This window comes from Falsiroseomonas algicola, from assembly GCF_011040385.1.
In the GTDB taxonomy this organism is placed as follows: domain Bacteria; phylum Pseudomonadota; class Alphaproteobacteria; order Acetobacterales; family Acetobacteraceae; genus Falsiroseomonas; species Falsiroseomonas algicola.
The window spans coordinates 1-55,888 of sequence record NZ_JAAIKB010000006.1 but is presented as its reverse complement, the minus strand read 5'-3'; the positions used below and the strand labels follow the sequence as shown (position 1 = coordinate 55,888).

Below are 55,888 nucleotides of genomic sequence, written 5' to 3'. Positions count from 1 at the left end.
GCATCACCCGCGGCGGCGGCGTGGAGCCGGTGCGCCGCTCCGGCTTCTGAGCCGCCGGGATGTCGCAGGCCGCCTCCCCGCCCGCGCCGCCCCGGGGCCTGGCCGGCTTCCTCGATGCGCTGCGCGATGGCCAGGTCGTCGTCGGCTGGGCCGCCGATCCGCAGGACGCCGCGGCGCGCCCGACCATCCGCCTGATGCGCGGGGTGGAGGTGCTGGCGGAGGCAGCCACGGATGTCGCGCGCGATGACGGCAAGCCCGGCTTCCGCCTTCGATCCCCGGTGCCCCTGACCGCGCGTGACTTCCTGGAAGGCCGCGTCCGGGTCCGGGCCATGCTGCCGGGCCGCCCGGTGGCGACGACGCTGGCCATGACCCGGCTGATGCGCGAGGTGCTGGAGGCCGAGGCGGAAGGCGCCCCGCTGCCGGAGCCCCCGCCGATCGCCGCGCCGCCGCAGCCCGTGCTGCCCCCGGTCGCCGCGCCACCGCAGCCCCTGCCGCCCCCGGTCGCCGCGCCGCCGCAGCCCGTGCCGCCGCCGGTCGTGCCGCCGCCACAGCCTGTGCCGCCCCCGGTCGCCACGCCACCGCAGCCCGTGCCGCCCCCGGTCACCGCGCTGCCACAGCCCGTGCCGCCCCCCGCCTCGCCGCCGCCGCAGCCCGTGCCGCCGCCGGTCGCGCCGCCGCCGCAGCCCGTGCCGCCGCCGGTAGCGCCGCCGCCGCAGCCCGTGCCACCCCCGGTCGCGCCGCCGCCACAACCCGTGCCGCCCCCCGCCGCGCCGCCGCCGCAGCCTGTGGCGCCGCCGGTCGCGCCGCCGCCACAGCCCGTGCCACCCCCGGTCGCCGCGCCGCCACAGACCGAGCCGCCCCCCGCCGCACCGCCGCCAAAGCCCGTGCCGCCGCCGGTCGCCGCGCCGCCGCCAAAGCCCGTGCCGCCCGCCGTCACAGCGCCGCCGCCGCCCTCCCACCCCGTCCTGCCGGCGCCGCTCTCCTCCATGCTACGGATCGCCCGCGGCCTGGCGGCCGGGCCGGCCGCGACCCTGCACCTGCTGCAGCCGCGCCGGGCCAGCGTCCTCGCCGCTCTCTCGGATCCTGCGCCGACCCCGCTCGAACAGGCGGCCGCGGCGGAGCCCGCCCTCGCCCAGGGCTGGGTGCCGCTCCGCCAGGCCTTCGCGCGACTGCCGCAGCCGGCCTCGCTCTGGCGACGGGATGGGGAACGGCTTTCGATCGAGGGCGGCCTTGCGCTGGTGGAGACGCTGCTGGCCATCCTCCGCGCGCTGCGGCCGGAGGCGCAGGACCAGCTGGCGCGCGCCGCTGCCATCCTGGCGCGTGCCGACCTCGCCGCCCTGCCGCGCCGGGACGTGCCCGACGAAGCCGGCGCGGCGGAGGGCATCGCCTTCCTCGGCGTCGCGGTGCGGGAGACGGAGCCGGCGCTGCCCGCCGACCTCTTCGCCAGCCAGCCGCCCCGGCTGATGGCGCAGCCCCTGCCGGGGCTGGAAGCCTGGTGCTGCGCCGCCGCGCCCATTCCCTGGCGCCTGGTGGTGATGACGGAACCGGGCCTCGGCGGCAGCGCCGCGCCGACCCTGGCGGGCTGGTGGCTGCGCCACCTCTTCGCGGAATGCGTGGTCAGCGAGGCGCTGCCGGGCGTGGACCCGGCCGCCATCCTCGCCACCAGCCCCGACCTTGTCCTGACCCTGGCGCGAGAGCCGGCCCCCCTCCCGGCGGAGCCGGGCTGAGCAAATCGGGCGGAGCCGGGCTGATAAACCCGGCGTCAGTTCCCGTCGCGCTGCGCCAGCCGGTAGGGATGCGCGCGATAGGTGCCGAGCACCCGGAGATCGGCGGAGAAGAAGGCCAGCTCCTCCAGCGCCCGCGCCAGCGCGGGATCATCCGGCCGGCCATCGACATCGGCCAGGAACTGCGTCGCGGTGAAGGCGCCGCCGACCATGTAGCTCTCGAGCTTGGTCATGTTCACCCCATTGGTCGCGAAGCCGCCCAGCGCCTTGTAGAGCGCGGCCGGGATGTTGCGGACGCGGAAGACGAAGGTCGTGACCCAGTCGCCGGCCTCGAAGGGCCCCTCCAGCGGCGTGGTGCGGCAGACATAGAAGCGCGTGGTGTTATGCGCCGCATCCTCCACGTTCCGCCGCAGGATCTCGAGCCCGTAGATCTCGGCCGCCAGTTCGCTGGCGATGGCCGCGTCCTCGATGCCGCCGCGCTCCGCGATCAGGTGGGCGGCGCCGGCGGTATCGGCCTCGATCACCGGCTGCAGGGACAGTTCCTTGATCAGCTTCAGCACCTGGCCGAGGGCGACCGGGTGGCTGTGGGCGCGCTTGAGCGTGGCGATCGAGGCGCCCTTCGGGGCCAGGAGGCAATGCTCCACCCGCTCGAAATGCTCCCCCACCACATGCAGGCCGCTATCGGGCAGCAGGCGATGGATGTCGGGGACGCGACCGGCCAGCGAATTCTCGCAGGGCAGCATGGCCAACCCCGCCCGGCCATCCCGCACCGCATCCATCGCGGCTTCGAAGGACGGGCAGGGCAGGGTGGTCCAGCCCGGATAGGCCTTGCGGCAGGACAGGTCCGAATAGGCGCCGGGCAGGCCCTGGAAGGCAATGATGCCGCTGGGCAGACCGGTGGAATTGTTGGGCATCTGAGGGCGTTGTCCTGCTGTCGCGCGCCTGCCGGGTTGTCGTTGCCGGCGGCGGCCTATATGGTCCGGCGGGTTTTACGGCAGGCGGGGCGGGGTGCAAGCCCGGTGCTGCCGCGCGCCTTGAACGTCACTTGGCATCGCATCGTCCTGGCTGGGTTGCAGCGCCGCATGGCCGCCGCCCCCGGTTCGAGGCGGGGCGCTTCGGAAGGGTCCATTCCAGGATGAGTCTGGAAGTCAACAAGGTCGCCGCCGCGGTCCTCACGGCTGGCATCGCCTTCATGGTCACCGGCCTGGTCGGCGACCTGATCGTGCACCCGCGCAAGCTGGAAACCAGCGCGCTGGCCACGCCGGAAGCCGCCGCGCCGGCGGCCGCGGCTGCCCCCGCCGCGCCGACGCTGGAGCCGATCAGCCCGCTGCTGGCCGCGGCCAATGCCGATAATGGCCGGGCGCTCGCCGGCCGCCTCTGCGCCTCCTGCCACAATTTCGCGCAGGGCGGGCCGAACGGCGTCGGACCGAACCTCTACGGCATCGTCGGCAAGGGCCACGCCCAGGTCGCCGGCTTCAACTACTCCGCCGCCAACCGCGCCCTGGCCGACAAGCCCTGGGACTACGAGGCGCTGAACGCCTTCCTCGCCCGCCCCGCCACCGCCATGCCGGGCACCCGCATGGCCTTCGCCGGCATCAGCAACACGGGCCAGCGCGCGGACGTCATCGCCTTCCTCCGCACCCTGTCGCCCAACCCGGTCCCGCTGCCCTGATCCCGGCAGCCTTTCGGGACACTGCCGAAGCGGCGGCGGATGCGGCAGGCGCCGTCATCCGCCCGCTCTTCCGGTCCCAGCTCCTGGTCGAGGCCAAGGGCGATGCCAGCCCGGTGACGGAAGCCGACAAGGCCGCCGAACGCACCATCCGCGCCCTGATCGCCGACCGCCATCCCGACCACGGCGTGATCGGCGAGGAATACGGGGAGACGAACCCGGGCGCCGACTGGGTCTGGGTGCTGGACCCCATCGATGGCACCCGCGCCTTCGTCACGGGCCGGCCCCTTTTCGGCACGCTGATCGGCCTGCTCCACAAGGGCGTCCCCGTGCTGGGCGTGATCGACCAGCCCGCCACGCGCGAACGCTGGATCGGCCTCAGCGGCCAGCCCGCCGAGTTCCGCTCCGAGTTCGGCGGCACGCCGCGCTGCCGGCCCTGCGCGACGCTGGCCGAGGCCGAGCTCTCCTGCACCTCGCCCGACATGTTCGACGCCGAGACCGCGCCCCGCTTCGCCGCCGCCAAGGACGCCGCGCGCCGCACCACCTGGGGCGGGGACTGCTACGCCTATGGCCTGCTGGCGCTCGGCCTGGTGGATGCGGTGGTGGACGCCACCATGAAGCCCTGGGACTGGGCCGCGCTGGTGCCCGTCATTGAGGGTGCCGGCGGCCGCTGCACGGACTGGGCCGGCCGGCCGCTGCGGCTCGACAGCGATGGCACGGTGCTCGCCGTCGGCGATCGCGCCCTGCTGCCGGAGATCTCCCGCCTCCTCGCGGGCTAGGCAGGCGTTGCGGCGGGCAAGGTGAACCCCCAAACTGTGGGCATGCGCCGCCGCGACCTTCTCTCCCTCTCCGCCGCCCTGGGGCTCGCCCCCACGGCCTCCCGCGCCGTCACCCCCGCCGGCGGCAGCGCCGCCCCGGGCCAGGCGGTGCGCACCCATGCGCTGTCCCTGCTGGGGGAGCCCGCGCTGCCGGCCGATTTCACCCACTTTCCCTGGGTGAACCCCAACGCCCCCAAGGGCGGCGAGGTCGCACTGACCGCACTCGGCAGCTTCGACAGCTTCAACGGCTTCGTCATCCGCGGCACCGCGGCGGTCGGCACCAACCTGCTCTACGACACGCTGCTGAAGGAAAGCGCGGACGAGGCCAGCACCGAATACCCCTACCTCGCGCAATGGGTCGAACTGCCCGCCGACCGGAAGGGCGTGACCTTCGAGCTGAACCCCGCCGCCCGCTGGCATGATGGCCGCCCCGTCACCGCGGCCGACGTGGTCTGGACCTTCAACACGCTCCGCCAGCACGGCCGTCCGGGCTTCCGCGGCTACTACGCCGATGTGACGGAGGTGGTGGCCGAATCCGAGCGCCGGGTCACCTTCCGCTTCAAGGACGACCAGAACCGCGAATTGGCGCTGATCCTGGGCCAGATGGTGGTCCTGCCGCGCCATTGGTGGGAGGGCCGCGACTTCGCCCGGCCGACCCTCGACCCGCCGCTGGGCTCCGGCCCCTACCGGATCGAGCGCTTCGAGGCCGGGCGCAGCATCGTCTATCGCCGCGTCGCCGATTGGTGGGCGAAGGACATCCCCTCGCTCCGCGGCCAGCACAATGTCGATGTCCGCCGCTTCGAATACTTCCGCGACAACACGGTCGCGCTGGAAGCCTTCAAGGCCGGGCAGATCGACTTCCGCACGGAGAACGTGGCCCGCGACTGGGCGACCGCCTATGACTTCCCGGCCCGTCGCCGCGGCCTGGTGAAACTCGAGGAAATCCGCCACGAGCTGCCGACGGGCATGCAGGCCTTCGCCATGAACCTGCGCCGCCCCATCTTCCAGGATGCCCGCGTCCGGCGCGCATTGGTGGAAGTCTTCGACTTCGAATGGCTCAACGCCAACGTCTTCTTCGGCGCCTATGCGCGGACGAACTCCTACTTCTCCAACTCCGAACTCGCCTCCTCCGGCCTGCCGCAGGGGCGGGAGCTGGAGATCCTGGAACGCTTCCGCGGCCGCGTGCCGGCGGAGGTCTTCACCACCGAATACCGCCTGCCCGTCACCGACGGTTCCGGCAACAACCGCGACGGCCTCCGCCGCGCCCTCACGCTGCTGCAATCCGCCGGCTGGCAGGTGCGCGACCGCCGCCTGGTGAATGCGCAGGGACAGCGCTTCGAGTTCGAGATCCTGCTCCAGGGCGCCACCTTCGAACGCGTGGCGCTGCCCTATGTCCAGTGGCTGGAACGGCTCGGCATGGCGGTGCGCGTCCGCACGGTCGATCCCGCGCAATACCAGAAGCGGATGGACGAGTTCGACTACGACATGACGATCGACGTCATCGGCCAGTCGCTCTCCCCCGGCAACGAACAGCGGGACTTCTTCACCTGCGAGAAGGCGCGGGAGCCCGGCAGCCAGAACGTGGCCGGCATCTGCGACCCCGCGATCGACGAGCTCGTCGAACTCGTGGTCACGGCGCCGGACCGGCAGGAACTGGTGGCGCGGACCCGGGCGCTGGACCGCGTGCTGCTGTCCTACAACTACCTGATCCCCAACTGGCACAGCCGGACCTTCCGCATCGCCTACTGGGACAAGCTGGTGCGGCCCGAACGCAACCCCCGCTACAACCTCTCCCTCGACTGGTGGTGGGTGGATGCGGAGCGGGAGCGCGCCCTGCCCGACGCGCGCCGCAGCCTGTAGCGCCCAGCCCGCCGCATGGCCGCCTATATCGTCCGCCGGCTGCTGCTGGTGATCCCGACGCTGTTCGGGATCATCCTCATCAACTTCGCCGTGGTGCAGTTCGCCCCCGGCGGCCCGGTGGAGCAGATGCTCGCCGAACTCCGCGGCGAGGGCCAGGTGCTCGGCCGCCTCACCGGTGAAGGGGGCGGGGAGACACGGCAGCCCGGCAGCGCCGGCCCCGGCATGGGCTCCGGCGATTCATCCAGCGGCGGCCCGGTCGGCAACTATCGCGGCGCGCGGGGGCTCGATCCCGCCATCGTCCGCGACATCGAGCGCATGTTCGGCTTCGACAAGCCCGCCCATGTCCGCTTCCAGGAGATGATGACGGGCTACCTGACCTTCGACTTCGGCCGCAGCCTGTTCCGGGACCGCCCGGTGGTGGACCTCATCATCGAGAAGATGCCCGTCTCCATCAGCCTGGGCCTCTGGTCCACGCTGATCATCTACCTCGTCTCCATCCCGCTCGGCATCCGCAAGGCCGTCCGGGACGGATCGCGCTTCGACCTCTGGACCTCCGGCGTCGTCCTCGTGGGCTACGCGATCCCGGGCTTCCTCTTCGCCATCATGCTCGTCGTCTTCTTCGCCGGCGGTTCCTTCCTGCAGTGGTTCCCGCTGCGCGGCCTCGCCACCTCCGGCTCCGAAACCTGGCCCTTCTGGCAGCGGGCGGCGGACTACGCCTGGCACATGGCGCTGCCGACCCTGGCGCTGGTCATCGGCGGTTTCGCGGGCCTCGTGATGCTGACGAAAAACAGCTTCCTCGATGAGATCGGCAAGCAATACGTCGTCACGGCGCGGGCCAAGGGCAACACCGAGAACCGCGTCCTCTACGGCCACGTCTTCCGCAACGCGATGCTGCTGATCATCGCGGGCTTCCCCGCGGCCTTCATCGGGATCCTCTTCACCGGCGCCCTGCTGGTAGAAATCGTCTTCTCGCTGGACGGGCTCGGCCTGCTGGGCTTCGAAGCCGCAATCCGCCGCGACTACCCCATCATGTTCGCCACCCTCTACATCTTCACCCTGCTCGGCCTGATCATGCAGATCGTCGGCGACGTCATGTACACCATCATCGACCCCCGCATCGACTTCGAGGCGCGGCGGTAATGGCGGCCATGCGCGGTCCCGCGGGGGCGCTGCCCCCGCACCCCCGCCGGGGGGCGTGGCCCCCCCCGGACCCCGCCGGAACTTTCAACGCCGAAGGTGAGGGGGGCCGAAGTGCCCCCCTCACCTTCGGCGTTCAAGGCCTGAGGTCCAGGAGGCCGCTGCCTCCTGGTGGGGGGTGCAGGGGGGCAACGCCCCCCTGCGGGACCGTGCCATGACCCCCATCACACGCAGGCGCCTCGCCAACTTTCGCGCCAATCGGCGGGGGTTCTGGTCGCTCTGGATTTTCCTGTTGTTGTTCGTGGTGACCTTGTTTGCCGAGGGTATTGCGAATGACCGGCCCTTGGTCGCGCGGGTCGATGGGAAGTGGTTGTTCCCGGTCGTGGTGGGTTATGCGGAGGAGGAGGTCCTGCCGGATGGCTTGCCGGTGACGATGGACTGGCATGATCCGGAGTTGCGGAAGGAATTCGCGGATCGCGGGGGCTGGGCGGTCTGGCCGATCATTCCCTACCGCCATGACACGGTGGTGCGTGATCTCGGCCGGCCGTCGCCGGCGCCGCCCTCGGCAAGGAATTGGCTGGGCACGGACGACCAGGGGCGGGACGTGCTGGCGCGGGTGATCTACGGGTTCCGGATATCCGTGCTGTTCGGCTTCTCGCTGACCCTGGTGAGTTCGGTGATCGGCATCGCGGCGGGGGCGGTGCAGGGGTATTACGGGGGCTGGGTCGATCTCGGCTTCCAGCGCTTCATCGAGGTCTGGTCGGGGATGCCGCAGCTTTATCTGCTGATCATCCTGGCCAGCGTGATCGAGCCCAGCTTCTGGACCCTGCTGGTCTTCCTGCTGCTGTTCAGCTGGATGGGGCTGACGGGGGTGGTGCGGGCGGAGTTCCTGCGGGGCCGGAACCTCGACTATGTGCGGGCGGCGCGGGCGATGGGGGTGTCGGACACGGCGCTGATGGTCCGCCACATCCTGCCGAATGCGATGGTGGCCACGCTGACGTTTCTTCCGTTCATCCTGTCGGGCTCGGTAACGGTGCTGGCGAGCCTCGATTTCCTTGGCTTCGGCCTGCCGCCGGGCAGTGCCTCGCTGGGGGAACTGGTGTCGCAGGGCAAGAACAACCTCCAGGCCCCCTGGCTCGGCATCACCGCCTTCTGCGTGCTGGGCGGCGTGCTGACGCTGCTGATCTTCGTGGGCGAGGCGGTGCGGGATGCCTTCGATCCGCGGAAACTTCCGGGAGGAGGACGGTGACCGACGCCATCCTGAAGGTCGAGGATCTCTCCGTCGCTTTCCGCGGCAAGACCGTCGTGGAGGGCGTGTCCTTCCAGGTCCATCGCGGCCGGACGCTGGCGCTGGTCGGCGAATCCGGCAGCGGCAAGTCGGTGACGGCGCTGTCCTGCCTGCGGCTGCTCGGCCCCGGCGGCAGCAATCCCGCGGGGCGCATCACGCTGGACGGCACTGATGTGCTGACGGCGGAGGGTGAGGCGCTGCGGCGGCTGCGCGGCGGCGTGGCGGGCATGGTGTTCCAGGAGCCCATGACGTCGCTGAACCCGCTGCACACGGTCGGCCGCCAGGTGGGGGAGGCGGTGACGCTGCACCGGCCACTATCCGGCGCGGCGCTGGACCAGCGGGTGATCGAGCTGCTGACTCGCGCCGGCTTCCCCAAGGCGGCGGACCGGCTCGGCGCCTATCCGCACCAGCTCTCGGGCGGGCAGCGCCAGCGCGTGATGATCGCGGCGGCCCTGGCCAACGACCCGGCGCTGCTCATTGCTGACGAGCCGACCACGGCGCTGGATGTGACGATCCAGGCGCAGATCCTGGAGCTGCTGCGGGACCTCAAGCAGCGGCTCTCCATGGCGCTGCTGCTGATCACGCATGATCTGCAGATCGTCCGCCGGCATGCTGACGATGTGGTGGTGATGCGCCACGGCAAGGCGGTGGAAGCCGGGCCGGTGGCCGAGGTCTTCGACAACCCGCAGCACGACTATACGAGGATGCTGCTGGCGACGGAGCCCCGCGGCCGCCCCGCACCGGTGCAGCCGACTGCACCCGAAATCCTCCGCGGCGAGGACATCAGGGTCCATTTCCCGATCAAGCGCGGCGTGCTGCGCCGGACCGTCGCGACGGTGAAGGCCGTGGATGGCGTCTCCGTCTCGATCCGGGAGGGTGAGACGCTTGGGCTGGTGGGGGAGAGCGGCAGCGGCAAGACGACGCTCGGCCTGGCCATGCTGCGGCTCGAATCCTCGGAAGGCCCGATCCGCTTCGAGGGCCGCGACATCCAGGGCCTCGACCGTGGCGCGCTGCGGCCGCTGCGCCGGCGCATGCAGATCGTCTTCCAGGACCCCTATGGCAGCCTCTCGCCCCGCATGACGGTGGGGGAGATCGTGGGGGAGGGGCTTCGCGTCCACGAAACACTTTCCGCGGCCGAGCAGGAGGCGCGGGTGGCGGAAGCGCTCAGGGAGGTCAACCTCGACCCCTCCATGATCGAGCGCTACCCGCATGAATTCAGCGGCGGCCAGCGCCAGCGCATCGCCATCGCCCGCGCCCTGGTGCTGAAGCCGCGGCTCGTGGTGCTGGATGAGCCGACGAGTGCGCTCGACGTCTCGGTCCAGGCGCAGGTGGTGGAGCTGCTGCGGGACCTGCAGGCGCGGCACCGCCTCGCCTATCTCTTCATCTCCCACGACCTCCGCGTGGTGCGGGCGCTGGCGCACCGCATCGTCGTGCTGAAGGATGGCCGGGTGGTGGAGGAAGGGGAGGCGGAGGCGGTTGTCGCCGCGCCGCGGGAAGCCTACACGCGCGCCCTGATGGCGGCGGCCTTCGACCTTTCCGCCGCCGGGGGAGAGGGCCACGTCCGGACATGAGTGATGCGCCATTGCCGGAGCAGGAGCCGGATCCCCGGCCGCCGCTCGATCTGCTGCGCGCGCTACTGGACAGCCAGGTGCTGAAGCTCGGCGTCCATATCCGCAAGATGAATTCGCCGGGCAGCCCCGTGTACCAATACGCCGAGAACATCTGGCCGGCGGCCGGCATCCTCACCGCCTCCTTCGCGGGTACCGCGCTGGTGCATTGGTATGTCGGTGCCGCGATCCTGGCCGTGGGCTGCTGGTGGTGGATCGCCAAGGTGCAGCCGCGCATCCGCGATGGCGTCTTCGAACGCACCAGCGCCTTCGCCCTGCAGTCGGAAGAGTATTTCGACGCGCTCTGGGCCAAGGGTGTCCTCAGCCTCTATGCCGAGCTGCCGGACGGCCGGAAATTCGCCGCCACGCGGCGTGACGATTGGCGCGGCTTCGTGCGCCTGCTGACCAGGGAAACTGCCTGATGGCCGTTCTGCTCTCCACCAAGGCCGCGACGATGGATTGGTGGCGCCGCGCGCTGCTGGCCGTCGATCCGACGCTGGATATCCGGATGTTCCCCGATGCCGGCGACCCCGCGGCGATCGAGGCCGCGGTGGTCTGGACGGCGCATGACATGGCGGAGCTGCGCCGCTACCCCAACCTGAAGCTCATCGTCTCCATGGGTGCGGGCGTGGACCACCTGCTGCGTCCGCCCGGACCGCCGCCGGGCATCCCCGTGGCGCGGCTCGTGGACCGGATGCTGACCACGCAGATGGGCGAATGGGTGCTGCTCAACGTGCTGCGCTTCCATCGCCAGGACCTGGAGTATCGCGCGCTGCAGGCGGCGAAGCGGTGGGAGGAGCTGCCGGCCCCCGTCACGGCGGAGACCCGCATCGGCATCCTCGGCCTGGGCGAACTCGGCACCCATGCGGCCGGGCTGCTGACGCGGCTCGGCTTCCCCGTCATGGGCTGGACGCGACGGCCCAAGACGGTGGAGGGGGTGCAGAACTTCCATGGCGCCGAGGGCCTGGCCGCGATGGCGGCCCGGTCCAACATCCTGGTCTGCCTGCTGCCGCTGACGCCGGAGACGCGGGGCATCGTCGATGCGTCCCTGCTGTCCCGCCTGCCGAAGGGCGCCTTCCTGATCAACGGAGCGCGGGGCGGCCACGTCGTGGACGCCGACCTGCTGGCGGCACTGGAGAGCGGGCAGGTGGCAGCCGCGGCGCTGGACGTGTTCCAGCCGGAACCGCTCCCGGCCGAGCACCCCTATTGGTCGCACCCGAAGGTGGTGATGACGCCGCATGCCGCGAGCATCACGATTCCCGAAAGCGCTGCGCCGCAGGTGGTCGAGAATCTCCGCCGTGCCCGGGCGGGCGAGCCGCTCATGAACCTGGTGGATTTCAACGCGGGCTACTGACGCCGAAGTAACGATTCTGGTTGCGGCCCCGAACCGGTCGCCGACCTCGCCCTGTCGGGCGAGGTCGATGCGCGGTATCAGCCCGCGCGGCGAGCCTCGGCGGCCGGCGCCTCGGCAGCCGGGGCGCTCTCGCGCGCCGTCTGCTCGGCCTGCGCCATGATGCTGCGCATGTCCCGAAGGAAGGACGCGCCCTTCAGGGTGCGCTGCACCAGCACGCTGCGGCGGTCCATCGGGTCCACCTTGCGGCGGGCCAGATCGAGTTCGCCGAGTCGGTCCAGCGCCCGCGTGATGGCGGGTTTGGAGACGTTCAGCTCCGCCGCCAGGCCGCGCACGGTGTGCGGGCCGTCGGTCAGGTAGACCGTCAGGAACACGCCGAGCTGCCGGGCGGAAAGGTCGGGCCCATCCCGGCGGACAAGGGCGACGACGGTGTCGCGTAGGATGCCGACAAGCTGGTCGGCCGAAGTTTGCGTTGCCATGGTCTCAAATCCTTCCTCGGCGCGCTTCCGGCTACCGGGTGCCGCCTTCGATGGCGCGCCCTGGCGGCCCTTGGCGCGCCCTTCCGATGAATCGCTCTGTGAAAGGTGCTGCCGCTGTATGCTCTTCTGAGAGCGTTTTGAGGCAGAAAGTTCCCGTTTCATCTCGATTTCGTTACCGTCAAGGGTTGTCACGGTGAAGGAGCAGGGCGGTCACGGCGCGTGCGAGGGCGCGCGCAGCCTGGATTTCCCCCCCCTCCGGGCGTCCGGGTCGGGTCTGGTCGTTGTAGGCGTACAAATCGACATGCGCCCATGGCAGATCGTCCGGCACGAAGCGGCGCAGGAACAGTGCGGCGATCACGGCACCTGCCATGGGCTTCGTTGCGACGTTGTTGAGATCGGCGATGTTGCTGTCCAGCCAAGAAACGTAACTTCTATGTAATGGCAGCTGCCACACGGGATCCTGCACGTCCAGGCCGTAACGGAGAATGGTCTTCGCCACTTCCGCGTCGTCGGAGAACAAGGCCGGCAGATCAGGCCCGAGCGCGACACGCGCTGCTCCCGTCAGGGTTGCCGCATCGATCACCAATGCAGGTGACTGTTCCGCCGCGAAGGCCAGCAGGTCGCACAGCACCAGCCGGCCTTCCGCATCGGTATTGCCGATCTCGACCGTCAGCCCCTTGCGGGTCGCGATGACGTCCATCGGCCGGAAGGCGGTGCCGGACACCGAATTCTCCACCGCCCCCACCAGCAGCAGCAGCCGGATCGGCGTGGCGGCGGCCATCAGCATCTCCGCCACCGCGATCATGGTGGCGGCGCCGCCCATGTCCTTCTTCATCCGCAGCATGGCGGCCGCGGGCTTCAGGTCCAGCCCGCCGGTGTCGAAGCACACACCCTTGCCGCAGAGCGCGAGCAGCGGCGCATCGGCGCCCGCCCCCGGCCCCTGCCAGCGCAGCACGGCGACGCGGGGTGCGCGCGGGCTGCCCTGGCCCACCACGGCGACGGCGGGGAACCCCTCCGCCAGCGCCTGCCCCTCGATCACCTCGCAACTCGCGCCGTAGTCGGCGGCCAGGGCGCGGACCGCCTCCGCCAGCTCCTCCGGCCCCAGATGCCCGGCGGGCGTGTTGATCAGGTCCCGCCCGCGGCAGATCGCGCGGGCCTCGGCCAGGGCGGTGTCCGTTCCGGGCGGCTGCATCAGCCGCGCGGGCTGCCGGGGCGGCGTCTTGAAGCGGGAATAGCGGTAGGCGCCCAGGCACCAGCCCAGCAGCGCGGCGGGGGCGTCGGCCTCCCCCTCCAGCCGCCAATCCGTGCCTTCCGGCAGCGCCATCGGCAGCCCGCCATAGCTCCAGGGGGAGGATGGCTCCTCGCCCAGTCCGGCCACGGCGCCCTCGATCCCCGTGCCGCCGGGCAGCAGCCGCACCTCATTCGCCTTGGCGGCGAAGCCGCTGGCGCGCAGGAAGGCCGCCTGGCCGGGCGCCAGGCGGTCCAGAAGCGCCGGCAACCCGGCCTTGGTCACGAGGTGCAGCGGCAAGGCCGCCGCATCGGTCCCGGCCAGGGAAGCCGGGATCAGGCAATCAAGCATCGCGTCTCCGGTGGCGGTCGCTCCGCCAGGATTGTCCAGATTCCCCGATGGATTCTGAACGATGTCTTAACATCCCCGCATGATGCAACCCATGATGGCGTGATCACGGTTGCGATACACCCGCTGGTGGGGGCTGTTCCGCGGCCCCGCGGCATGCCCTTCCTGGCCGTCCGGCCCGGTGGTAGGGCAGCGCATGCGGATCCTGCTGTGGTACTGGGGCCGGCGCGGCGGCGGCGCCCAATTCTCGCTCGGCCTCGCGCGCGAGCTGGCGGGCCGGCCCGATATCGGGCTCAGCCTGTCCGTCTCCGCACAGGGCGAGTTGCTGGATGGATTCCGGGCCATCGGCGCGCCGATCGACATGGTTGACACCTATCGCGGCCTTGCCGGATTCGCCACCGGGCTGCTCCGCGTTCCTGGCCTGGCGCACCGACTGGTGGATCAGGCGCGGGGCGCCGACCTCGTGCTCTCCGGCATGACCCATACCTGGACCCCGCTGGTGGCGCCCGCCCTGGCAAGGGCGGGCATTCCCTTCGTGCCTGTGGTGCACGACGCGGCGCCGCATCCCGGCGATCCGGCCTTCGCCTGGGGCTGGAGGCTGCGGCGCGAATTGGGGGCGGCCCGCGCCGCCGTGGCGCTGTCCGACGCCGTCGCCGCGACCCTGGGGCGGGAGGCTCCAGGCCTGCCCCTGATCCGCATGGCGCTGCCGGCCCTGATCGAGGCGCCCACGCCGGCGCCGCGTGGCCCAGGCCAGGGGATCCGCCTGCTCTTCTTCGGCCGGTTGCGGGCCTATAAGGGCCTCGACCTGCTGCGCGACGCCTTCCGGCAGTTCCACGCCGGCCATCCCGGGGCGACGCTGCGCGTGGTGGGGGAAGGGGATGCGGAGGCCTGCGCGCCGGGGCTTTCCGCCCTGCCCGGCGTCACGGTGGAGGCGCGCTGGGTGGCGGAGGATGGCATCGGCGCGCTGCTGGCCGAGGCCGATGCGGTGGTGCTGCCCTACCGGGAGGCGAGCCAGTCCGGCGTCGCGCCCCAGGCCCTGGCGCTCGGCATCCCCGTGGTGGCGACGCCTGTCGGCGGCCTGACCGAACAGGTGCGGGAGGGCGAGGGCGGCGTGCTGGCCGGCGCGGTGACGGCGGCAGCCTTCGCCGCGGCTCTCGACCGCCTGGCGGAACCTGGTGCCCTGGCGAGGCTCGGCCAGGAAGCACGCGCGGCCGGCGGGCCGGACTGGGGGGCGGAGGTGGGCCGGCTGGTCGAAGGCCTCGACGCGGTGGTGCGTCAAGGAAGCCTCAGCGCGGGATGACGACCCCGGTGCTCCATTGCAGGATGCCGAGCCCGAACACGACGGCACCGATGCCATAGACGACATTGGCCGGGGTGGGCGTGAAGCGCAGCGCCGCCAGTGCCAGGGTGCCAAACAGCGCCCGCCAGAAGGACGCGCCGAGCATCAGCAACCCGATGAAGGTGAAGCCGATGAAGCACACCACACGCAGCGCCCGGATCATGCCCCGCCTTTCCCGATGAGGCGCCCTTCTGGCCCATGCGCGGCGGCCGGGCAAGCGCCGCCGGGCGAGGGGTGAACCGCCTCTATCCCAGGACTTCCGGCGCGGAGGCGCGTTCCACATCCGCCTGGTGCAGCCCGGCCGCGCCGAAATCGTCCCATTCATCGCCATCCCAGGCATAGTCGTATTCGCTGCCGAGCCCGCTGCGGCCGCTCGGCTGGCCATTGAGGTGGCCGTAGTAGTAGGTGGTGAGCCAGGTGGCGGAGCCTGCATCGTAATAGGCCGCGGTCCACACCGTGCCGATGCCGACATCGGTGCGCGTCGTCGCCGTCTCGGACTGGATCGTGTAGGTGCCGTTGGGCCGCGCGATCGTGTCGCCCGGGGCGTAGGTATCGGCATCGGCCAGCACGATGCCGGTATAGGCATCGCCGCTGGTGGCGCGGAAGATCCAGTTCACCATCATGGGCCGCTCGACATTGGCCAGCAGCGCGCCCCCGAGCCCGAAGCTGTCCCATTCGTCGCCGTCCCAGGCCTGGTCGCGTTCGCTGCCCAGGCCATTCGTGCCGCTGGCGGTCCCGGCGACGTTGAGGTTGTAGGTGTTCAGCGTCATGCCGGCGGAGGCGTCGTAGTAGTTGAAGATCCAGACCGTGCCGAGCGCGCCGGATGGCCCCTCATAGGCCGCCTCCCGCAGGATGCTGTACTGCCCGTTCGCCGTCGTGATGGTGTTGCCGACCGCCATGGTGAGGCTGTCGGCGATGGTGGAGCCGTTCCACTGGTCGCCATTGCTGGCCGTGAAGCGCCAGGCGAAGACCTTGGGCCGCTCGATGTTCGCCAGCATCGTGCCGCCCAGGCCGATCGGGTCCCATTCATCGCCATCCCAGGCCTGGTCGCGTTCGCTGCCAAGCCCCGCCGTCCCGCTGACCGTGCCGAGGACGTTGAGGTTGTAGGTGGCAAGCCAGGTATCGACGGAACTGTCGTAGTAGCCATAGATCCAGGTCAGGCCGCGATTGCTGCCCGGCGCCTCGAAGACGGCTTCCCTCAGGATGGTGTAGTGGCCCTGGGCGGCGGGGATCGTGTCGCCGATCGCATAGGCGTCGTGGTCGGCGATGGTGGTGCCGACATACTGGTCCCCGTTGCTGGCCGTCAGGCGCCAGGCGAAAGCCCTCAGCCGGTCCACATTCGCGAATTGGCCGCCGCCGCCGAAGCTGTCCCATTCATAGCCGTCCCAGGCCTGGTCGCGTTCGCTGCCCAGGCCCTGCCGGCCGCTGACCGTGCCGAGGACATTGAGGTTGTAGGTGGCGAGCCAGGTATCGGACGAGCTGTCGTAGTAGCCATAGACCCAGGTCAGCCCCTGGTGGGTCGCCGGCCCGTCATAGGCCCCCCTGGCGCATGATGAGGTAGGTGCCGCCGGCGCCGGCGAGGGTGTCGCCGATGCCGTATTCCGATTCATCGGCAATGGTGGTGCCGACCCACTGGTCGCCGTTGGTCGCCGTGAACCGCCAGGCATAGGCGAGCGATCGTTCGACACTCGCCAGCAGGGCACCCCCCAGGCCGAAATCGTCCCATTCGTCGCCGTCCCAGGCGGTATCGACCTCGCTCCCCAGGCCGCGGGTCCCGCTGGCCTGGCCGGTCACGTTGAACTTGTAGGTGCCGAGCCAGGTGTCGGCGGAGGCATCGTAGTAGCCGAAGACCCAGACCGCGCCCTGCGCCTGCACCGGCCCGGCATAGTCCACCTCCCGCATGATCAGGTACTGGCCGTGATCGGTATCGATGGTGTCGCCGACGCTGTAGGCCGTGCTGTGGCCCACGGTGGTGCCGACCCATTGGTCGCCATTGTCGGCGGTGAAGCGCCAGGCGAAGACCCGGTCGGGCTGCCGGTCCGCCTGCAGCGCGCCCCCCTGGCCCACCGGCACCCAGGCGGTGCCGTTCCAGGCCCGGTCCCATTCGGTGCCGAAGCCGCCATAGCCTGCGGGGCCTGTCGATCCCGTCTCCAGCGTGAACTGGATGTCGGCGTGGAAATCCGTGTAGCTGACGATGGTGATCGTGCCCTCGACCCCGGCGCTGCCCAGGTCCCGGCCATAGGGGCTTTCGGTGTCGATGCGGTAGGTGCCATGCGCCGTGCGGAAGGTGTCGCCGACATTCCAGTCGCGCGTATCGGCCAGCAGGGTGCCCTGCATGATGTCGCCGCTGTCGGCGGTGAAGGTCCAGGTGAAGAGGCTGTCCGCCACCTCACCGGGGTCCGCCTGGTCCGCCCCGCCACTGCCGAAGCTGTCCCAGGCGCTGCCGTTCCAGGCGGCGTCGGTCTCCGACCCCAGGCCGGCGATGCCGGCGGCCGCACCCTGCCCGTTGCGGGTCACCAGGAAGACGCCGGAGGAGTCCCGGTACCAGGCGACGGCGATCCAGCCCTCGTCCTGGCCGAAGGGGGACATGTCGGTCGCCTGGACCACCTCCGCCACGATGGTGTAGCGCCCGAAGGCAGTGTTCAGGACGGAGCCGACATCGTAGCGGGTGCTGTCATCGACCAGCGTGCCCCCCCAGCTGTCGCCGGAGTTGGCCGTGAAGGTCCAGGTGAAGATGCTGTCGGTCGCCGTATCCGCCGAGAGCGTCGCAGACATGCAGGAAGGTCCCCATGACCCCTGTTGGGCCATGGCTCCTGCCTATCAGCCCGCGGTGAAACCGCGGTTAAGTCGCCGCCGCGCGATCCGTGGCGCTTCCCCGCGGCGCGGTCAGGCGCGCTTCTCGAACCACATGGACCCGCCCCCGCGCCAGCCATCGTTCTGCGGGCCGAGATCGACCGGCGGTGTCGCGAACCAGGACTCGAAGGCGGCGTCCCGGCACACCCAGGCGGTGGGGAGCACGGGGCGCAGCTTGTCCGCCGCCCCGATGATGTAGGCCGCCAGGATGTAGGCCTCGCTCCAGTACCAGTTGGTGAACATGTCCGGGTAGTCCCAGGGCAGCTGGATGTCATGGACATGGATCAGCACGCCCGGCTTCACCCGCGGCAGCACGTCCAGCATGAAGACCGTCACGTCGCTGTTCATGAAGACGCGGTGCGAGCCATCCAGGAACAGGATGTCGCCGGCCTCCAGCTGGTCGAAGACCGAGAGGTCGCAGGTCTCGAGGCCCGCGCGAACGACCTCGTCGCAGATGCCGTCGATGGCGGCGCGCGGTTCTGGGTCGATGGAGACGATGCGCGTGGACAGGCCATGGTCCTGGACCGACCGCCAGGCGAAGGCGGTGGTGACGCCGGAGCCGATCTCCAGGTAGAGCTTCGGCTTGCGCTCCCCCACCAGGGTGTAGAGTGCGGCGCTGTCGAAGGGCGCGATGGGCACCCCGCGCCAGGCGGGTTCCGGCAGCCGGGCCGGGTCGAAGTCGAGCGCGATGCGGGACAGCTGCGGTGCCCGCGCCCGGATGGCGGCCAGCACCGCGCGGTAGTCGGCCTCATGCGGCCGGATCCAGTCCACGATCGGCTGCAGCAAGGGCTTCGTCTCCCCCCAGCGCGGCCGCATGTCACGGGATGGCGGGTATTCCATCGGGACGGCGACGGTGGCGTAGGGCGTGCCGGGCAACTGCGGCAGCGGCGGCTTGATGGCCGCCAGTGTCGCCTCCGCCGTCGCATTGGCACGGGCGATCGCGGCCCGCAGCTCGGACACCTCCGCCCGCAGGCTGTCCACTTCCCGGATCAAATGCCCGGTGCCGGCCATCCGCCGCAGCGGGTCGAGGATCATGCGGCGCATGCGTGTTCCACCTGTCGGTTCAAAGCTGGCTGAGTTGGCTGGTCAGAAGACCAATGGCCCGGCCACGCCGTCGAAGCCCGGCAGGCGGATGATCTCGACGCCCCGCCAGTCGAGCGTCGGGTCGGACCCGTTCAGGAAGCGCAGGAAGGGCGCGACCTTCGCCGGCTGGTCCAGCTGCACCACCCATTCGCGATAGCATTCCGCGAGGAAGGCGGTGTGGGTGTGGTAGCGAAACACGACCTCGCCATCCGCCTCCAGCCCGGCGAAGACCTCATTGTCCTTGCCGGCGGCGGCGAAATCGGCGCGCACCACGTAGCGGCCTGCCGGCAGGACCGGCGGATCGGCCAGCGTCGCGCCGCCCGCGGCATCGCGCGTGAAGCGGCTGCCCGGGATCGTCATCACCACCTCCTGCCGCTCGTCGCAATAGGGGTTGGTGGCCGCCTTCTCCTTCGGCACGAAGAGGACGTTGACGACGCCGGTGGGGGAGGAGAAGTCGCTGGCCTGGCGGATGCGCCTGCCCGTGGAGAGGTCCACGGCCACGTAGCCCGCCGCCACCAGCAGGGCGTGGCAGCGCATGTCGTCCGGCGCCTGTTCCAGCGCCATCACCGGCCGGCCTTCCGCCAGCAGCTTCGGGCAGCCGCGCAGCGCATCCAGCTCCGCGCCCTCGATGTCCATCTTCACGAAGCTGGGGGAGAGCCCGGTGGCCGCGATGAAGTCGTCGAGCGCCAGCGTCGGCACCGGCATGCCGCCCGCGCCTTCCGCCACGCGGTCGTTCAGGTGCGACCCGGCCTCGATATGCACGAAGTCGCCGCTGCGGTGCCAGATGGCGCGGTGGTAGAGCGTGACGTTGCTGCAGCCGGCCTGCACCAGGTTGTGCTGCGTGCGCCCGATGATGCGGGGGCTGGCCTCGAAGGCGCAGACGATGCCGCGCGGGCCGGCCTGGCGGGACATCTGCATGGCGAAGGCGCCGGCATTGGATCCCACGTCGAAGGCGATGTCGCCGGGCCGCACATGGTCCCGCACCGCCATCTGCACGACCGGTTCCCAGTAGGAGCGTTCCCACCAGGCCTGCAGCGGGAAGTCGCCCACGCGGACAAGCCGCTCCATCACCTCCCGCCGCTTCGTCACCTCGCTCCCCGGCCCCTGGGTTCCGAGCAGGGTCGAGACCTCCGTGGCCAGCGCCTCCACGGTGCCGCGAAGCTGCTTGGTGCCGGCGGCGCGACGGAAGGTGTCGAGGATGAGTTGGCGCATCAGGTCATGCATCCGTTCTGGCGACGAAAGGGCCCGCCGGAGGGCGGCCCCCGCCGCTTGTGGCGGAGTGTTGCGGGGCTGTCCAGCAAACAGCCCGGCCGCTCAGCCCGGCGCGAAGACGCCCACCAGCTTGTAGCCCAGCTTCAGCGCATGCAGCCGCGCCGCATCCGGCACGCCCGCCTCCCCCGGCCGGAGCTGGTTCAGCGCCGCCGCCACCGCCTCCGGCGCGAAGGCCGCCTGGCGGTCGATCTCGCTCTGCACCGTGCCGACCTCCAGCGCCCGGAAGCCGGCGCGGGCCAGCAGGCCGGTGAGCGTCGCGGGGGTGAAATAGGACCAGTGGCCAGGGCAGACCACGCTGCTCGCCGCCCCTTCCAGCCGCACCAGCAGGCTGTCCCAGTTCGGCACCTGGATGAACAGAAGCCCGCCCGGGGCCAGCCTCTGCCGGATATCCGCCAGGAAGGGCAGGGGGCTCGCCATGTGCTCCAGCACGTCGAGCGCCGCGATCGCCTCGAACCGCGCCGCGGGGTCGGGCAGATCCTGCGGGAAGTAGCCCTCCACCACCGTGGCACCCCGCCGCCGCGTGGCGGTGGCGCCGAGCCTGCCCGGTTCCAGCCCCAGCGCCTGCCAGCCGCGCTGGCCTGCCTCCACCAGCAGCGTGCCGAAGCCGCTGCCGATCTCCAGCAGCCGCCCGCCCGCCGCGCCCTGCGCCGCCAGGCGGTCCAGGTAGTAGCGCGCCCGCGCCGTCTCCAGCTCCAGATAGGGCTCGGAGAGCCGCAGCGCGATCAGCGCCTCGTCCAGCGCGGAGGCGCGGTAGCGCCCGGCATCGGCGGCTTCCTCCATCACCTGCCGCGTGTAGGTCAGGCCGCAGCCCGGGCAGTCCAGCAGCGTCAGGCCATGCGCCTGCAGCACGGGTCGCGCGGCGCCGGCGGGGGTGCCGCAGATCGGGCAGTCCCGGTCCCGGTAGGCCCCGATGGAGCCGCCGGAAGCGGGGGGCGCCAGGGTCGCGATCGCCTCCGCCTCCCGCGCCCGGAACTCCCGGTAGGCATCGGCCAGGCGGTCCCGCATGCCGGGGATCAGGGCCGCGTCGAAGGCCGCGCGCGGATCGTCGTTCATCGCCATTCCCTGGATCGGCCGCGCCACGGGGCGCGCCTCGCGGCCTTCCCTGCCATCGCGCGGCGGCGCTGGCCAGCCCGGCGGCTCAGGACCGCCCGCCGAACAGCCGCGCCATCAGCCCGGGGGCGCGGTGGCGCGCATCGCCCAGCACGGCCGTCACCGCCGCGGCGACATCGGCCGCGAAGGGCGCCGGATCCGCCATGCGGCGCGCGAAGGCGGCGGCATCGGCGCCGGCCTGGCGGCGCGCTGCCTCGTCCCGCAGCAGCCGGATCGCCAGGTCGCAGAACCCGTCCCAATCCGTCGCCAGCAGCGCCGGGTCGCGTTGCAGGTCCATGGCCGGCATCTCCCGGGAGCGGAGCGCCACCACGGGGCAGCCCTTGGCCATGGTCTCCCGCACGCTCTCGCCGCCCGTCAGCGGCCAGGTGTCCAGGAAAAGGTCGAGGATGCGCCCCCAGGCATGGCCCGGCACGAAGCGGGCATGGACCTGCATGCGGTCGCCAACCGGGCTCGCCCTGGCGAAGGCCTCGACCGGCGCGGGATCGCCGCTGCCGCCGGTGACGAAGCGCGCCCCCGGCACGGCCTGCAGGATGCGCTCCACCGCGCGGAGGTAGTCGGGCGTGAGCTTCACCAGGCGGCCATAGACGCCGAAGACCGGACCCTCCCCGGCCAGCGCCGCCCGCTCCGCCGCCAGCTGCGCGGCATCGGGCGGCGGGGCGAGCATCGCCAGATCCCACGGGCTTCGCCAGGGCAGCAGCCGCGCCTCGCCCCAGCCCGTGCCGGCGGCGCCGATTCCGAAGCTGTCGAAGACCGCATCCAGCCCCGGCTGCGGGAAGGCCGGCAGCCCCCCCTGCAGGAAGATCTGCGCCGGCGCCGCCCGTCGGGCGAAGACCGCCACGGGCACTGCGTTGTTCATCTCCGTCACCAGGATGTCGGGCTGGATCGCGGCCAGCGCGGCTTCCGCCTGCGCCAGCCGATCGGCCGGCGTCTCCCCGCCCGTCGCGGTCACGGCGATGCCCTGGGACCGCAGGTCGAGGAAATGCTCCTCATCGTGGAAGCGCCAGGCGACGACATGCAGCTCCGCGCCGCCGGGCAGGCGCCGCAAGGCGTCCATCAGCAGCCGCGGGCCGAGGGCCATCACGTCCCGCAGGCCGGTGAACATCAGCAGGAAGGCGATGCGCGGCCGGCCGCGCCGCGGCGCGCGGAGGGGCTTGGCCTGCCGTGCGAGGCCCCGCGCCGCCGCCTGCATGCCCGGCAGCACCAGGTCGCATTGCGCGCGGTTGGAGGCCTCGAAGCACCAGCCGATGAAGAAGAGCAGGTCCGCCAGTTCCAGCAGGGCAGGCACATCCGGCGCTGGCTCCGCGCCCCAGGCCTCCAGCGCCGCGGTGATGGCCGGCACCAGCGCCTTGGCGCGCGCATCCCAGGACCAGGCGTAATAGGCATGGGCGTGGCGGATCGCCGCGACCCAGGCCGCGCGGTCCGGCACCGCGGCAGGCGGCAGGGCCAGCAGCGCCCGGAGGTCGGCCGCGAAGGCGTCATGCGCCGCCCGGGCCGCATCGCCGCCCAGCGCGGTGAAGCGGCGGATCAGCGTGCCGGCATCCTCGGCGGGCAGGGACAGGTCAGGCATGGCGAACCTAGCTGTAGAGGAGGCCCCGGTCAGGGTCTACCGTGGCGACAATCGGGCGGGGCAAGAACCACTGCGGGTTGACGCTGCGCCCCCGCTGCCCGACACGGCTGGCATGACCGATGCTGCCGTGCCGTCCGGCCCCGCGCCGGAGAAGATCCCCTTCGGCCGCCCGACCATGGTGGGACGGGAACTCGCCTATATCGAGGAGGCGATCCGCAACGGCACCATCGCCGGCGGCGGCCCCTTCATGAAGCGCTGCGAGGCCTGGCTGGAGCGCGAACTGCCGGCCCGCCGCGCGCTGATGGCCCATTCCTGCACCGCCGCGCTGGAGATGGCGGCGATGCTGGCGGAGGTCGGGCCGGGTGATGAGGTCATCATGCCCTCCTTCACCTTCTCCTCCACCGCCACGGCCTTCGTGCTGCGCGGCGCCACGCCGGTCTTCGTCGATGTCCGGCCCGATACGCTGAACATCGACGAGGCGCTGATCGAGCCCGCCATCACGCCCCGCACCCGCGCCATCGTGCCCGTCCATTACGCCGGCGTCGCCTGCGCGATGGACGAGATCATGGCCATCGCGGACCGCCACAAGCTGCTGGTGGTGGAGGATGCGGCGCAGGCGCACCTGTCCCACTACAAGGGCCGGGCGCTCGGCACCATCGGCCATCTCGGCTGCCTGTCCTTCCACGAGACGAAGAACATCATCTCCGGCGAGGGCGGCGCGCTGCTGGTGAATGACGGGCGCATGATCGAGCGCGCGGAAATCCTGCGGGAGAAGGGCACCGACCGCAGCCGCTTCTTCCGTGGCGAGGTGGACAAGTACACCTGGCGGGACATCGGCAGCTCCTACTGCCCCGGCGAGATCGTCTCCGCCTTCCTCTACGCCCAGTTCGAACAGGCGGAGGGTATCATCGCCGCCCGGCGCGCGAGCTACGAGGCCTATCGCACCGGCCTGGCGAGCCTGGCGCGGGCCGGGCACGTGACCCTGCCCGCGGCCACGGCGGATGAGGCGAATGGCCACATCTTCTGGCTGCTGGCCAAGGATGCGGCGGCACGCGCGGCGCTGCTGGCGCATCTGAACGGGCGGGGCATCAACGCCGTCTTCCACTACGTCCCCCTGCATTCCGCCCCTGCCGGCCTGCGCTACGCCCGCGCGCATGGGAACCTGTCCGTGACGGATGATATCGCATCCCGCCTGGTGCGGCTGCCCATGTATCTCGGCCTGGGCGAGGGCGAGGTGGCGCGCGTCATCGACGCCATCGCGGCCTTCTATGGGAAGAACGCGTGAAAAGGGTTGCCATCGTCCAGTCCAGCTACATCCCCTGGCGCGGCGCCTTCGCCATGATGGCGCGCTGCGACGCCTTCGTCTTCCTGGACAGCGTGCAGTTCACGCGACGGGACTGGCGCACGCGCAACCGCATCAAGACCGCGCAGGGCCCGCTCTGGCTGACGATCCCGGTGAAGCAGAAGGGCAACTACCTCGCCCCCATCGACGCGATGGAGATCGCGGAGCCCGGCTGGGCCGCCAAGCACCTGCGCAGCATCGAGGGCGCCTATCGCCGCGGCGCCGGTTTTTCATCAGTCATCGACGCGGTCCGCGCCGCCTACGCAGCGGTGGCGGACCAGCCGATGCTCTCGGCCGTGAACCAGCACCTGACGGAGGCGCTCTGCGCCCTGCTCGGCATCACGACCCCCTTCCTGCGGGACGTGGAGTTGCTGCCGCGGGAGAGGCTGGACGCGCTGGACCCGACGCAGCGCCTGGTCGAACTCGCCGCCGCCACGGGGGCGACGCACTACCTCTCCGGCCCCTCCGCCCAGGCCTATCTGGATGAGGGCGCCTTCGCCGCGCGCGGCATGGCGGTGGAGTGGATGAGCTATGCGGGGCTGCCGGAGTATCCGCAGCTCTGGGGCGGTTTCGAACCGGCGGTCTCCGTGCTCGACCCGATCCTGACGCTGGGGCCGGATGGCGCGCGGGCGGTGCTGGGTGCCTAGCGAAGCGTTGCGCTGCCCCCTCTGCGCCGCGCCGGGCGCCCTGCCCGTCGCCGCACCCCGCCGGCGGTCGATGCTCAGCGACGGCGCGCTGGTGGGCGTGGTGGTCGAGCGGCTGCATTGCCGCGCCTGCGGCGCTGGCTGGCTGCCGGCACACGAGGCCGCGCGCCTGCCGCGGCGCACCTTCGGCGATGCCTATGCGCTCGGCGCCGCCCCGCCGACGGCGGCCGACATCGCCCGCGCCGGCGGCTACGCGGCCCGCATCGCCCGGCTCTGGGCCGGGTCGCCGCCGGCCTCTCTCCTCGATGTCGGCTGCGGCAATGGCGCGCTGCTGGGCGCGCTGCGGGCGCTCTGGCCCGAAGCCCGGCGCATGGGCGTGGAGGTCGCACCCCGCGTCGCGGCCGCGGCCCGCGCCACGGGCATCCCCGTCGCGCCCGCGCTCCGGCCCGGCATGCGCGCGGCGCTGGTGCTCTCGGTCAATGTCGTGGAGCACACGCCGGACCCAGGCGCCTTCCTGGCCAGCCTGCGCCGCGCCGTGGCGCCCGGCGGCGCCGCGATCGTCATCTGCCCCGATGGCAGCCAGCCCTGGATCGAGCTGCTGATGGCCGACCATCGCTGGTCCCTCTCCCCCGCCGCGCTGGAACGGCTCGCCACCGAGGCCGGGTTCCGCGTCGTCGCGCGAGATCCTGCCCCCGGCGGCTTCCAGGCCCTGCTGCTGCGCCCCGCCTTGCCGAAGCGCCTGCCGCCGCCCCGTGCCGCCATCCCCGCCGTCCCGCGCCGGGATTACCTGGCGGCCTGGCGCGCCCTCGATGCGACGCTCGCCGCGCGGCTCGATCCGGACCGCCGCCTCGTCGGCTTCGGGGTGGGGGAGGTGGCGCGGCTGCTCCGCGCCTTCGCCCCCGCGACCTGGGCGCGCATCGCCGCGCTGACGGCGGACGACCGCGCCGGGGTGGAAGGGCTGGCGAAACCCTTCATCCCGCCCGCCGCGCTCGACCCGGCCCGGGACAGCCTGCTGCTGGCGCTCCGCCCGGGCGTGCAACCTTCCCTTGCCGCCCGCTTCGCCGACTGCCACGTCATCCGCTGGGACGACCTGATCCCCCGATGAGAGCCCGGCCATGAAATCCTACGGCATCACCACCCCCGCGCCCCTCGCCGCCGACCCCGCTTTGGCGCTGGCGCTGGAGGAACTGTCCCGGATCGGCTTCACGGTGCTGCGGGATGCCCTGCCGCCCGCGACCGTGGCGGCGATGCGGGATGCGCTGGACCGCGTGCTGGCCGACCAGACCGCGCGCTTCGGGGGGGAAGAAGCCCTCTCCGCCATCGGCGATGCCGGCCAGGCCCGCGCGCTGCTGGAGGAGGACGACATCTTCCTCGAGATCCTCCGCGTCCCCGCCCTGACGGCGGTGATGGAGGCGGTGCTCGGCCCCGCGGCGCTGGTCATGCAGCAGAACGGCATCGTCATGCCGCCCGATGCGGCGGAACACCACCAGCAGAGCTGGCACCGCGACCTGCCCTACCAGTCCTGGGTCAGCACGAAGCCCATCGCGCTCGGCGCGCTGACGGTACTGGATGATTTCGACGCGACCAGCGGATCGACCCTGTTCCTGCCGGGTTCGCAGATGCATGCGGATTTCCCCTCCCAGGCCTTCGTCGATCGCTGGGCGGTCCCGGCCCATGCGCCGGCCGGTGCCATCGTGGTGTTCGATGCCATGTGCTTCCATCGCGGCGGCGTGAATCGCGGAACCCGCCCGCGCCGTGCCATCAACACGCTGCACGGTATTCCGCTGCTGGCGCAGCAGGTGGCGTTCAAGGACCGGCCGGGGCTCGAGCCCGCGCTGCGCCGACGCCTCGGCCTGGACTACCAGCCCGCCCCCAGCGCGGATGCCTGGCGTGCCCAGCGCGCCGCGCGCCTCGGAAAGACCCGTCGCTGATGGCCGACCCGATCCTCGCCGCCGTCACGGCCCATTACGAGCAGGCGCTGGCCGCCCATGGCACGACCGCCAAGGGCGTGGACTGGAAGGACGAGGACGGGCAGCGCCTGCGCCACCGCCAGTTCCTGCGGTTGGTGGAGCATGACCCGGAGGCCAGCATCCTCGATCTCGGCTGCGGCTATGGCGATTTCCTGCCCTTCCTCCGCGCCCATGGCCATCGCGGGCGCTACGTCGGGCTGGATGTCGCACCCGCCATGGTGGAGGCCGCGCGGCGCCTGCATGGCGAGGGTCCGGACCGAGCCTTCTTCCTCGGCACGGAAAGCCCGGAGCCCGCGGACTACGCCATCGCGAGCGGCATCCTGAACGTCATCCGCGGCGCCGATGCCCCCGCCTGGCAGGCCTATGTCGATGGCGTGATCGAGGGCCTGGCCCGCGCATCCCGCCGCGGCTTCGCCTTCAACATGCTGAGCCTGAACAGCGACCCGGAGCGCCGCCGGCCGGACCTGCACTATGCCGACCCCGCCGCCATGCTGGCCGCGATGATCGCGCGCCATGGCCGCCACGCGGCCGTCTTGCAGGATTACGGCCTCTGGGAGTTCACGCTGCTGGTCCGTCACCCCTCCCAGACCGCGAGCCCGAAGCCTGTCGCGCCGTAGCCCGCGCCGTTGAACAGCAGCCAGCGCCGGCCGAGCAGGTCGAAGACGCCGGGATAGGTGACGGCGCCGGCTTCCCAGCCATCGGGTTCCGCGGTGATGCCGCCGGGGTGCCGCCGCCAGGCCAGCCCATCCGCGCTGGTCGCGCGGCCGATTCCATAGGGCCCGCTTTCGGTCCGCGCCGCGAACCACATGGCGAAGCCGTCCCCGTCCCGGACCACGGAGGGACGGACCGTTGCGATCTCCTCCCCCTCGGGTGGGATGCAGATCTCCGCCTCCCGCCGCCAGGTGATGCCGTCGGTCGACCGCGCGGCGCGGATGGCGTGGCTCATGTCGGCCTTGGCGGCGCCCCAGGATTGGTGCGTGCCGTACCACAGGCGCCAGTCATCCGCGGCCAGACGCAGCACCCAGGGGTAGGACAGGCTGTAGGGATCGGTGATGTCGCGGTCCATGACCGGCCCGGCCGAGAGCCGCTCGAACCGCCCGGTCTGCGCATCGCCGACGGCGACGCCGATGGCGTTCCGCCAGGGCACCGAACCCCCGACATTCCAACCCATGTAGTAGAGCCGGTCGCCATCCGGCCCCGGCACCACGCAGCCCATGCCACATCCCGCATCGTCGAAGGCGCCGAGGCCGCCAGGCGTGAGCACCGGCCGCGGTGGCGCCTCCTCCAGCCGGGGCGCTTCGCCCACCCGCAGCACGAGGGACCCGATGGCGGAGCGGTTCGCCGCATCCCGCCCGCTGTAGAAGACGCGCACCAGGTCGCCCCCCAGCGGGTGCGCGACGGGCAGCGCGGCATGGCTGGCCAGCGCGGGATCGGCGCCGGGTGCGGGTGGCGCGAAGACGCGCCCGATCCGCCGCCAGGCCATCAGATCCGCTTCAGCCGGTGGCTCGGCACCTTGGAGATCTCGGTGCCGCCCGGCGAGAGCACCGACCCGTCCGGAATGTCCTGCAGCACCAGCGCGCCGGCGCCGATCACGCAATCCGCGCCGATCGTCACATGGTCCCGGATGGTCACGTTCACGCCGATGAAGCTGCGCGCCCCGATGGTCACCCCGCCGGACACCACGACATGGGAGGCGATGAACACATCCTCCGCGATGGTGCTGTGGTGGCCGATATGGTTGCCCGACCACAGCGTCACGTTCCGCCCCACGCTGGCGAAGGGCTGGATCGTGTTGTCCTCCAGGATGAACTGGTTCTCGGCGGGTTCGAAGGTGGAGAAGCGGGTGGCGCGGCTGCTGACGTAGTGGGCGATGCCGTAGCCCCGTGCCTTCCCCTCATCGACGCGGGCGCGGCGCAGCTTGTTGAGCTTCGTGTAGGCCAGGGCGACGAAAAGCTCGTATTCGGCCGGGGGGAAGCGCGCCTCCAGCTCCTCGAACGCCACCAGCGGCAGGCCGGCGAAATCGGGCGTGGTGGCATAGGCCGAGTCGACCGTGAATCCGGCCACGCGGCGCGCCGCATCCTCCCGGAAGTACAGCGCGGCGAGTTCCGCGATCGGGCCGGTGCCGAAGACGACGATGTCCTTCAATGCCAAGCTTCCCCGCCCTGATCACCGTCCCATCATAGCGCCCCTGATCGGCCAGCGCAGCCCGCGCCGGCCTGGGGATCGGGGCTGACGGTCCGGGACGGTGTCAGCGGCAAGCAGGGCAATGACCCATCGGTGCGGGCGGCGGCGAAGGCCTTGCGGCTCCCCGCCGCCCGAAGCCTCAGCCCCAGACGCTGCCGGCTTCCGCCACCCAGACGCCGGCATTACCGAAGCCCACGATGTCGCCGCGCCCGTCGCCATTCACATCGGCGATGTTGCGGGCGAAGACGTTCTCATTGGCCCATCCGGCGTCGATGCCGAACTGGTCGGTGACCAGCGTTGCGGCGGCGAAGCCACCGCTGGCATCGCCGAGCGCCACGAAGGCGCCGGCATTGCTGAAGCCGATGATGTCCGCGCGCCCGTCGCCGTTCACGTCGGCCAGGTGGCGGGAATAGACGTTCTCGTTGTTCCAGCCCGCATCGATGCCGAACTGCGTGGTGGCGAGCGTCGCATTGCCGAAGCCGCCGCTGGCATTGCCCAGCGCCACATAGGCGCCGGCATTGCCGAAGCCCACGATGTCAGCCCGCCCGTCGCCGTTCACATCGGCCATGTGGCGGGAATAGACGTTCTCATTGTTCCAGCCGGCATCGATGCCGAACTGGGTGGTGGCGAGCGTCGCATTGCCGAAGCCGCCGCTGGCATCGCCGAGCGCCACGAAGGCACCGGCATTGCCGAAGCCCACGATATCCGCCCGCCCGTCGCCGTTCACATCGGCCATGTGGCGGGAGAAGGCGTTCTCGTCCTTCCAGCCGGAGTCGATGCTGAACTGCGTGGTGCGCAGCGAGGCATTGGCGAAGCCGCCGCTGGCATCGCCGAGCGCCACGAAGGCGCCGGCATTGCCGAAGCCGATGATGTCCGCGCGACCGTCGCCATTCACATCGGCCATGTGGCGGGAGAAGACGTTCTCGTTGGCCCAGCCCGAGTTCACGCTGAACTGGGTGGTGCGGAGCGAGGCATTGCCGAAGCCGCCGCTGGCATCGCCAAGTGCCACGAAGGCGCCGGCATTGCCGAAGGCGATGATGTCGGCACGGCCATCGCCATTGACGTCGGCCAGATGCCGGGAGAGGACCCTCTCATTGTTCCAACCCGCGTCGATGCCGAACTGGGTGGAGGCCAGCGTCGCGGGCGCGAAGCCAGACGGCGTCGCCGGCGCGGTCGGGGTCGTCGGCGTCCCCTCGGGCGGCGCGGAGTCGCGGGGATAGGGCAGCCCATCGCCCGGCGCGTTCGGGTTCAGGATCTCCGCCGCCGTCACCTGGCGATCGCTGAACTGGAACAGCTCGAAGTTCAGGACGGTGTTGGACCCGTAGCGGTCGGCGACGGTATCGGTGATCTGGAAGCCGCCATCGATCGCGGTGACGGTATAGTCGGCGCGATTGCCGAGGAAGAAGACCCGGTCGGTACCCGCGCCCCCATCGATGTAGTCATCGCCCTCGCCAGCGCGCACCAGATCGTCGCCGCCGAGCGCGAAGATGGTGTCGTTGCCCATGAAGCCCTGGATGTAGTTGCCCAGGTCACTCCCGTAGATCAGGTCGTCATGGCCGGTGCCGGCGATGCCGGAGATGTTCTCCAGCGTGTCGCGTCCGCCGAAGCCGTCATTATCCGTGGTGTTGGCGAAGAGCCTCACCACAATCCCGAAGGGAGAGGTCCAGTAGGCCGCGATGTCGAAGCCCCCCGCCCCATTGATGAAGTCATCACCGGCGGCGCCGATGATGGTGTCGTCGGAGCCTGTCCCGAGCAGCGAGTCGGGGCCGTCAGTGCCGGTGATGAGCATGTCGATGCGCCTTGGTGGGATCGGAAGCCTTCGGAACGCAACCCGCTTCTTGCGGCTCCATCACGAATTCGAAGGTGGCTCGATCTCCCTTCGTCGCCTTCCGGTGCCGGTCGGGGGAAGGCCCCGGGGCCGGCGCGGGGCCGTCGGCGCCCACCCGCGCCTGCCGCCCACAGGGGGTGACGCGGCCGCCCGGCCGCCCTAAACCGGCGCGTTGACCCGGGCCGATGAACCCGGTGATGGAGAGACGCATGATCACGCTCGACGCCTGGTTGTCGGACGCCGCCGCGGTGCTCGCGGCCACCCGGGCCCGGGGGCTCGATGCCACCATGCAGGCCGCGGTGGATGCCACCGTCACGGCGCTGGCGGCCAATCGCCCGCTGCTGGTCTGCGGCAATGGCGGCTCCGCCGCCGACGCCCAGCATATCGTCGGCGAAATGGTGGGCCGCTTCCTGAAGGAGCGCCGGGCGCTGAAGGCCATCTGCCTCTCCTCCAACCCCGCCGTCCTGACCGCCTGGTCCAACGACTACAGCTATGAGACGGTCTTCTCCCGCCAGGTCGAAGCCTATGGGGAGGCCGGCGGCGTCCTGCTCGGCCTTTCCACCTCCGGCAATTCCGGCAATGTCGTGAAGGCGCTGGAAGCCGCGCGGAAGATCGGCATGGCGACGATCGGCCTGACGGGCGAGGGCGGCGGCAAGATGGCCGCGCTCTGCGACCATCTGCTGGCCGTGCCGTCGCGTTCCACCCCCGCCATCCAGCAGGTCCATCTGGCGCTCTACCACTGCTACTGCGCGGCGGTGGAGGAACGGCTGGCGGATGCCTGAGGTGCCTTCGACCGGGGTTCCGGGCCAGGCCGCCATCCTGGTCGGCGGCCGCGGCACCCGCCTCGGGTCGCTGACGGACGCCATCCCGAAGCCCATGGTGGAGGTCGCCGGCCGCCCCTTCCTCGACTGGCTGGTCGAGGAGGTGTCCCGTTTCGGCTTTCCCCGGATCACGCTGCTGGCCGGCTATCTCGGCCACACCATCGCCGAACGCTATGACGGCAAGCGGGTGCGGGAGTCGACGATCGACGTGGTGATCGAGCCCCAGCCGCTCGGCACCGCCGGCGGCCTCAAGCTCTTCGCCGACCGGCTGGAGGATCGCTTCCTCCTGCTCAATGGCGACACCCGCTTCGACGTGAACCTGCTGGACCTGCCGCTGCATGCGGGGGATGCCCTCGCTACGCTGGCGCTGCGCCGCACGGCACCGGGGGCGCGCTACGGCACGGTGGAGGTCGATGGCACGGGCCGCATCCGGGGCTTCGCCGCGCGGTCGCCGGAGCGCTCCGGCCCCATCAATGGCGGCATCTACTGCCTCGACAAGGCGATCATCGGCCATATCGGCGATGGCCCCGTCTCCATGGAATCGGATGTCTTCCCGAAATTGGCAGAGCAGGGCGCGCTGCGCGGCGCGCTCTATGACGGCGATTTCATCGACATCGGCATCCCGGAGGACCTCGCCGCCTCCCAGACCATGATCCCCGCCATGGCCCGCCGCCCCGCGGTGTTCTTCGACCGCGATGGCGTGCTGATCGAGGATACGGGTTGGCCCCACAAGCCGGCGGAGGCGCGCTGGATGCCCGGCGCCGCGGCGGCGGTGAAGCGGCTGAACGATGCCGGGTGGCTGGTCTTCGTCGTCACCAACCAGGCGGGCGTCGCCAAGGGCTACTTCCCGGAAAGCCAGGTCGGCGTCATGCATGGCTGGATGGCCGGCGAATTCGCCGCCGCCGGCGCGCATGTGGACGCCTTCGAATACTGCCCGAACCATCCCAACGCGGTGGAGGATCGCTACCGCGTGGATTGCGGGCGGCGGAAGCCCCAGCCCGGCATGATCCGGGACCTGCTGGCGGCCTGGCCGATCGATGCCAGCCGGTCCTTCCTGGTCGGCGACAAGGAGACGGATATCGAGGCCGCGAAGGCCGCGGGGCTGCCCGGGCATCTCTTCCCCGGCGGCGACCTCGACGCCTTCATCGCCCGGTTGATCGACAAGGCCCTCCCACCCCAACGGGGGGAGAGGGTTGGGTGAGGGTGGCCTTGCCCCCTCGCTTCTTCATCGCCGATCCGGGCCTGACCGGCCCCCTCGGCCACCACCTCTCCTATTCGCAATCGGTGGCGGAAGCAGCGCGGAGGGCGGGCACGCCCCCGGTGATCCTCGCGGCGCGCGGCTTCACCGGATGCATCCCCGGCATCGAATGCCATTCGGTCCTTGGCACGGCCTACCAATCCGCGGGCGGCGGTGGCGCGCTGCGGCGGGCGCTGTTCGGCACCCTGTCCCATCTGCCGGCCCCCCTGGCCGCCGCGGCCGCCGGCCTGATCCGCGCCGCGCGCCGACGCATCTCCCCCCGCGCGCCGGATGGGCTGGCGGCGGAACTGCATGCCGCGCTCGGGACCCTGCACGCCGGGCCCGGCGACTGGCTGCTGCTGCACAGCGTCTCCGGCGCCAACCTCGCCTCCCTGGCCGAGGGGCCGGACCTGCATGGCGTCACGGTGCTGGTGGTGCTGCGGCGCATGCCGGCCGAGATGGAGGCCGACGACGCCGCCCCCGATCCGCTGCCCGTGCTGCTGCGGCGCCTGGTCGCTCGCTTCGGCGCGCGGCTTCGCCTCTTCGCCGACACCGCGCAACTGGCCGAGGATTTCAGCGCGCTGTCGGGCCTGCCGGTGCGGACGGTGCCGCTGCCCATCGTGGTGCCGGACGCCGCGCCGCACGCCCCGGCCGGCCTGCCACATATCGTCTTCGCCGGCGGCGCGCGTCTGGAGAAGGGGTACCACCTGTTGCCGGATGCCCTGGCCGCCGTGGCGGGCCGAGCGCGCTTCACCGTCCAGTCCGGCCCCATCGGTCCGGAATCGGACCCGCTGGTCCAGCGGGCCCATCGCAGGCTGAAGGCGCGGCAGGGGCCTGGCCTCGTCCTGGTGGAAACCGCGCTGGACGGCGACGACTATGCCGCCCTGCTCGCCAGCGCGGATATGCTGCTGCTGCCCTATGACGGGCCCACCTATGGCGCGCGGAGCAGCGGTATCCTGGCGGAGGGCCTGGCGCTGGGGGTGCCGGCCATCATCCCCGCCGGAGGCTGGATGGAAAGCGTGGCGGGCCCTGACCGCGCGGTCACGATCCCGCAAGCCGCAGGGGCGGAGGACTTGGCAAGGGCGCTGTCCCAGGCCATCGACCACTTGCCCGGATTGTCCGCCGCGTCTCGATCCATGGCACGAACATGGCGCGACGAACACAATCCTGACGCGCTTTTCCGGGTATTCGTTGCAACCTGATAACACGGCGCTCCGGTTGCCCGGGGTGGTCACAGACTCTATACGCGCGGCATTGCCGGGTAGCTGAGGGAAATTGCTCGATGCGTGTGCTTGTCACCGGCGGGGCCGGCTATATCGGTTCGATGCTGGTTCCGGCGATGCTGGGTCGCGGCTGGCAGGTGACCGTGCTGGATACCTTCGCGGCCGGCGACACCTTCCTGGCCCATTGCTGCGCCGATCCGAACTTCAACCCGGTGCGGGGCGATGCCCGCGACATGCGGGTGCTCGAGCCGCTGATGAAGCAGGCGGATGTCGTCATCCCCCTGGCCGCCCTGGTCGGCGCGCCGCTCTGCGCCCGGGACGAGATCGGTGCCACCACCCTGAACCGGGACGCGGTGGTGAACCTGGTGAAGCTCGCGGGCCGCGACCAGCTGATCGCCTACCCCACCACCAATTCCGGCTACGGCATCGGTGAGGGCAACGCCGCCTGCACCGAGGAATCGCCGCTCCGCCCCGTCTCCCTCTATGGCCGGACGAAGGTGGAGGCGGAGGAGGCGGTGCTGGGGCATGCCAACAGCCTCTCCTTCCGCCTCGCCACCGTCTTCGGCATGGCGCCGCGCATGCGGCTCGACCTGCTGGTGAACGACTTCACCTGGCGCGCGGTGAACGACCGCGCGGTGGTGCTGTTCGAGGCGCATTTCCGCCGCAACTACATCCACATCCGGGACGTGGTGAAGGCCTTCCTGCACGGCATCGACAATGTCGGCGCCATGCGCGGGCAGGCGTACAATGTGGGTCTGTCGGAGGCCAACCTCTCGAAGGCCCAGCTCTGCGAGCGCATCGCCAAGCACGTCCCCGGCTTCGTCTGGCTGGAAGCGCCGGTCGGCGAGGATCCGGACAAGCGGGACTACATCGTCTCCAACGACAAGCTGGAAGCCACGGGCTGGATGCCGGACCACGGCCTCGACAAGGGCATCCAGGAGCTGATCAAGGGCTACCGCATGCTGCGCAACGGGCGCTTCGCGAATGTCTGAGGTCGCCTCGCGCATGGTCGTGCCCCCGCCGGGCGTGAAGCTCGACATGGCCTGCCGCTGCTGCGGCGGGCGGAATGTCGAGCTCGTCATCGACCTCGGCGACCAGCCGCATTGCAACCGCCTGGTGCGGCCTGACCTGGCCCCGGGCGTGGAGCCGCATTATCCGCTGCGCGTCGGCTTCTGCCGGGACTGCACCATGGTGCAGATCGACCATACGATTCCCAAGGAATCGATGTTCACCGACTATCCCTACGTGTCGGGCACCACCAAGACGCTGCCGGCGCATTTCCTGGAGACCAGCAGGCGCATCGCTTCCGCCTATGGCGTGAAGGCAGGCGACCTCGTCGTCGATATCGGCAGCAATGACGGCACTTGGCTGAAGCAATGGGCCTTCTCCGGCGCCCGCGTGCTGGGCGTGGAAGCCGCGGGCAACGTGGCCAAGCTGGCGCAGGAGGCCGGCGTGCCGACCTGGCACCGCTTCTTCAACGCGGCCTGCTGCGCCGACATCCTGAAGGAACACGGCCCGGCCAAGGTCATCACCGCCGCCGGCGTCTTCTTCCACCTGGAGGAGCTGCACAGCGTGGTGGAGGGCATCGCCTCCCTCCTCGCCGATGATGGCGTCTTCGTCGTGCAGGCCATCTATCTCGGCGGCATGGTGGAGAACACCGCCTTCGATCAGGTCTATCACGAGCATCTCTGCTACTACACGCTGAAGTCCCTCTCCGCCCTGCTTGCCCAGCACGGGCTGGAGGTCTTCGAGGCCAACCTCGTCGACATCCATGGCGGGAGCATCGAGGCGCATGTGACCCGCAAGGGCGTGCGCCCCGTCGGCGACAGCGTCCGCGCCATGCAGGCCGAGGAAATCCGCAAGGGCTTCGGCGAGATCGAGACCTACCGCAGCTTCGCGGGCAACGTGCTCGACCTGCGCAAGCGCCTCGTCGCGCTGCTCGAAGGCTACAAGGCGGAAGGCAAGTCGGTGTGGGCCTATGGCGCGCCGGCCAAGGGCGCCACGCTGCTCAACAGCTTCGGCATCGGGCCCGACCTGGTTCAGAAGGCGGTCGAGAAGAACGCCATGAAGGTCGGCCTCGCCATCCCCGGCGTGCGCATCCCGATCGAGGCGGAGGAGGGCGCCCGCCCCGACGCCTACCTCGTCCTCGCCTGGAACTTCATCAACGAGTTCCTCGTGAAGGAGAAGGCGTACCTGGCGGGCGGCGGCGAACTCATCGTGCCGATCCCGAAGGTGAAGACCTATGGGAAGGCCGACGCGTGAGTCTCCCGGAGGCGGTTGTCGTCTGGGGCGCCAGCGGCTTCATCGGACGCAACGTGGTGGATGCGCTGCAAGGGCGCGTCGCGACGATCATCGGCGTCAACGCCTCCGGCACGCCCGTCCCCGGCTGCACGCAGACCGTCGCGGCGCATGCGGTGGACGCGCTGCCGGCGCTGCCCGCCGGCACGGCGATCATCCACGTCGCGGCCTTCCGCTACTTTGCCTCCATCTTCGGCAAGCAGCAGGCGGAGATCCTCTCGGCCAACCTGGCGATGACGGAGGCCGTCTACCGCTTCGCCATGGCGCGCGGAATCACGGAGGTGCGCGCCGCCTCCTCCTCCGCCGTCTATCCGGCGTCCTGGGACCTGCAGGACGATGCGCTGCCCCTCGACCTCAATGCCTGGCCGCATGATGGCGAGGCCGCCTACGCCTGGTCGAAGCGCTGGGGCGAGATCACGGGCGAACTCTGGTCCCGCCGCGCCGGCATCAGCACCATCAGCTTCCGCCTGACCAACCCCTACGGCCCCCATGACACGCTGGACGAGGCCGAGGCGCATGTCGCCACCGCCTTCGTCATCCGCGCCTGCGGCGACGCCCCAGAATTCGAGGTCCGCGGCGACCCCGATGCCGAGCGCGACTTCATCTATGCCGGCGATGCCGCCGAGGCCTTTGTCGAGTCGCTGACGCTGCGTGGCACCACCGCGGCGGTGAACCTCGCGCACGGCCAGACGAGGACGGTGCGCCACCTTGCCATCGCAACGATGCAGGCCGCCGGAAAGCAACGGCCGATCAAGCTCACCTCGCCGCCCGCCGCGGGCAATCGCGGCGTGAAGGTGCGCCGCGCCACCGCGGCCCGCCTGCGGGAGTTGCTGCCGGGCCTCGCCCCCTTCCGCAGCCTGGAAGACGGCATGGCCGAAACGCTGGCCTGGTATCGCGATGCCCTACGCCGCTAGCCCCACCATCATCCTCGGCGCCGATGGCTTCCTCGGCCGGAACCTGGTGGATCGCTGGCGCGCCGAAGGCTGGCCCTGCCACCCCGTCGGCCGCGCCGCCGGCGACTTCACCGACCCGGCCGTGGTGGACCGCGTCTTCCGCGAAGCGCCCAAGGCCGGGCGCATCTTCCACGTCATCACCAAGCAGCGCACCGGCAACATCCAGTGGGGCATCCAGGGGGAGCTGCTGCGCGACAATGCCAGCATCCACCTGAACATCCTGGAAGCCTGGCGCCACCACCAGCCGCAGGCGAAGCTCGTCTCGCTCGGCTCCTCCTGCACCTACGCCGAAGCGGATCATCCGACGCCGGAGGAGGAATTCGGCATCGGCCGCCCGCATCCCTCCGTCCAGGGCTACGCGCTGGCGAAGCAGCTGCTGGCCACGGGCTGCGAGACCTATGGCAAGCAGTACGGCCTGCACTGGCTGCATTGCGTCCTCGCCACCGTCTACGGGCCCCACGCCCACACCGAAGACACCCGTGCCCACTTCATGGCCGCGATGATCGACCGCGCCGTGCGCACGAAGCGGTCGGGCGCCATGGAATTCGAGGTCTGGGGCAACCCGCGCACGGTGCGGGACCTGCTGCATGCCCATGACCAGATCGATGCCGTCCTCCTCGCCGACAAGCACTTCGAGGACCGCATCATCAACGTGACGCCCAACGCCCCCGTCGAGATCGGGGACTGCGCCACGGCCATCCTGCGCGCCCTGAAATGGGACGCGCGCATCGTCAGCCCGCCCGGATCCTTCCAGGGCGCGGGCTACAAGAGCCTCGATTCCTCCCGCTTCCTGGCCGCCACCGGCTGGACGCCGAGGCTCAGCGTCGAAGCCGGCGTCGCGCAGGTGCTCGCCGCCGATTACGGGGAAGCCATCGCGCCATGATGATCGTCTCCCGCACGCCGCTGCGCGTGTCCTTCTTCGGCGGCGGCACCGACTATCCGGAATATTTCGCCCGCGCGCGCGGCGCCGTGCTTGGCATGGGCATCGACCAGTATGTCTATGTCGCCGCGCTCCGCCTCGCCACCATCCTCGACTACCGCTACCGCGTCTCCTACTCCCGCATGGAGCAGGTGGCGGAACTTGACCAGATCCAGCATCCGGTGGTGCGGGAAGCGATCCGCCTCTACGGCTATGACCGCCCGCTCGACATCTCCATCATGGCGGACCTGCCGGCGCGCAGCGGCCTCGGCTCCTCCTCCTCCTTCGCCGTCGGCTTCATCAACCTGATCTTCGCCCTGCAGGGCCGCGGCGCCACCAAGATGGACCTGGCGCGCGAGGCCGTGCGGATCGAGCGTGACGTGCTGCAGGAGAATGTGGGGGTGCAGGACCAGCACCACGCGGCCTTCGGCGGCCTCAACCGCTTCGACTTCGAAGGCGGCCGCACGCGCATCAGCCCGATCCAGATGACGGCGCCCTGCCAGGATGCGCTGAACACCTCCCTCTTCCTCGTCTATACCGGCATGACGCGCTTCGCCTCCGCCACGCTTGGCGAGCAGATGGAGAAGACGAAGTCCGGCGCCGCCGACAAGGATCTCAGCCACCTGCTGGCGCTGGTCGACCAGGCGCAGACGGTGCTGGAATCCGACGATCCCGAGGCGATGCTGCGCGATTTCGGCGCCATGCTGCATGAGGGGTGGGAGACGAAGAAGCGCCTCTCCTCCAAGGTCTCCAACCCGCATATCGACAGCCTCTATGCGCAGGCGCGTTCCGCCGGCGCGCTGGGCGGCAAGCTCTGCGGCGCCGGCGCCGGCGGCTTCCTGCTGATGCTGGTGCCGCCGGAACGACAGGCCGCCTTCCGGGAGGGCATGGAAGGCCACTCCATCATCCCCATCGCGCTCGACACCGTCGGCGCGACCATCCTGAAGGGCTGAGCATGGCCATGCCGGCAACGATGCCTGATTCCGCCGGCCGGCATGTGCTGCTGCTGGAATTCGATCTCTACCATCGCGTCGGCGGCGGCCAGTCCACCTACAAGCGCATCATCGCCGGCCGCCCGCAGGACACCTTCTACTACTTCGCGCGACGCGAACCCGCCGATGCGGCGCGCCCGCCGAATGCGGTCGCGATCCCCTATGCCCGCGCCTGGCAGGCGCCGCCGGAGATGCAGGAGCGCGGCGGCCACCTGCTCACGCAGTATGTCGAATGCCGCAACCTCGCGGCTTCCGTCGCCGCCCATGCCGCGCGGCAGCATTTCGATGTGGCCGACGGCCCTGACTACAGCCAGCACACGCTGTTCATCCGCCAGGCCCTGGCGGCAGAGGGCATCACCGTGGGCACGGTCGCCGTCGCGCTGCATGGCACCCTCTCCTCCGCCTTCGCCGCCGGCTGGCCCGGCGCGCCGGATGCCGATGGCACCGTCACGAGGATGCGGGAGCGGGAGGAACTGCAGTTCCGCGCCGCCGATGCGCGCTACGCCATCAGCGAACTCTATGCCGCGGAATGGCAGGAAACGGCCGACCTGCCGGTGAACATCCTCGACCCGCTCTGCATCGTCGATGACTTCACGCCGGTGGCGGCGCCGGCCGGCGGCGCGCCGGACCTCGTCTTCGTCGGGCGGCGGGAGAAGTGGAAGGGCCCCGACCTCTTCCTCGACTTCGCCTGGTGCATGGACCCGGCGTCCCGCAACAGGCTTCGCGTCATCGGCCCGGATGGACCGAACCGCCAGGGCATCGGCTCCACGGAAACGCTGGCCGGCATCGCCCGCCGTCGGGCGCTGACGCCCGAGATCGTGGATGGCCTGCCCACCGCCGAACTCCGCGCCCTGTTCCGCGGCCGGAGCCTGCTGCTGCTGCCCTCCCGCCACGACACCTTCAACCTGACGGCGCTGGAAGCGCTCGGCCAGGGCTGCGTCGTCATGGCCTCCGACCGCTCGGGCTACGCGCATTGGCTGCGCCGGAACCTGCCGGACCTCGCCTGGTCCGTCGTCTCCCTCGATTGCAGCCGCGTCACCGCCGGGCAGGTGGAGGCGGTGCTGCGGGACTATGACCGCCATCGCGGCCTGGTGCTGGCCGCGCTCGCCCGCGCCAGGCCGCGCGCGGATCGCGGCACGCTCGACCGCATCTGGACGCCGGCAGGGATGCAGGATGCCGAGGCGCGGCAGACGGTCGTGGACCTGGCCGCGCGCTTCGCCATGCTGGCGGATCTGCGCGAACCCTCCCTGCCGCGCCGCGCCGTGCTGCGCACGCTGGAGACGGGGCTTTCCACCGCGACGACGGCCGCCGCCCATGTGCCCGCCCCCCTGCGCCGGCCGGCCGTGAAACTCGCGCGCAACGCCGCCGCGCTCTGGCGCATGCGCCATCGCGCGAGCATGGGCGAACTCACCAAGGAACGCATCAAGACGCGGATGCGTGACCTCACCGGCGTCTCGCCGCGCACCCTGCAGCAGGTCGTCGGCGCCTCCTCCCTCCCGCGGTTCCGCCGCACCATGTTCACCATGCCGGAGACGACGCCGGAGGACATCAAGGCGAAGATCGCGGAACTGTCACGGGAGATTCCCTGGCGCCTCGTGGACCGCGTCCGCCTGTTCCGCGAACTCGCCAGCCTGGAGCGGCGCCAGGGCAACGACCTGATCGCCGCCACCTACATGCTGCGCATCATCCGCTGGCTGGGGGAGGACCGGACGGGCGACCTGCCCTTCGTCACCGCCACCCTCGCTGCCAACGGCTTCCGGCACGAAGCCGCCACGGCGCATGCCATGTTCGGCCTGCCGCCGGCGGAACGCGATGCCGCCTGCCGCGCGCTGATGCAGGACGCCTTTGAGCGCAACCGCGCCAAGGCGCGCCAGCCCCTCGCCATCCTGGACGATCCGCGCAAGCCCGATACCGTGGCGCGCGTCGCCGTCATCGTCTCGCTCTACAATGCGTCGGACAAGCTGCCGACGCTGCTCGACAACCTCGCGCAGCAATCGCTGGCCAAGGCGGGCGGGCTCGAGATCATCCTGGTGGACAGCAACTCTCCGAAGGATGAGGGCGCGGCGCTGCGCCGCTGGCAGGCCTCCCGCCGCTCCGCCATCCCGATCGTCTATGCCCGTTCCGCGGGGCGGGAGACGATCCAGGCCGCCTGGAACCGCGGCATTCACCTGGCGCGCGCCCCCTACCTGTCCTTCCTCGGCGCCGATGAGGGCGTGCACCCGGAGGCGCTGACGAAGCTCGCCGCCGCGCTGGACCGCGACCCCGGCGTGGACTGGGCCATGGCCGACAGCGTCGTCACCTCGGTCGATGAACAGGGCGTCTTCGATGCCGACGTCATGCCCTATGACCGCACGGGCTACAGCCAGGACCTTGTGTATCTCGAGACCTGCTACCTCAGCTGGGTCGGCGGCCTCTATCGCCGCTCCATCCATGAACGCTTCGGCTATTACGACGAGACCTACCGCGCCGCCGGCGACACGGAATTCAAGAACCGCGTCATGCCGCATATCCGGTCCGTCCATGTCCCGGAGATGCTGGGCGTCTTCAACAACTACCCGGAGGAGCGCACGACGCAGCATCCGCGGGCGGAGATCGAGGATCTGCGCGCCTGGTATCTGTGGCGCACCCCGGCGGGCATGGACTACGCCTTCGGCCATCGTCCGGCGGAGGAAGCAGTGGCGCTGCTGCGCGCCTGCTTCTCCTACCGCAAATCCTATTGCGGCCATCTCAGCACGGATTTCGACCTGGCCGAGGCGCTGGCGACCCACCTCGTGAAGCGCGGCTATGCCCCCGCCTTTGCCCAGGGCGCGCTGGCTGCGGCGCGGGAAGCGCTGGCAGATATCCGGTCCGTCGAATTGCTGCCGGATGAGATACTGGGCCGCGCCGGCATGACGCTGCACAGCAGCCGCGCCGTCCACCGCCTGCGCCGCCAACTGCCTGCGCGCCACCAGGTGACGCTGACGCTGAAGGACCCGCCCTGGTACGAGGTCTTCAACGACAACCGATATGAGCAGCATTGGTGGAGTTGGAGCGGCTGAGGGGCCGCAGCCCCTCCCTGCTGCGCCTGGCGGCGTCGGGGCGCGTCAGGCGCCCATCGACGCCAGGATCTCCTCCGCCGGCCCGTCGGCGACGATCACGCCGCCCTCCATCCGGATGGCGCGGTTGCACCAGCGGCGCACCACGTTGAAGTCATGCGTCGCGATGACCAGGATGTCCGCGCCGCCCACCAGCCGCGCCAGCCTTTCCTCGGCCTTCGCCATGAAGGCGGCGTCCCCGGCCAGGAACCACTCATCCATCAGCAGCACCTGCGGCTGCATGGCGGTGGCCAGCGCGAAGGCCAGGCGCACGCCCATGCCCGCGGAATAGGTGCGGATCGGCACGTCGAAGAAATCGCCGAGGCCGGAGAAGGCCGCCACCTCCTCCACCAGTTCCACGCATTCCGCATCCGACAGGCCGCGATAGAGGCCGCGCAGCGTCACGTTCTCCCGCCCCGTCGAATCGGGGTCCATCCCGGCCGCGACATCGATCAGCGCGCCGATCTGGCCTTCCACCGCGATGCGCCCCTGCACGGGCTCATAGACGCCGGCGAGCGTGCGCAGCAGCGTCGTCTTGCCCGCGCCATTCGGGCCGACCAGCGCCACGCGCTCCCCGGTCGTGATGCGGAAATCCAGGTTGCGCAGCGCCGTCACCACGACCCGGTTGGAATCGTCGGTGTGCAGCCGCGCACCGCGCAGCAGCCGCTTCTTCAGCGACCGCGCGCCGAGGTGGTAGAAGGGGAAGTCGAGGCAGAGCCCCGAAGCCTCGATCAGCGCCATCGCCCGTCAGACCCAGAAGGCCACGCGCCCGCGGAAGCGGACGAAGAAGGCGCCGGCGATGGCCACCAGCAGCACTGTGTAGGTCACGGCCGCGATCCAGGCGAGCATCGGCCCGCCCCCTTCCACCAGCGGCCCGCGCACCGTCTCCAGCACCGCGTAGAAGGGGTTGAGGGGCATCAGCACCTCCCAATGCCCGAGCAGCCGCGGCTTCCACAGGATGGGCGTCAGGAAGAAGGCCAGCTGCATCACGCTGGCCACGATCGGCCCGATGTCGCGGAAGCGCGCGCAGATCATGCCGAGCAGTAGCGCCGCGGCGAAGGCATTGATCGCGATCAGGATGAAGCCCGGGATGGCCAGCAGCGCCTCCGGCCCCGGCAAGTGGCCGCAGGCCAGGAAGACCACGGCGATCAGCGGCAGGTTGTGCGCCGCCACCAGGCCGTTGCGCATCACGCAGCGCAGCGCGTGCACGGTGTAGGGCAGGGGCATCTGCCGGATGATGCCCTCCGACGCCGTCAGGCTGTTGGTCGCCTCGTTCACCATCTGCGCGATGGCGTTCCAGATCACCAGGCTGACCGCGAGGTGCGGCAGGTATTCGCCGAGCGACATGCGGAACAGCGCGGCGTAGAGCACGCCGAGGCCGAGCAGCATGGCGGCGGTGGACAGCGTCAGCCAGAAGGGGCCGAGCACGGAGCCGCGGTAGCGGTTGCGAAGGTCGAGCCAAGCCAGCGCACGGGCCAGCCGCCAGCGGCTGAAGCCGGTGGTCAGGTCGGCGATGGCGCGGCGCAGATGCTGCGGGTCCGACGCATCGACGATATAGGCCGGCGTCGCCGCCGCGGTTCGGTCGAGCATGGCCGCCTCATAGCCCGCCCATCCGGGGCGGGCCAGAGGAAGCCCCGCCGCGCCCCTACTTGCTGAGCGAGGCCGGCTGGCCCATGGGCTGCGTCGTCATCGGCGGCACGGGGCCGCCGGCGGCGCGGGACAGGCGCACGCGGTCGCCGCGGGTGATCACCACGCGGTCGCCGGCCTGCAGCCCTTCCTCATTGGTCTGCACCACGGCGATGTCGCCGCCGCGGTCCTGGCGGACGATGAACTCGATGGCATTGCCCTGGGTCACGCCGCGCTCGATCGCCGTGCCCGCCAGGCCGCCCAGGATGGCGCCGCCGACACCCGCGATGGCGTTGGACCGCCAGTCGCCGCCGATGAAGCTGCCGGCCAGGCCGCCCGCCACGGCGCCACCCACGGTGCCGACGCCGGACTGGCTGCCGGCCACTGTCACCGGCCGGGTGCCGACGATGGTGCCGTAGTTCACATAGGCGGCACCGCCCAGCGCGCCGGCGGAATAGGTCGTGCCCGTATTGGCGGGCGCGCAGGCCGGCACGGCGGCGAGCAGCGCAAGCGCCGAAAGCGCGGGGATGAGGCGGGTGTTCAGGCGCATGGTGGGGCCCTTCGTGGTGGTGCGTCGCCAGGCGACGGATCGACAGACAGGTAGCGCATCCCGGGCCGGAATGCCCGCCCCGGATGATTGCGTGCTGTTTCAACTGTTACCGTGGCGGCAACAGGGCGGAACTTGCCTTGATCTCGTCCTTGCCTCCGCCCACCGGGCTGCGGTAGGCCTTGCCCTCGCCGAATTTTTTGGCGTTCCTTCACGAACCCCATGCCAGATGGCCCGCAAGGCCGCCCGGTGCGGGATGGCTTGAACGAACGGGACGGATATCGGGGGTTGGCCTGGGCCAGGTCGCATCGCGGGGGCGGTGCGCCATGGCCGGGGGGGCGGGCCTCGGGGACTCCGGTTCCGTCAACGGACGGAGAGCAAGGCATGGTCGGGTTCAGCGCTGCGGGCCTCGTTCGCCCGTTGGCCGCGTGCCTGCTGGTGGGGGCGCTCGCCGCCTGCGGGCAATCCCCGCAACGGGCCGTGACGCACGCGCCCTCCGCCTCCGGCGAATGGGCCCGTCCCACCAGCTACGACCCGCCGGGTCCGTCCCATGATCCCTGGGGGCCCTACATCTCCGCCGCCTCCCGCCGCTTCGACGTGCCGGAGCGGTGGATCCGCGAGGTGATGCGCCAGGAATCCGCCGGCCGCGTCGGCGCCACCTCCCGTGTCGGCGCCATGGGCCTGATGCAGGTCATGCCCGGCACCTACCGCGAATTGCAGGCGCGCTACGGCCTGGGCCCGGACCCCTACCACCCCTGGGACAACCTGATGGCCGGTACCGCCTATGTGCGGGAGATGTATGAGCTCTACGGCGCGCCCGCCTTCCTGGCCGCCTACAATGCCGGCCCGCGGCGGCTGGAGGACTATCTCTGGGGCGGCCGCGGCCTGCCGAACGAGACGCGCAACTACGTCGCCCGCATCGGGCCGCGCATCGCCGGCGTCAGCCCGAACCGCCGCGCGGCGCCGGAAGTCTATGCCGCCGCCGAGATCCCGCTCGACATCCCCGCCGGTCCGCGCCGCGGCGATGCCGCCACCATGCTGGCGCTGCGCGAACAGCGCCGCGCGGTGGATCCGGGCGTCCAGCTGGCCCAGCTGCCCGCCGGCCCGGTGGTGCGGATGGAACCGATCCCGGATGGCAGCACCAGCTACGCCTCCGCGCTCAGCCCGCCGCCGCCGCCCGCGCCCCGCGTCCAGGTCGCCTCGGCCGGCAGCGTCGTCGCGATGGCACCCATCGCCAGCCCCGGCGACTTCCAGTCCCGCATGGAGCCCATCGAGAGCCCCGGCGACCGCGTGACGCGGATGGAGCCCGTGGCGAGCCCCGGCGACCCCGGCATGGCCCCGATCCGCGCCGAGTCGCTGGCGCCGCCGCCGGCCCCGACGCGCGCGCCCCTCGCGCTGGCCGCCGCGCCGGTGCCGGCAACCCGCGGTTTCTCCCTGATCCCGCAGGCGCATGCCGGCACCCTGCCGGCCGTCCCGCGCCAGGCCGCACCGGCCCCGGCGGGCGGCGGTGCCTGGGGCATCCAGGTCGGGGCCTTCGCGTCCGAGAACCTGGCCCGCGCCGCCGCCGGCCAGGCGCGTGACCAGGTCGGCGCCAGCGGCACCCGCGCCATGGTGGAACCCTCCGGCCAGGGGCGCGGCGTGCTCTACCGCGCCCGCGTCACCGGCCTGTCCAATCGCGGCGCCGCCGAACAGGCCTGCGAGCGGCTGCGCGCTCGCGGCGCCTGCATGATCGTCGCACCCGGGGTCTGACCCCGGGCCTGTCTCATCGCGCATGACGCGGCACCATCACCCGCGCGGGCGGGATGCGTCACGCGATGCACGTCCAGGTTGTGAATTCCTGCCTCGGGTCACGATCCCGAGGTCGAAAAAATATGACGACTCGACCATTGGATGGTGGAACGATTCGTCGGGATGTTGATAATGCCCACATGGCGATGGAAGCTCCGACACGGCAGGCCCCCCAGGCTCTGCTAGGCCTCCGTCCCCCGGCCGACCTGGCCGAGGGTCCGGTGGCGCGCGCGCCGGTCACCCCGGCATCCCGATCCCAGGCTGCGCCGAAGGTGGCCGAGAAGGCGCCCGAGCGCCCGGCCTATCCGGTCATCTCCTCCGGTTGGGACAGCGAGGATGAGGAAAGCCGCGGCAAGACCAGCGACCTCATGACCGCCGTCAAGGCGCTCGCCGTCCTCAGCCTCTTCATCGTCGCGATCGCGCTGCTGATCCGCTGACGCGATCCCGGGCCGCCGGCCCGGGTCTTGTCGCATCCGCCCCGCTCGCCCACCCTGCGGCCGATTGGCTCAGGGGAGGCACAACTGTCCTTCAAGGATCTCGACCGGCTGCTGCGGCCGAAGGCCGTCGCCGTCATCGGCGCCTCCGACGATCCGGTGCGCATCGGCGGCCGGCCCATCGCCTATATGAAGACGCGCGGCTTCGCCGGGCCACTGATGCCGGTGAACCCGAACCGGCCGACGGTGCAGGGCCTGCCGGCCTTCCCCTCCATCGCCGCCCTGCCCACGACGCCCGATGCCGCCATCGTCGCCATCCCCGGGGAGGGCGCGATCCAGGCGGTGGAGGACCTCGGCGCCCGCGGCTGCGGCGCCGCCATCGTCTTCACCGCGGGCTTCGCGGAAGTGGGGGAGGCGGGCGCCGCGATGCAAGCGCGACTCGTCGCCGCCGCGCGCCGCCACGGCATGCGCCTGATGGGCCCCAACTGCCTCGGCCTGTTCAACGCGGCACTCGGCTACTACCCGATCTTCTCCGCGAGCTTCGAGGCCGGCTGGCCGCTGCCCGGTGCGGTCGGCATCGCGAGCCAGTCCGGCGCCTATGGCAGCCACCTCTTCGCCGCGGCGCGGGACCGCGGCATCGGCACCCCCGTCCTGGTGACGACGGGCAACGAGGCCGACACCAACCTGGCCGACATCATCGGCTGGATGGCCGAGAGCGAGGAGGTGGCGGTCATCGCCGCCTATGCCGAGGGCATCAAGGACGGCCCGCGTTTCATCGCCGCGCTGGAAGCCGCCCGCGCCGCCCGCAAGCCCGTGGTGATGATGAAGGTTGGCCGATCCGCACTCGGCCAGGCCGCCGCGCAATCCCACACCGCCTCCATCGCCGGCGACGACCGGGTGATGGATGCGATCCTGTCCGAGTATGGCGTCCATCGCGCGCGGACGACCGAGGAACTGCTGGATGTCTGCTACGTCGCGCAGAAGCGGATCTACCCCGCGGGCAATACGCTCGGCGTGGTGACCATCTCCGGCGGCGCCGGCGTGCTGATGTCGGATGCCGCGGAGGCCGCCGGCCTGCCCATGCCGCCCATGCCGCAGCACGCGCAGGATGCGCTGCGCAAACTCGTGCCCTTCGCCTCGCCGCTCAATCCCGTGGACTGCACCGCGCAGGCCTTCAACGACATGAGCGTGATCGGCAGCTTCGCCGAAAGCATGGTCACCGATGGCGGCTACCAGAGCGTCATCGCCTTCTTCACCGCCTGGGGCGGCACGCCGTCGATGGCGCCGCGCCTGCGGGCGGAGCTGAAGAAGGTGCTGGACCGGCACCCGGATCGCCTGTTTGTCCTCTCCATCCTCGCCAACACCGATCGCGTGCGGGAATGGGAGGCGGATGGCTTCCTCTGCATCGAGGACCCGTCCCGCGCCGTCGTCGCGCTCGCCGCCATGGGCCGCTTCGGCGATTCCTTCTCGAATCCGCCGCCGGCGCCTGACACCGTCGCGCCCGTCACGCTGCCCGCCACCGCGCCCAACGAGGCCGAGGCCAAGCGCATCCTGGCCGAGGCCGGCGTGCCCATGGTCCCCGAAGCCGCCTGCGCGACGCTCGAGGAAACGCTGGCCGCCGGGCGCCGCATCGGCTTCCCGCTGGTCGCGAAAATCCTGTCGCCCGACATCCTGCACAAGAGCGAGATCGGCGGCGTCATCCTGAACATCGCCGACGAGGCCGGTTTGCGGGAGGCGCATGCGACGCTGCTCGCCCGCGCCGCCGAACGCGCGCCGGGCGCGCGCATCGATGGCGTGCTGGTGGCGAAGCAGGTGACGGGCGGCGTGGAGATGGCGCTCGGCGTGGTGCGCGACCCCGTCTTCGGCCCCGTCGCCATGGTCGGCCTCGGCGGCGTCTTCATCGAGGTCTTCAAGGATGTCGCCTTCGCCCGCTGCCCGGTCGATCCGGCGCGGGCGGAAGCGATGATCCGCTCGCTGAAAGGCTTTCCGCTGCTGGACGGCGCACGCGGCCGGCCCAAGGCGGATGTCGCGGCGCTGACGCAGGCCCTGGTGGCGCTGTCCCGCTTCGCCGCCGGCGCCGGGCCGCGGCTTCTCAGCGCCGAGGTGAACCCGCTGCTCGTCACCCAAGACGGCGCCTTCGCCGCCGATGCCGTCATCGAGATCGAGGCCTGACCATGCCCATCGTCACCGAGAAGCTGCTGAACTTCCCGATCCCCGAGATCCGCCAGACGCTGCGCTGGCAGGACACGGCGCTCTACGCCCTGTCGCTCGGCGTCGGGCAGGACCCGATGGATGAGGATGACCTCCGCTTCGTGACGGAGGGGGCTTCGATGCAGGCGCTGCCGACCATCCCCGTCGTGCTCGGCTATCCCGGCTTCTGGCTGGCCGATCCGGCGACGGGCGTGGACGCCGTGCGCCTGGTGGCCGGGGAGCAATCCGTCGAGCTCCACGCGCCGCTCCCCGTGGAGGGCGAGATCATCGGCCGGTCCCGCGTCACCGGCCTCGTTGATCGCGGCGCCGGCAAGGGCGCGCTGCTCTACGTGGCGCGGGAGGTGATCGAGGCTGCCACCGGCCAGAGGCTGGCGACGGTGGAGCAGACCATCTTCCTGCGCGGCGATGGCGGCTTCGGCGGCCCGACCGGCCCTGTGCGAAAGCCCGCGCCGGAACCGGAAGGCGCGCCCGCCTTCATGCTCGACCTGCCGACCCGGCCGGAGATGGCGCTGCTCTATCGCCTGAACGGCGACCACAACCCGCTGCACAGCAGCCCCTCGCTCGCCGCCAAGGCCGGCTTCCCGCGCCCCATCCTGCACGGGCTCGGCACCTTCGGCGTCGTCGGCCGCGCCCTGCTGCGCCTGGTCTGCGGCAACGACCCCGCGCGCTTCGGGAAGATGGAATGCCGCTTCTCCGCCCCCGTCTTCCCGGGCGAGACCATCTCGACGGAAATCTGGCCCGATGCCAACGGTGCCGCCTTCCGCGCCAAGGTGGTCGAGCGCGACGTGGTGGTCATCTCCAACGGCCGCCTGGCGCTGCGGTGATCGTCTGGACGGCCAGGGCCCAAGCGGCTACCGAGACCCGACCCCCCAGAGGCTATGGGGCGGGCATCGGGTGGCGGAGGCAGCGGCAGCGCGCATGATCAACAAGATCGTCCAGTCCATCGCGGAGGCGCTCTCCGGCATCAAGGATGGCTCCACCGTCCTGATGGGCGGCTTCGGCGCCGCCGGCCAGCCCGACGATTTGATCGAGGGCCTGATCGAGCAGGGTGCGAAGGACCTCACCGTCGTCGCCAACAACGCCGGTGCCGGCCGCGTCGGCCTGGCGAAGCTGATGGAGATGGGGCGCGTCCGGAAGATCATCTGCTCCTTCCCCCGCTCCGCCGGATCGACGGTGTTCGAGGAGCTGTACCGCGCCGGCAAGCTGGAGCTCGAGATCGTGCCGCAGGGCACGCTGGCGGAGCGCATGCGCGCCGCCGGCGCCGGCATCCCCGCCTTCTACACGCCGACCGGCGCGGGCACGAAGCTCGCCCAGGGCAAGGAGACGCGGGAGTTCAACGGCCGCCCGCACATCATGGAGCTCTCGCTGCCCGGCGATGTCGCGCTGGTGGAGGCCTGGGAGGCCGATCGCTGGGGCAACCTGACCTATCGCCAGAGCGGCCGGAACTTCAACCCGGTCATGGCCATGGCCGCCAAGCTCACGGTGGCGCAGGCGCACCACATCCGCGAACTCGGCGACATCGCGCCGGACAACGTCCATACCCCCGGCATCTTCGTGAGCCGCGTCGTGCACGTCGTCCGCGGCGCGCCTTGGAACTGAAGGGAGGAACGGCAATGTCGAGCTTCACCCGCCAGCAGATGGCCGCCCGCGTCGCGCAGGACATTCCCGAGGGCTGGTTCGTCAACCTCGGCATCGGCATCCCGACCATGATCGCGGACTACGTGCCGATGGAGCGCGAGGTCATCCTGCATTCGGAAAACGGTATCCTCGGCATGGGCCCCGCGCCCGCGCCGGAGCAGGCGACACCCTGGCTCATCAACGCCGGCAAGCAGCCCGTCACGCTCCGCCCCGGCGGCAGCTTCTTCCACCACGCCGACAGCTTCGGGATGATCCGCGGCGGGCACATCGACCTCTGCGTCCTCGGCGCCTTCGAGGTCGCGGAGAATGGCGACATCGCGAACTGGGCAACCAGCGAGAATGACAGCGCGCCAGCCGTCGGCGGCGCCATGGACCTGGCCGCCGGTGCCAAGCGGCTCTGGGTCGTGATGGACCACACGACGAAGGATGGCCGCCCGAAGCTGGTCGAGACCTGCGGCTATCCGCTGACCGCGCATTGCGCCGTGCAGCGCATCTACACCAACCTCGCCGTCATCGACGTGGTGCGCGGCCGCGGCTTCGTGGTGCGGGAGATCGTGCCGGGGCTGTCGCTGACCGAGTTGCAGGCCAAGACCGGCGCAACGCTGCATACCGACGCATGAGCACGACGCAGGTTTGCCGGGTCACGGAGCAGCGCGACGGCGCGGTCCTGACGCTGACGCTCGACTATCCCTCTCGCCGCAATGCGCTGAATGTCGCGCTGCGGGAGCAGATGTTCGGCATCCTCGAAGCCGCGCAGGGTGACGACGGTCTCCGCGCCATCGTCCTGACGGGCGAGGGCGGCAATTTCTGCTCCGGTGGCGACATCTCCGGCATGGATGTGCGGGATGCCGAGCAGGGGCGGGAACGCATGCGCCGCACGCACCGCATGATCCGCCTGATGATCGGCGGCCGCATCCCGCTGGTGGCGGCGGTGGAGGGCTGGTGCGTCGGCGCCGGCCTTTCCATGGCCTGCGCCTGCGACACCATCGTGGCAGCGGAGGATGCGCGCTTCGCCGCCGGCTTCGGCCGCGTCGGCCTGATGGCCGATCTCGGCCTGCCCTGGACGCTCCCCAACCGCATCGGCCCTGTGCGCGCCAAGCAGATGCTGCTCTACCCCGACCAGATCGATGGCGCGGAGGCCGCGCGCATCGGCCTGGTGGACCGGATCGTCCCCAAGGGCGGTGCGCTGGAGAAGGCGCGGGAGCTGGCGCGTTTCCTGGCCGACCAGGCCCCGCTGCCCATCGCGCTGACCAAGCGCATGCTGGCGGAGGGCCTGGACGCGGCGCTGGAGCGCGAGCGCGACTGGCAGACCATGTGCTTCCTCAGCGCCGACCACATCGAAGGCCGGACGGCCTTCATGGAGAAGCGCGCGCCGGTCTTCGGCCGGAAGAAGACAACGCAGGGGAGTTGACCGACTAGACTGGATCAATGCATATTCGAATCAGTAATGAACCGGATATGTCATGTCGTTGCCGCGTCTCAGGCTACTGGCTACGCTTCCGCTCCTTGCCCTTGCCGCCTGCCAGCAGCCTGACTGGGCCAACCGGGCGGCGCTGGAAATCGGCGCGCCCCGCCCGGATGCGGCTGCGATCCGGCAGCGGCAGACCGCCCGCTTCGACGGCGTTCCTGAAACCAGGCTGCTGGTCGAAGCGACGCAGGTTCTCCAGGACCTCGGATTCACGATCGAGGAGAGTGCCGCTCGTCACGGCGTGCTGGCAGGGGCGAAGGATCGCGACGCCGTGGAGACGCCGCAGGTGGTTGGCCAGGTCGCGCTGACCATTGCGTTCGCCCTGCTCGGTGCCCGCTACGATCCGATCTGGGACACGGACCAGATCATCCGCGCGACGCTGACGACGCAGCCCGCAGGCCAGCGCGATTCGATACTGCGCGTGTCCTTCGAGCGCATCGTCACCAACAACAAGGGCGGCACGCGCGTGGAACAGCTCACCGAGGCGGAATTCTCAACCGGCTTCTTCGACCGGGTCCGCACCGGCCTCGCCAGGCAGGCCTGAGCCATGACTCGCTTCCTGCCTGCCATCGCGATTGCCATCACCCTGGCGGCCTGCGCGCCGCCGCAGACCCAGTTCATCGCAAGCCAGCGCAGCGCGGTGGAACTTCGTGCCATGCAGGCACGCGTCATCCCCGCGGATGCTGATACCGCCATGCGGGCGGTGATCGCGACGCTGCACGACCTCGGCTACAGGATCACACGCGTGGAGCCAGAGGCGCGCACCGTCTCCGCCACGCGCCAGACCGCCTTGCGTATGGCCGTTGTCGTGCAACCGCGTGACCAGGGCAGCAGCACCGTGCGGGCCAACGCCTCCATCGTGGCCGCCTTCCAGGAATCGCAGGTGGACAGTCCAGAATTTTATCGGCGCAACTTCTTCGAGCCGCTGGAAGCCACCTTCGGCCGAGCGCTCGCTGCTCTTCCTGCCACCGATGCGTCGCCCGATGCGCCGCGCCCGGTGGCCGAACTGAACACGCTGCGTGAACGCGAAGCCGCTGGCCGCGCCTCCGCGCCCGTGACCGCTACGCAAGCGCCCCCCGCCGCAGGAGCACCCGCCCGATGATGCCTCGCATCCGGCTTCCGGCCATGCTGCTCCTCGCGCTGATCGCAGGCGCCTGCACGCCCGCGAGCGAGCATGCCCGGGAAGTCTCGTCCCGTGACTCGCGCGACCGCTTGACACTCGGGACCGTGCAGCGCGAGATCCGCGAAGGCATGAGCGGCGCCGAAGTCGCGGCCGTCCTCGGCGCGCCCAACATGGTGACGAGCGACGAACGCCGGCGCGAGACCTGGGTCTATGACCGGATCGCGACCGAGCAAGTCTATTCGAACTCGGCCGGCGGCGTGAATGCCCTGTTTCTCGCCGGCGTTTCGGGCCGTTCCGGCGCCAGCCAGACCACACAGCGCTCGCTGACCGTCATCATCCGATTCTCGGAAGCGGGCACGGTGCGCGACTTCAACTACCGCTCCTCCTCCTTCTGATGAACCGTCGCCGCCGGATGCTGTGCATGCTGGCAGGATCTCCGTTGTTGCTGGCTGGTTGCATTGCGCCCACCGCCGACCAGCAGGCGAGCGCCTTCACGCCCACCAGCACGGCCGTTGCCGCCAGGGCTCGGCAGTCGCGCCGCTTCGACACGACCGACCAAGCCATGATGATGCAGGCGGCCCTCGGGGCGCTGCAGGATCTCGGCTTCACCATCGAGGAAAGTCAGGCCGACGCTGGCGTCATCGTCGGATCGAAGGTGGCCGGGGGCCGCATACGGGCGCAGGTTTCCGTGCGCCGCGTGCCGGCTCAGCCCTTCTCAGTCGTGCGCGCCACTTTTCAGCGCATCGTGCCCCGGCCCGGTGCGATGCTTGCACTGGGCGAGACGCTGGACGATCCCCTGCTCTATCAAGGATTCTTCGACCGCATCGCTCAATCTGCCTTCCTGACCGCGCACGAGATCTGAGACCATGCCCCGCCTGTCGCGGTTTTCCCTGTTGCTGCTCCTGTCCATCCTCGGCGCATGCCAGACCGACAGCCGCCAGCACGTCCTGGCAACGACGAACAGCCAGGTGGCCCAGCGCGCGATCTCCACACGGGCCTTCGACACCGAGGATCGGGCCACCGTCTTTCGTGGCGTCCTCTCGGCCCTGCAGGATCTCGGCTTCGTCGTCGATCGAGCCGACCCGACCCTTGGGACGGTGTCGGCCACACGCTTCGGCAACGGCGTCGTGCGATTCACGGTCACGGTCCGGCCTGGCCGCGGCCCCCGCACCATCGTCCGCGCTTCCGGCCAGTTGAATCAGCACGAATTGTCCGATCCGGCGCCATTCCAGCGCTTTTATGAGGCGTTGTCGCAGGCTCTTTTCCTGCAGGCCAACCAAATCGACTAACGGCGGTTTCCCGGGCATCGGGTCTGGCCGGCGGCATCAGGCCAGCCATAATGGGCGAAGTCCGCGGAGATCTGCCCATGACCACCTTCTGGCGCCTTCCCGCCACCGAGATCGCCACCCTGGTCCGCACGCGCCAGGCCAGCGCGACGGAGGTCGCGAAGGATGCCCTCGCGCGGCTCGATGCGGTGAACCCCGCCCTCAACGCCGTGGTGGACCATCGCCCCGCCGATGTGCTCGCCCAGGCCGCGGCGATCGATGCCGTCATCGCCCGCGGCGAGAATCCGGGCCCCATGGCCGGCGTGCCCGTCACTATCAAGGTGAATGTGGACCAGGAAGGCTACGCCACCACCAACGGTCTTCGTATCCAGAAGGACCTGGTCGCGAAGCAGGACAATCCGGTCGTTGCGAATTTCCGCAAGGCCGGCGCCGTGCTGCTGGGGCGCACCAACACGCCGGCCTTCAGCCTGCGCTGGTTCTGCCGCAACTCGCTCCACGGCCACACGAAGAATCCGCGCGATCCGTCCATCACGCCGGGCGGCTCCTCTGGCGGTGCGGCCTCCGCCACGGCGGCGGGCATCGGCGCGGTCGGCCACGGCACCGACATCGGCGGCTCCATCCGCTACCCCGCCTATGCCTGCGGCATCCATGGCCTGCGGCCCACACTGGGGCGGATCCCCGTCTGGAACGCCAGCGGCGCGGAGCGTGCGATCGGTGGCCAGATCATGGCCGTCTCCGGCCCCCTCGCGCGCACCATCGGCGACCTCCGCCTCTCCTTCGCCGCGATGAGCCAGCGGGACATCCGCGATCCCTGGTGGGTCGATGCCCCCGCCGAGGGTCCGCCCGCGCCGAAGCGCGCCGCGCTCTGCGTGCGGCCGGAGGGCATGCCGACGACGCCGGAGGTCGAGGCCGCGCTGCGCGACGCCGCCCGCCGGCTGGAGGCCGCCGGCTGGACGGTGGAGGAGGTGGACGTGCCCCCGCTGCGGGAGCCCGCCGCCATCCAGGCCATGCTCTGGCTGGCCGAGAGCCGCCGCGGCCTCAACGCCGCGCTGCACCAGGAGAACGACGCCGACGCAACCTTCATCTTCACCGCGATGGAGGAGCTCTGCCCGACGCCGGACCTCAACGCCTTCCAGGATGGCCTGCAGAAGCGCGCGCATTTCGTCCGCGTCTGGATGCAGTTCTTCGAGAAATACCCTGTCGCCATCACGCCGGTTTCCGCGGAGCTGCCCTTCCGCGACCAGTCGGATGTGGAATCGACGGAGAGCTTCCGCCGCATCATGGAGGCGCAGCTGACGCAGGTCGGCCTGCCGCTGATGGGCCTGCCCGGCCTGGTGGTGACCACGGGCCTGGTAGGCCGCGTGCCCGTCGGCGTGCAGCTGCTCGCCGGCCGCTACCGGGAAGACCTGCTCTTCACCGCCGCCGAGGCGATCGAGGCCGCGGGCACCCCCGCCAGCCCCATCGACCCCCAGGCCTAGACGCTTTTCCGACCGCGCTGAATCGGACGTGATGATGCGACGCGGAGCCGGTGTGGTTTGAACTGCGGGCC

At 70.9% G+C, this 55,888-nt stretch carries 54 protein-coding genes (1 of these 54 cut by a window edge); 38 read left to right on the top strand and 16 right to left on the bottom strand.

The features are described from left to right. Together G3576_RS15850 and G3576_RS15845 are read left to right on the top strand one after the other, a co-directional pair. Window positions 1-50 carry the 3' portion of a hypothetical protein gene (locus tag G3576_RS15850; protein WP_164695402.1) on the top strand. Its footprint begins 250 nt before the window's first position, so 50 of the gene's 300 nt are visible here — the last part of the coding sequence; its start codon lies off the left edge, out of view; it ends in the stop codon at window positions 48-50. 9 nt (window positions 51-59) lie between these two features. Further along, window positions 60-1,727, top strand: a complete 1,668-nt coding sequence (locus G3576_RS15845) for a hypothetical protein (RefSeq protein WP_164695401.1) — start codon at window positions 60-62, stop codon at window positions 1,725-1,727. A 35-nt stretch (window positions 1,728-1,762) separates the two neighbouring features. On the opposite strand, the gene G3576_RS15840 is transcribed toward G3576_RS15845, so the two are convergent. Then, window positions 1,763-2,638, bottom strand: coding sequence for a prephenate dehydratase (locus tag G3576_RS15840; RefSeq protein WP_164695400.1), 876 nt, complete (start codon window positions 2,636-2,638; stop codon window positions 1,763-1,765). A 221-nt stretch (window positions 2,639-2,859) separates the two neighbouring features. On the opposite strand from G3576_RS15840, the gene G3576_RS15835 reads away from it, so the two are divergent. The 8 genes from G3576_RS15835 to G3576_RS15800 all read left to right on the top strand — a co-directional run bounded on the left by G3576_RS15835 (window position 2,860) and on the right by G3576_RS15800 (window position 11,457). Beyond that, window positions 2,860-3,396, top strand: coding sequence for a c-type cytochrome (locus tag G3576_RS15835; RefSeq protein WP_164695399.1), 537 nt, complete (start codon window positions 2,860-2,862; stop codon window positions 3,394-3,396). After that, window positions 3,393-4,172 (top strand): histidinol-phosphatase, encoded by a 780-nt coding sequence (gene hisN / locus G3576_RS15830; protein ID WP_164695696.1) that lies wholly within the window; start codon window positions 3,393-3,395, stop codon window positions 4,170-4,172. Before G3576_RS15835 ends, hisN begins: the two co-directional genes overlap by 4 nt. Window positions 4,173-4,214: 42 nt before the next feature. Further along, entirely contained in the window at window positions 4,215-6,071 is a 1,857-nt protein-coding gene (locus tag G3576_RS15825) for an extracellular solute-binding protein (RefSeq protein WP_164695398.1), read from the top strand. Between the two features lie 15 nt (window positions 6,072-6,086). After that, the gene (locus G3576_RS15820; RefSeq protein WP_164695397.1) at window positions 6,087-7,211 is read left to right on the top strand and encodes a microcin C ABC transporter permease YejB; all 1,125 of its coding nucleotides are present in this window, start codon (window positions 6,087-6,089) and stop codon (window positions 7,209-7,211) included. Between the two features lie 211 nt (window positions 7,212-7,422). Beyond that, a complete protein-coding gene (locus G3576_RS15815; RefSeq protein WP_164695396.1) occupies window positions 7,423-8,457 on the top strand; it encodes an ABC transporter permease in 1,035 nt (344 codons plus the stop codon). Further along, window positions 8,454-10,067, top strand: a complete 1,614-nt coding sequence (locus G3576_RS15810; RefSeq protein WP_328729202.1) for an ABC transporter ATP-binding protein — start codon at window positions 8,454-8,456, stop codon at window positions 10,065-10,067. Before G3576_RS15815 ends, G3576_RS15810 begins: the two co-directional genes overlap by 4 nt. Next, window positions 10,064-10,525: a hypothetical protein gene (locus G3576_RS15805; protein ID WP_164695395.1), complete on the top strand. Its 462-nt coding sequence runs from the start codon at window positions 10,064-10,066 to the stop codon at window positions 10,523-10,525. The genes G3576_RS15810 and G3576_RS15805 overlap by 4 nt, the downstream gene beginning before the upstream one ends. Next, on the top strand, window positions 10,525-11,457 hold the full coding sequence (locus G3576_RS15800; RefSeq protein WP_164695394.1) for a 2-hydroxyacid dehydrogenase: 933 nt from the start codon (window positions 10,525-10,527) through the stop codon (window positions 11,455-11,457). The genes G3576_RS15805 and G3576_RS15800 overlap by 1 nt, the downstream gene beginning before the upstream one ends. 77 nt (window positions 11,458-11,534) lie before the next feature. On the opposite strand, the gene G3576_RS15795 is transcribed toward G3576_RS15800, so the two are convergent. Then, the gene (locus G3576_RS15795) at window positions 11,535-11,933 is read right to left on the bottom strand and encodes a MarR family transcriptional regulator (protein ID WP_164695393.1); all 399 of its coding nucleotides are present in this window, start codon (window positions 11,931-11,933) and stop codon (window positions 11,535-11,537) included. A gap of 178 nt (window positions 11,934-12,111) precedes the next feature. Continuing rightward, the gene (locus G3576_RS15790) at window positions 12,112-13,512 is read right to left on the bottom strand and encodes a leucyl aminopeptidase family protein (RefSeq protein WP_164695392.1); all 1,401 of its coding nucleotides are present in this window, start codon (window positions 13,510-13,512) and stop codon (window positions 12,112-12,114) included. Window positions 13,513-13,705: 193 nt separating this feature from the next. On the opposite strand from G3576_RS15790, the gene G3576_RS15785 reads away from it, so the two are divergent. After that, a complete protein-coding gene (locus tag G3576_RS15785) occupies window positions 13,706-14,809 on the top strand; it encodes a glycosyltransferase family 4 protein (protein WP_164695391.1) in 1,104 nt (367 codons plus the stop codon). Here G3576_RS15785 and G3576_RS15780 read toward each other — a convergent pair. The 7 genes from G3576_RS15780 to G3576_RS15750 all read right to left on the bottom strand — a co-directional run bounded on the left by G3576_RS15780 (window position 14,796) and on the right by G3576_RS15750 (window position 22,733). After that, the gene (locus G3576_RS15780; protein ID WP_164695390.1) at window positions 14,796-15,011 is read right to left on the bottom strand and encodes a hypothetical protein; all 216 of its coding nucleotides are present in this window, start codon (window positions 15,009-15,011) and stop codon (window positions 14,796-14,798) included. The two genes, G3576_RS15785 and G3576_RS15780, sit on opposite strands and share 14 nt — an antisense overlap. Before the next feature lie 82 nt (window positions 15,012-15,093). After that, a complete protein-coding gene (locus tag G3576_RS15775; protein ID WP_164695389.1) occupies window positions 15,094-16,458 on the bottom strand; it encodes a hypothetical protein in 1,365 nt (454 codons plus the stop codon). Beyond that, window positions 16,379-17,623: a hypothetical protein gene (locus G3576_RS15770; protein ID WP_164695388.1), complete on the bottom strand. Its 1,245-nt coding sequence runs from the start codon at window positions 17,621-17,623 to the stop codon at window positions 16,379-16,381. Before G3576_RS15770 ends, G3576_RS15775 begins: the two co-directional genes overlap by 80 nt. A 111-nt stretch (window positions 17,624-17,734) precedes the next feature. Then, window positions 17,735-18,745, bottom strand: coding sequence for a class I SAM-dependent methyltransferase (locus tag G3576_RS15765; RefSeq protein WP_164695387.1), 1,011 nt, complete (start codon window positions 18,743-18,745; stop codon window positions 17,735-17,737). 42 nt (window positions 18,746-18,787) lie between these two features. Continuing rightward, window positions 18,788-19,996: an FkbM family methyltransferase gene (locus G3576_RS15760; RefSeq protein ID WP_164695386.1), complete on the bottom strand. Its 1,209-nt coding sequence runs from the start codon at window positions 19,994-19,996 to the stop codon at window positions 18,788-18,790. A 102-nt stretch (window positions 19,997-20,098) separates the two neighbouring features. Next, on the bottom strand, window positions 20,099-21,109 hold the full coding sequence (locus tag G3576_RS15755) for a class I SAM-dependent methyltransferase (protein ID WP_164695385.1): 1,011 nt from the start codon (window positions 21,107-21,109) through the stop codon (window positions 20,099-20,101). An 85-nt stretch (window positions 21,110-21,194) separates the two neighbouring features. Then, the gene (locus G3576_RS15750) at window positions 21,195-22,733 is read right to left on the bottom strand and encodes a tetratricopeptide repeat protein (RefSeq protein ID WP_164695384.1); all 1,539 of its coding nucleotides are present in this window, start codon (window positions 22,731-22,733) and stop codon (window positions 21,195-21,197) included. A 112-nt stretch (window positions 22,734-22,845) separates the two neighbouring features. On the opposite strand from G3576_RS15750, the gene rffA reads away from it, so the two are divergent. The 5 genes from rffA to G3576_RS15725 all read left to right on the top strand — a co-directional run bounded on the left by rffA (window position 22,846) and on the right by G3576_RS15725 (window position 27,306). After that, a complete protein-coding gene (rffA, locus tag G3576_RS15745; protein ID WP_164695383.1) occupies window positions 22,846-24,018 on the top strand; it encodes a dTDP-4-amino-4,6-dideoxygalactose transaminase in 1,173 nt (390 codons plus the stop codon). After that, window positions 24,015-24,722: a WbqC family protein gene (locus tag G3576_RS15740; protein ID WP_207622852.1), complete on the top strand. Its 708-nt coding sequence runs from the start codon at window positions 24,015-24,017 to the stop codon at window positions 24,720-24,722. Before rffA ends, G3576_RS15740 begins: the two co-directional genes overlap by 4 nt. A gap of 70 nt (window positions 24,723-24,792) precedes the next feature. Then, window positions 24,793-25,824 (top strand): class I SAM-dependent methyltransferase, encoded by a 1,032-nt coding sequence (locus G3576_RS15735; RefSeq protein ID WP_164695382.1) that lies wholly within the window; start codon window positions 24,793-24,795, stop codon window positions 25,822-25,824. Window positions 25,825-25,834: 10 nt separating this feature from the next. After that, window positions 25,835-26,650, top strand: a complete 816-nt coding sequence (locus G3576_RS15730; protein WP_164695381.1) for a phytanoyl-CoA dioxygenase family protein — start codon at window positions 25,835-25,837, stop codon at window positions 26,648-26,650. Next, the gene (locus G3576_RS15725) at window positions 26,650-27,306 is read left to right on the top strand and encodes a methyltransferase (RefSeq protein ID WP_164695380.1); all 657 of its coding nucleotides are present in this window, start codon (window positions 26,650-26,652) and stop codon (window positions 27,304-27,306) included. Before G3576_RS15730 ends, G3576_RS15725 begins: the two co-directional genes overlap by 1 nt. Here G3576_RS15725 and G3576_RS15720 read toward each other — a convergent pair. From G3576_RS15720 to G3576_RS15710, 3 genes are all read right to left on the bottom strand, one after another. Beyond that, on the bottom strand, window positions 27,264-28,172 hold the full coding sequence (locus tag G3576_RS15720; protein ID WP_164695379.1) for a glycoside hydrolase family protein: 909 nt from the start codon (window positions 28,170-28,172) through the stop codon (window positions 27,264-27,266). The two genes, G3576_RS15725 and G3576_RS15720, sit on opposite strands and share 43 nt — an antisense overlap. Continuing rightward, window positions 28,172-28,834, bottom strand: coding sequence for an acetyltransferase (locus G3576_RS15715; protein ID WP_164695378.1), 663 nt, complete (start codon window positions 28,832-28,834; stop codon window positions 28,172-28,174). The genes G3576_RS15720 and G3576_RS15715 overlap by 1 nt, the downstream gene beginning before the upstream one ends. Window positions 28,835-29,012: 178 nt before the next feature. Continuing rightward, window positions 29,013-30,662, bottom strand: coding sequence for an FG-GAP repeat domain-containing protein (locus tag G3576_RS15710; RefSeq protein ID WP_164695377.1), 1,650 nt, complete (start codon window positions 30,660-30,662; stop codon window positions 29,013-29,015). A 248-nt stretch (window positions 30,663-30,910) separates the two neighbouring features. Here G3576_RS15710 and G3576_RS15705 point away from each other — a divergent pair, with 248 nt between their 5' ends. From G3576_RS15705 to G3576_RS15665, 9 genes are all read left to right on the top strand, one after another. Then, window positions 30,911-31,483: a D-sedoheptulose-7-phosphate isomerase gene (locus tag G3576_RS15705; RefSeq protein WP_164695376.1), complete on the top strand. Its 573-nt coding sequence runs from the start codon at window positions 30,911-30,913 to the stop codon at window positions 31,481-31,483. After that, window positions 31,476-32,723 carry an HAD-IIIA family hydrolase gene (locus tag G3576_RS15700; protein ID WP_164695375.1) on the top strand — a complete coding sequence of 416 codons (1,248 nt, stop codon included), beginning with the start codon at window positions 31,476-31,478 and terminating at the stop codon, window positions 32,721-32,723. Before G3576_RS15705 ends, G3576_RS15700 begins: the two co-directional genes overlap by 8 nt. Before the next feature lie 8 nt (window positions 32,724-32,731). Next, complete coding sequence (locus G3576_RS15695; protein ID WP_164695374.1) at window positions 32,732-33,961, top strand: glycosyltransferase; 1,230 nt, start codon at window positions 32,732-32,734, stop codon at window positions 33,959-33,961. 80 nt (window positions 33,962-34,041) lie between these two features. Continuing rightward, complete coding sequence (locus G3576_RS15690; RefSeq protein WP_164695373.1) at window positions 34,042-34,974, top strand: NAD-dependent epimerase/dehydratase family protein; 933 nt, start codon at window positions 34,042-34,044, stop codon at window positions 34,972-34,974. Beyond that, window positions 34,967-36,244 (top strand): class I SAM-dependent methyltransferase, encoded by a 1,278-nt coding sequence (locus tag G3576_RS15685; protein WP_207622851.1) that lies wholly within the window; start codon window positions 34,967-34,969, stop codon window positions 36,242-36,244. The genes G3576_RS15690 and G3576_RS15685 overlap by 8 nt, the downstream gene beginning before the upstream one ends. Further along, the gene (locus G3576_RS15680; protein WP_164695372.1) at window positions 36,241-37,194 is read left to right on the top strand and encodes an NAD-dependent epimerase/dehydratase family protein; all 954 of its coding nucleotides are present in this window, start codon (window positions 36,241-36,243) and stop codon (window positions 37,192-37,194) included. The genes G3576_RS15685 and G3576_RS15680 overlap by 4 nt, the downstream gene beginning before the upstream one ends. Further along, on the top strand, window positions 37,178-38,116 hold the full coding sequence (locus G3576_RS15675) for an NAD-dependent epimerase/dehydratase family protein (protein ID WP_164695371.1): 939 nt from the start codon (window positions 37,178-37,180) through the stop codon (window positions 38,114-38,116). Before G3576_RS15680 ends, G3576_RS15675 begins: the two co-directional genes overlap by 17 nt. After that, window positions 38,113-39,105 carry a GHMP family kinase ATP-binding protein gene (locus G3576_RS15670; protein WP_164695370.1) on the top strand — a complete coding sequence of 331 codons (993 nt, stop codon included), beginning with the start codon at window positions 38,113-38,115 and terminating at the stop codon, window positions 39,103-39,105. Before G3576_RS15675 ends, G3576_RS15670 begins: the two co-directional genes overlap by 4 nt. Before the next feature lie 8 nt (window positions 39,106-39,113). Next, on the top strand, window positions 39,114-42,182 hold the full coding sequence (locus G3576_RS15665; protein ID WP_164695369.1) for a glycosyltransferase: 3,069 nt from the start codon (window positions 39,114-39,116) through the stop codon (window positions 42,180-42,182). A 45-nt stretch (window positions 42,183-42,227) separates the two neighbouring features. Here G3576_RS15665 and G3576_RS15660 read toward each other — a convergent pair whose 3' ends face one another. Genes G3576_RS15660 through G3576_RS15650 form a run of 3 tightly spaced genes read right to left on the bottom strand, consistent with a single transcriptional unit; the run spans window position 42,228 to window position 44,394 of the window. Beyond that, window positions 42,228-42,959 (bottom strand): ABC transporter ATP-binding protein, encoded by a 732-nt coding sequence (locus tag G3576_RS15660; protein WP_164695368.1) that lies wholly within the window; start codon window positions 42,957-42,959, stop codon window positions 42,228-42,230. A 6-nt stretch (window positions 42,960-42,965) separates the two neighbouring features. Continuing rightward, the gene (locus G3576_RS15655) at window positions 42,966-43,808 is read right to left on the bottom strand and encodes an ABC transporter permease (RefSeq protein ID WP_164695367.1); all 843 of its coding nucleotides are present in this window, start codon (window positions 43,806-43,808) and stop codon (window positions 42,966-42,968) included. Window positions 43,809-43,863: 55 nt separating this feature from the next. After that, window positions 43,864-44,394: an outer membrane lipoprotein gene (locus G3576_RS15650; protein WP_235952073.1), complete on the bottom strand. Its 531-nt coding sequence runs from the start codon at window positions 44,392-44,394 to the stop codon at window positions 43,864-43,866. 477 nt (window positions 44,395-44,871) lie between these two features. Between G3576_RS15650 and G3576_RS15645 the strand changes: the two genes are divergently transcribed. The 13 genes from G3576_RS15645 to G3576_RS15585 all read left to right on the top strand — a co-directional run bounded on the left by G3576_RS15645 (window position 44,872) and on the right by G3576_RS15585 (window position 55,817). Then, window positions 44,872-46,140: a lytic transglycosylase domain-containing protein gene (locus tag G3576_RS15645; protein WP_328729197.1), complete on the top strand. Its 1,269-nt coding sequence runs from the start codon at window positions 44,872-44,874 to the stop codon at window positions 46,138-46,140. Window positions 46,141-46,451: 311 nt separating this feature from the next. Next, window positions 46,452-46,616: a hypothetical protein gene (locus G3576_RS15640; RefSeq protein ID WP_164695365.1), complete on the top strand. Its 165-nt coding sequence runs from the start codon at window positions 46,452-46,454 to the stop codon at window positions 46,614-46,616. A gap of 27 nt (window positions 46,617-46,643) precedes the next feature. Beyond that, window positions 46,644-48,785 (top strand): acetate--CoA ligase family protein, encoded by a 2,142-nt coding sequence (locus G3576_RS15635; protein WP_235952070.1) that lies wholly within the window; start codon window positions 46,644-46,646, stop codon window positions 48,783-48,785. Window positions 48,786-48,787: 2 nt separating this feature from the next. Further along, on the top strand, window positions 48,788-49,648 hold the full coding sequence (locus G3576_RS15630) for a MaoC/PaaZ C-terminal domain-containing protein (RefSeq protein ID WP_164695364.1): 861 nt from the start codon (window positions 48,788-48,790) through the stop codon (window positions 49,646-49,648). A gap of 94 nt (window positions 49,649-49,742) precedes the next feature. Further along, window positions 49,743-50,423 (top strand): 3-oxoacid CoA-transferase subunit A, encoded by a 681-nt coding sequence (locus G3576_RS15625; protein WP_164695363.1) that lies wholly within the window; start codon window positions 49,743-49,745, stop codon window positions 50,421-50,423. Between the two features lie 14 nt (window positions 50,424-50,437). Then, window positions 50,438-51,082 (top strand): 3-oxoacid CoA-transferase subunit B, encoded by a 645-nt coding sequence (locus tag G3576_RS15620; protein WP_164695362.1) that lies wholly within the window; start codon window positions 50,438-50,440, stop codon window positions 51,080-51,082. After that, complete coding sequence (locus G3576_RS15615) at window positions 51,079-51,873, top strand: enoyl-CoA hydratase/isomerase family protein (RefSeq protein ID WP_164695361.1); 795 nt, start codon at window positions 51,079-51,081, stop codon at window positions 51,871-51,873. The genes G3576_RS15620 and G3576_RS15615 overlap by 4 nt, the downstream gene beginning before the upstream one ends. A 52-nt stretch (window positions 51,874-51,925) precedes the next feature. Then, window positions 51,926-52,474 carry a hypothetical protein gene (locus tag G3576_RS15610; protein WP_164695360.1) on the top strand — a complete coding sequence of 183 codons (549 nt, stop codon included), beginning with the start codon at window positions 51,926-51,928 and terminating at the stop codon, window positions 52,472-52,474. A gap of 3 nt (window positions 52,475-52,477) precedes the next feature. Continuing rightward, window positions 52,478-53,032 carry a hypothetical protein gene (locus G3576_RS15605; RefSeq protein WP_164695359.1) on the top strand — a complete coding sequence of 185 codons (555 nt, stop codon included), beginning with the start codon at window positions 52,478-52,480 and terminating at the stop codon, window positions 53,030-53,032. Beyond that, window positions 53,029-53,448 carry a hypothetical protein gene (locus tag G3576_RS15600; protein WP_164695358.1) on the top strand — a complete coding sequence of 140 codons (420 nt, stop codon included), beginning with the start codon at window positions 53,029-53,031 and terminating at the stop codon, window positions 53,446-53,448. The genes G3576_RS15605 and G3576_RS15600 overlap by 4 nt, the downstream gene beginning before the upstream one ends. 26 nt (window positions 53,449-53,474) lie before the next feature. Continuing rightward, on the top strand, window positions 53,475-53,915 hold the full coding sequence (locus tag G3576_RS15595) for a hypothetical protein (RefSeq protein WP_164695357.1): 441 nt from the start codon (window positions 53,475-53,477) through the stop codon (window positions 53,913-53,915). Between the two features lie 4 nt (window positions 53,916-53,919). Further along, window positions 53,920-54,342, top strand: a complete 423-nt coding sequence (locus G3576_RS15590) for a hypothetical protein (RefSeq protein WP_164695356.1) — start codon at window positions 53,920-53,922, stop codon at window positions 54,340-54,342. 77 nt (window positions 54,343-54,419) lie between these two features. Beyond that, a complete protein-coding gene (locus G3576_RS15585) occupies window positions 54,420-55,817 on the top strand; it encodes an amidase family protein (protein ID WP_164695355.1) in 1,398 nt (465 codons plus the stop codon). The last annotated feature ends 71 nt before the right edge of the window (window positions 55,818-55,888 follow it).

Bases quoted from the DNA above. Each gene is read 5' to 3' on its own strand.
- G3576_RS15660 (WP_164695368.1), bottom strand. From the start codon at position 42,959: ATGGCGCTGATCGAGGCTTCGGGGCTCTGCCTCGACTTCCCCTTCTAC.
- G3576_RS15755 (WP_164695385.1), bottom strand. From the start codon at position 21,109: ATGAACGACGATCCGCGCGCGGCCTTCGACGCGGCCCTGATCCCCGGC.
- G3576_RS15600 (WP_164695358.1), top strand. From the start codon at position 53,029: ATGATGCCTCGCATCCGGCTTCCGGCCATGCTGCTCCTCGCGCTGATC.
- G3576_RS15820 (WP_164695397.1), top strand. From the start codon at position 6,087: ATGGCCGCCTATATCGTCCGCCGGCTGCTGCTGGTGATCCCGACGCTG.
- G3576_RS15655 (WP_164695367.1), bottom strand. From the start codon at position 43,808: ATGCTCGACCGAACCGCGGCGGCGACGCCGGCCTATATCGTCGATGCG.
- rffA (WP_164695383.1), top strand. From the start codon at position 22,846: ATGACCGATGCTGCCGTGCCGTCCGGCCCCGCGCCGGAGAAGATCCCC.
- G3576_RS15585 (WP_164695355.1), top strand. From the start codon at position 54,420: ATGACCACCTTCTGGCGCCTTCCCGCCACCGAGATCGCCACCCTGGTC.
- G3576_RS15590 (WP_164695356.1), top strand. From the start codon at position 53,920: ATGCCCCGCCTGTCGCGGTTTTCCCTGTTGCTGCTCCTGTCCATCCTC.
- G3576_RS15795 (WP_164695393.1), bottom strand. From the start codon at position 11,933: ATGGCAACGCAAACTTCGGCCGACCAGCTTGTCGGCATCCTACGCGAC.
- G3576_RS15595 (WP_164695357.1), top strand. From the start codon at position 53,475: ATGCTGGCAGGATCTCCGTTGTTGCTGGCTGGTTGCATTGCGCCCACC.
- G3576_RS15675 (WP_164695371.1), top strand. From the start codon at position 37,178: ATGCCCTACGCCGCTAGCCCCACCATCATCCTCGGCGCCGATGGCTTC.
- G3576_RS15730 (WP_164695381.1), top strand. From the start codon at position 25,835: ATGAAATCCTACGGCATCACCACCCCCGCGCCCCTCGCCGCCGACCCC.
- G3576_RS15805 (WP_164695395.1), top strand. From the start codon at position 10,064: ATGAGTGATGCGCCATTGCCGGAGCAGGAGCCGGATCCCCGGCCGCCG.
- G3576_RS15665 (WP_164695369.1), top strand. From the start codon at position 39,114: ATGCCGGCAACGATGCCTGATTCCGCCGGCCGGCATGTGCTGCTGCTG.
- G3576_RS15690 (WP_164695373.1), top strand. From the start codon at position 34,042: ATGCGTGTGCTTGTCACCGGCGGGGCCGGCTATATCGGTTCGATGCTG.
- G3576_RS15765 (WP_164695387.1), bottom strand. From the start codon at position 18,745: ATGCGCCGCATGATCCTCGACCCGCTGCGGCGGATGGCCGGCACCGGG.
- G3576_RS15790 (WP_164695392.1), bottom strand. From the start codon at position 13,512: ATGCTTGATTGCCTGATCCCGGCTTCCCTGGCCGGGACCGATGCGGCG.
- G3576_RS15700 (WP_164695375.1), top strand. From the start codon at position 31,476: ATGCCTGAGGTGCCTTCGACCGGGGTTCCGGGCCAGGCCGCCATCCTG.
- G3576_RS15670 (WP_164695370.1), top strand. From the start codon at position 38,113: ATGATGATCGTCTCCCGCACGCCGCTGCGCGTGTCCTTCTTCGGCGGC.
- G3576_RS15630 (WP_164695364.1), top strand. From the start codon at position 48,788: ATGCCCATCGTCACCGAGAAGCTGCTGAACTTCCCGATCCCCGAGATC.
- G3576_RS15835 (WP_164695399.1), top strand. From the start codon at position 2,860: ATGAGTCTGGAAGTCAACAAGGTCGCCGCCGCGGTCCTCACGGCTGGC.
- G3576_RS15735 (WP_164695382.1), top strand. From the start codon at position 24,793: ATGCTCAGCGACGGCGCGCTGGTGGGCGTGGTGGTCGAGCGGCTGCAT.
- G3576_RS15785 (WP_164695391.1), top strand. From the start codon at position 13,706: ATGCGGATCCTGCTGTGGTACTGGGGCCGGCGCGGCGGCGGCGCCCAA.
- G3576_RS15825 (WP_164695398.1), top strand. From the start codon at position 4,215: ATGCGCCGCCGCGACCTTCTCTCCCTCTCCGCCGCCCTGGGGCTCGCC.
- G3576_RS15620 (WP_164695362.1), top strand. From the start codon at position 50,438: ATGTCGAGCTTCACCCGCCAGCAGATGGCCGCCCGCGTCGCGCAGGAC.
- G3576_RS15710 (WP_164695377.1), bottom strand. From the start codon at position 30,662: ATGCTCATCACCGGCACTGACGGCCCCGACTCGCTGCTCGGGACAGGC.
- G3576_RS15770 (WP_164695388.1), bottom strand. From the start codon at position 17,623: ATGTCTGCGACGCTCTCGGCGGATACGGCGACCGACAGCATCTTCACC.
- G3576_RS15845 (WP_164695401.1), top strand. From the start codon at position 60: ATGTCGCAGGCCGCCTCCCCGCCCGCGCCGCCCCGGGGCCTGGCCGGC.
- G3576_RS15780 (WP_164695390.1), bottom strand. From the start codon at position 15,011: ATGATCCGGGCGCTGCGTGTGGTGTGCTTCATCGGCTTCACCTTCATC.
- G3576_RS15650 (WP_235952073.1), bottom strand. From the start codon at position 44,394: ATGCGCCTGAACACCCGCCTCATCCCCGCGCTTTCGGCGCTTGCGCTG.
- G3576_RS15605 (WP_164695359.1), top strand. From the start codon at position 52,478: ATGACTCGCTTCCTGCCTGCCATCGCGATTGCCATCACCCTGGCGGCC.
- G3576_RS15610 (WP_164695360.1), top strand. From the start codon at position 51,926: ATGTCGTTGCCGCGTCTCAGGCTACTGGCTACGCTTCCGCTCCTTGCC.
- G3576_RS15750 (WP_164695384.1), bottom strand. From the start codon at position 22,733: ATGCCTGACCTGTCCCTGCCCGCCGAGGATGCCGGCACGCTGATCCGC.
- G3576_RS15840 (WP_164695400.1), bottom strand. From the start codon at position 2,638: ATGCCCAACAATTCCACCGGTCTGCCCAGCGGCATCATTGCCTTCCAG.
- G3576_RS15705 (WP_164695376.1), top strand. From the start codon at position 30,911: ATGATCACGCTCGACGCCTGGTTGTCGGACGCCGCCGCGGTGCTCGCG.
- G3576_RS15615 (WP_164695361.1), top strand. From the start codon at position 51,079: ATGAGCACGACGCAGGTTTGCCGGGTCACGGAGCAGCGCGACGGCGCG.
- G3576_RS15625 (WP_164695363.1), top strand. From the start codon at position 49,743: ATGATCAACAAGATCGTCCAGTCCATCGCGGAGGCGCTCTCCGGCATC.
- G3576_RS15775 (WP_164695389.1), bottom strand. From the start codon at position 16,458: ATGAATCGGAATACGGCATCGGCGACACCCTCGCCGGCGCCGGCGGCA.
- G3576_RS15725 (WP_164695380.1), top strand. From the start codon at position 26,650: ATGGCCGACCCGATCCTCGCCGCCGTCACGGCCCATTACGAGCAGGCG.
- G3576_RS15760 (WP_164695386.1), bottom strand. From the start codon at position 19,996: ATGCGCCAACTCATCCTCGACACCTTCCGTCGCGCCGCCGGCACCAAG.
- G3576_RS15720 (WP_164695379.1), bottom strand. From the start codon at position 28,172: ATGGCCTGGCGGCGGATCGGGCGCGTCTTCGCGCCACCCGCACCCGGC.
- G3576_RS15685 (WP_207622851.1), top strand. From the start codon at position 34,967: ATGTCTGAGGTCGCCTCGCGCATGGTCGTGCCCCCGCCGGGCGTGAAG.
- G3576_RS15800 (WP_164695394.1), top strand. From the start codon at position 10,525: ATGGCCGTTCTGCTCTCCACCAAGGCCGCGACGATGGATTGGTGGCGC.
- G3576_RS15815 (WP_164695396.1), top strand. From the start codon at position 7,423: ATGACCCCCATCACACGCAGGCGCCTCGCCAACTTTCGCGCCAATCGG.